Below are 56,180 nucleotides of genomic sequence, written 5' to 3' on the forward strand. Positions count from 1 at the left end.
GGCAGCCGATCTCCCCGCGAGGCGACTCGATGCGGACATAGATCTCGCCGGCCGGAGGCCGGATGACGCGGGGAACCTTCCCCATCGTCTCTCCCTCGCCCGGAAATTGCTCCAGCGCCTGCTCCAGAATGCGCAGACTCTGCTCGATCTCCGCGACGCGAATTTGGTAGCGGTCGTAGCAATCTCCGTTCTTGCCGACCGGCACGTCGAACTGGAAACGGTCGTACAGACTGTACGGCTCCGCCTTGCGCAGATCCCATTGTACGCCCGTGCACCTCAGATTCGCTCCGGACAAGCCGTAGCTGATGGCCGTCTCGGCGTCGTATCGGCCGATCCCCTTCACCCGCGACAGGAAAATCTCGTTGCCGCTGACCAGATTGTGATATTCGTCCAGACGGTAGTGCATATCCTTGACGAACGTCTTGACGCGGTCGATCCAGCCTTCGGGCGCGTCCCATTTTACCCCGCCGACCCGCATATAATTGTAGGTCAGCCTGGCGCCGCACAGTTCATTGAACAGCCCCAGTACGCGCTCCCGGTCGCTGAACGCGTACAGGAACGGACTAAGGGCTCCGATGTCCAGCAAATAAGTTCCCCACCAGACGAGATGGCTGGCGACCCGCTGAAGCTCCATGACGATCAGGCGCAGAAACTCCGCCCGTTCCGGTATTTCCAGTCCCATCATCTTCTCTACCGCATGACAGAGAACGTAGTTGTTCGTCATCGCCGAGACGTAGTCCATCCGGTCGGTGTAAGGAACGATTTGCGTGAAGTTCAAGTTCTCCGCCAGTTTCTCCGTACCGCGATGCAGATACCCCATCACAGGGGTGGCTTCCGTGATGATTTCCCCGTCCAGCTTGACGATGATCCGAAACACGCCGTGCGTGCTCGGATGCTGAGGACCAACGTTAAGCAGCAGCTCTTCAGTACGAATCACGTAATCTTACACCTCCGGGTCCAGCGGAACGTAGTCTTTGCGAAGCGGATGTCCGACCCAGTCGTCGGGCATCATGATGCGTCTAAGATCCGGATGGCCCGGGAAGTCGACGCCCAGCAGATCGTAGATCTCTCTTTCGTTCCAGTTCGCCGTCTCCCAGACGGGAGTGACGGAAGCGACCGAAGGATGCTCGCGGTCCGCGCGGACCTTCACGCAATAGCCTTCGCGAGCGTTCATATTCCAAGGATAATAGACGACTTCCATATAAGTCTCGTAATCTACTCCGGATACGTTGCGCAAATAGTTGCAAGCGAGCTCCGCGTGGTCGCGGAACAGCCTCGCCGCTTGCGCCCACCGCTCGTTTTTGACGACCAGCGTCGGCAGATGATCGTTCGCTTCGTTGATATAAGCTTCCTCCACCGCGTCGTCCGCGATCAGCTCGCGCAGCAGCGCCGCAACCCGATCGAGCCGGGGCTGGTTCGGCGACGGGGGCTTGGGCGGCTCTTCGGCTCCCGAGCCTTCTCCGTCGCCCGCCGCTTTGGCGGGAGCGCCTCCTTGCGAAGCTTGAGCGGCTTGCGCCGCAGCCTGAGCCGCTGCCGCCTTGGCCGCTTCGCGCGCTTCCAGCGCGGCTTTGCGCCTGGCCGCCTTCTCCTCGTCCGTCTCCTTCCGGCGAGGCGGCGGCGCTTCTCCCTCGCCTGCCGCCGCCGGAGGAGCCGGGGTCGCCGGCTCGGCCGCTTTCTCTGCCGCTGGCTCCGCCGGCTTCTCGGGCGGCGCGGACGCGGCCGGCTGCGGCGCTGCCTGCGACGCCTCTTCCGCCGCCGATTCAGCCTGAGGGGCCTCTGCTAAAGCCGCCGACTCTTGCTGCTCCAACTGGGCCGTCGAGTGCTCTTGCGAATCGGGAGGCTTCGTCCCCTCGGCCGCCGGCATATTCGGATCAGGAGCTTCGTCCCGCTTATTCTCCTCGCTCATTGGCCGACCACCTGCTTCCCGGTTTTCGCCTCGTAGCGAATTTTCGCCTGCAGCTTGTTAATCCCGTAGATCAGTGCGGCGGGATTCGGCGGGCAGCCGGGGATATAGACGTCGACGGGAACGATCTGGTCCACGCCCTTCACGACCGAGTAGGACTTTACGTAAGGCCCGCCCGCTGTCGCGCAAGATCCCATCGCGATGACCCATTTGGGCTCGGGCATCTGATCGTATAGGCGCTTGAGCAGCGGCGCCATTTTCTTGGTCACCGTGCCCGAGACGATCATGACGTCGGCCTGCCGGGGCGACGTCCGGAACATAACGCCAAAGCGGTCCAGATCGTAATGCGCACCGCCCGCGGCCATCATCTCGATTGCGCAGCATGCCAAACCGAAGGTCAGCGGCCACAGCGAATTGCTGCGCGCCCACCCCTTCAACTGTTCAATGGTGCCAAAGAAAACGTTGCGCTCCACTTCCTTCCGGTCCTCCGGGGATACGTTCGCTAAATCGAGTTCCATTTGAACACCTTCTTTCTCCATGCATACACAAGGCCGACGAGCAGCAAGCCCGCGAAAATCAGCATCTCGACTAACGCAAATAGACCAAGCTTATTGTAAGCTACGGCCCAAGGGTACAAAAATACGGTTTCTACATCGAATACGACAAACATAAGCGCGTACAAATAATACCGGACGTTAAAGCGGATCTGGCTGTCTCCTACAGGCTCGTTGCCGCTCTCGTAGGTGGTCATCTTCTCTTCGGTAGGCTTTCGGGGCCTAAGGACGGAGCCGAGCCACAATACGAAAATCGGAAACAAAATACCTAGAGCGAGGAAGACGGTAACAATGACGTATGAGTTGATATAATTGTCCACTGCAACGCCTCCGCAAACGGTAAATTTACCCCATAATTATAACAAATGCTCCCAATCAAGTCCATGGAAAAAGCGTTTTCATTGGTAACGGACGGAAATCGTCGACCGTTCGAGCGCCGCTAGAAAACGCACTTTTCGGATGTAGAATGACGGGAATGGGGCGTCAGCCAACGGTCTCTCTACAGTCATCTATATGCTCTTCCCGTCCCTCCTAGTCGTCCGATTCGCGCTCCAAAGCCGGGCGACCTCGCCCCGTACGTCCAAGCCGAGGCAAAAACCGCCAAGCGTTCGCCGGGCGGTTCTCCTGTTGTTTTTCGTGTTAGGCCAGCGTCGATCTCAGCATCCAGACCTGCTTTTGAAGCTCCTCCACCTGCCCGGTCAGCATATCCGAAGTCGCCGTATCCTCGGCAGATTCCGCGATTGCCGCCGAGTCTTTCAGACCCTGGATCAGTTCCTTCAGATCCTCAATCGTCGCTGTAAGCATATCGTTCTCGCTTCTTGCTTTGTCCGCTTCCTTGATCGTGGCGTGCGTCAAAAACTCCTTCATCGTCGACACCGGGCTGCCCTCGATCGAGAGTATTCTCTCCGCCAGCTCATCCAGCTTGACAGCGGCCATCTCGTAAAGCTCCTCAAACTTGGCATGAAGCACCGGAAAATGCGGCCCCTTCACATACCAGTGATAATGGTGAAGCTTAATATACAGCACCGCCCAATTCGACAGCTGAACGTTCAACGAATCCGTTAACGTGCTCATTCCAGCTCCTCCTTCTTCAGACTTTTCCTGCCTGCCTATAATGTACCCCTCCTTGTCAAAAAGAATCAGTGAGATCAGTCACTGGGGCGCGTGCTTATCCCATTCGCTCGGAATCGGCGCCGCCTTCCCTCCTTTCGCCATAATCCCGTTCGCTCAGAATCCACGCCGCCTTCCCATCCTGTCGCCATATCCCGTTCGCTCAGAATCAACCGCCGCCTTCCCCTCCTGTCGCCATAATCCCGTTCGCTCAGAGTCCACGCTGCCTTCCCATCCTGTCTCCATAATCCCGTTCGCTCAGAATCCACGCTGCCTTCCCCTCCTGTCGCCATATCCCGTTCGCTCAGAATCAACCGCCGCCTTCCCCTCCTGTCGCCATAATCCCGTTCGCTCAGAGTCTACGCTGCCTTCCCTCCTGTCGCCATATCCCGTTCGCTCAGAATCAACCGCCGCCTTCCCCTCCTGTCGCCATAATCCCGTTCGCTCAGAGTCTACGCTGCCTTCCCTCCTGTCGCCATAATCTCGTTCGCTCAGAGTCCACGCCGCCTTCCCATCCTGTCTCCATAATCCCGTTCGCTCAGAGTCCACGCCGCCTTCCCATCCTGTCTCCATAATCCCGTTCGCTCAGAGTCCACGCCGCCTTCCCATCCTGTCTCCATAATCCCGTTCGCTCAGGTTCACCCATACTCCCCCCCAATGTTGTCAGATCAAGCTGTTGTCGTATGCGATCGACGGCGAGCATCCCCCCTTCAACGTCTAACGGTTGCAGTGGCGCTTAATCAATCGTTTTCTCGAAAAACAAAAAGCTAACGGTTGCCACAGCGCTTATTTGGGGGGTATCGAGCGAAACGGCGCGTGTTCAGGTAAAATAGCGGCGATTGCAACCGTTAAAATCTCTATATTGCGAAAACGGCACGATTAGCGTCGCTGGCAACCGTTACGTTAGCTGTGTGGCGTGTGTTGGCCCGAGTGAGAGTGTGTTGGCGTAGGTTGGATCGAGTTGACGTGGGCTGGCGTGGATTGGTGGGCTAGCGCGGGTTGGTATGAGCTATACAGATTTCCATGAGCGACGAGGATACGAGCAGCATGCAGACTTCCATGAACGATGGGGATACGAGCAGCATACAGACGTCCATGAGCGATGGGGATACGAGCTGCATGCAGACGTCCATGAGCGACGGGGATACGAGCAGCATGCAGACTTCCATGAGCGACGGGGATACGAGCAGCATGCAGACCGTCCATGAGCGATGGGGATACGAGCAGCATACAGATTTCCATGAGCGACGGGGATACGAGCAGCATACAGACGTCCATGAGCGACGGGGATACGAGCAGCATACAGACGTCCATGAGCGACGGGGATACGAGCAGCATACAGACGTCCATGAGCGACGGGGATACGAGCAGCATGCAGACTTCCATGAGCGACGGGGATACGAGCTGCATGCAGACGTCCATGAGCGACGGGGATACGAGCAGCATACAGACTTCCATGAGCGATGGGGATATGAGCAACGCGCAGGCGTCCATGAGCGATGGGGATACCGAGCAAGCGCACCGCCTCGTTCCGCGGCTGAACTAGAGACGGGCCGCGCTTCCGCCCAAAGCAAAACAAGCCGTCCGGAGGAGATAGAATCTCCAGCCGAACGGCTTGCGAACGAATCGAATCTTCTTATTGCTTCTCGACCGCTTCCAGCCGAGCCATAGCCCGCTGCAGCGCCATTTCGGCGCGCACGGCGTTGATCTCCGCCTGCTTCTGCGCCAGACGGCGCTCTGCGCGCTCCTTGGCAAGACGGGCGCGGGAGACGTCGATATCCGCGCCAAGCTCCGCGGCATCGGCCAGAATGACGACCTTGTCTTTACGCACTTCCATGAATCCGCCATGAACGGCAATCGTCTCGCTCGAATTGCCGATCTTGACTTTCACCGGAGCCACTTTCAGCGGCGTAACCAGAGGAATATGGTTCGGCAGAACGCCAAGCTCTCCGTCCACGCCTCTGGCGACGACCATATTCACGTCTTTCTCGTAAACCTTGCGCTCCGGAGTGACGATCTCCAACCTTAAGGTACTCATATCGATCCCTCCAAACCGGCCGCCGGATTACACCTCAGCAGCAAGCTTCTTCGCTTTCTCGACCGCTTCCTCGATGACGCCGACGTTGTGGAAAGCCGGCTCCGGAAGATGGTCGTACTTCCCTTCGAGGATTTCCTTGAAGCTGCGGATCGTTTCTTTGATCGGAGCATAGACGCCCGGAATGCCGTTGAACGCCTCTGCGACGTGCAGCGGTTGGGACAGGAACAATTGCACGCGGCGAGCGCGGTGCACGACTTGCTTGTCTTCGTCGGACAGCTCGTCCATCCCGAGGATGGCGATAATGTCTTGAAGCTCCTTGTAGCGCTGCAGCAGCTTCTTCACGCCCTGTGCCACGTTGTAGTGCTCTTCGCCAACGATTTCCGGAGCGAGAATCCGGGAGGAAGACGCCAGCGGATCAACCGCCGGGAAGATCCCCATCGCGGCAATGTTACGCTCCAGGTTCGTAGTGGCGTCCAAGTGAGCGAACGCCGTAGCCGGAGCCGGGTCCGTATAGTCGTCCGCCGGAACGTAGATCGCTTGGATCGACGTGACGGAGCCTTTTTTCGTAGAGGTGATCCGCTCTTGCAGTTGACCCATCTCGGTAGCCAGCGTCGGTTGGTAACCAACCGCGGAAGGCATACGGCCGAGGAGGGCGGATACTTCCGAGCCCGCTTGGGTAAAGCGGAAAATGTTGTCGACGAACAGAAGAACGTCGCGGCCCTCTTGATCGCGGAAATATTCCGCCATCGTCAGACCCGTCAGGGCAACGCGCATACGCGCGCCCGGAGGCTCGTTCATCTGGCCGAACACCATCGCCAGCTTCGCGATAACGCCGGATTCCGTCATCTCGTGGTACAGGTCGTTCCCTTCCCGGGTACGCTCCCCTACGCCCGCGAATACGGAGATCCCGCCGTGCTCGGATGCGATGTTATGAATCAGCTCCTGCATGAGAACCGTCTTGCCGACGCCCGCGCCGCCGAACAGACCGATCTTTCCGCCCTTGGTGTAAGGAGCCAGCAGGTCGACGACCTTGATGCCCGTCTCGAGCATTTCCGTCTGGGTCGTCAGTTCTTCGAACGACGGAGCCGGACGGTGAATCGGATTCGTGCTCGTGCGGTCGACCGTTCCTTGTCCGTCGATCGGGTCGCCCAGTACGTTGAATACCCGGCCCAGCGTCGCCGGTCCGACCGGGATCGTAATCGGAACGCCCAGATCTACAGCTTCCATCCCTCTGACCAACCCGTCCGTAGAAGACATGGCCACTGTCCGGACGAGGTTGTCGCCGAGGTGCGTCGCCACTTCAACCGTCAGGTTGACTTCGACGCCGCTATCGGTTTTTGCTTCGATTTTAATCGCATTGAGAATGTCAGGCAGGTGACCGTGGTCGAACTCGATGTCGACAACCGGCCCCAAGACCTGGACAACGCGTCCTTTGCTCATGGATTTACCTCCTAAAATGGTGCGATCAACGAGCTCCGCCCCTGGCGTCTGCGGTTGATCCGCACAAATGGTGCGATCAACGAGCGACGCCTCGGGCCACTGCGGTGATTGCCACTGTTGCTGCGATCAACGAGCCGCGCCTTCGGGCCCCGCGCTTGATCGTCACGGTCCAATTGAGTTCATGCCCTGGGGGCGGGAAACCAATCGTCACGAATGTTATTGCTGTGCGTTCGCTCCGGCAACGATCTCGGAGATTTCCTGCGTGATAGCCGCCTGACGGGCACGGTTGTAGTGCAGCGTCAGCTCCGCGATCATCTTCGTCGCATTTTTCGTCGCGTTGCCCATCGCCGTCATCCGAGCCCCGAATTCGCTGGCCTTGCCTTCCAGCACCGCGCTGAAGACCAGCGTCTCGGCGTACCTCGGCAGCAAGACGTTAAGCACCTCTTCGGCCGAAGGCTCGTATTCGTAGTCGTTATTGCTCTCGGACGAAGTCATGTCGCTGAGAGGCAGAAGCCGCTTAAGCGTCGGAATCTGGACGATCGCGTTGCGGAACTCGTTGTAAGCCAAGTACAGCTCGTCGTACGTTCCGGCTTCGAAGCCTGCGACCGCCTTTTCCGCAACCTCCTTGATGTCGGAGAACTTCGGCGAGTCGGACAACCCGGTCACCTGGTCCACCAGCGGAACTCCCCGGCGCGCGAAGAAATCGCGCCCCTTGCGCCCGATGGCGAAGACCGCATACTCCTCTGGAGATTGGTGGTTCTCCTTGATCGTCTGCAGCACTTTTCGCAAAATGTTGGCGTTGTAGCCTCCGGCAAGCCCGCGGTCGGACGTGATGACCAGGTAGGCGGTCCGCTTGATCGGACGGCTTTGGAGCATCGGGTGCTTGCTGCCTCCCGAAGCCGAGGCGATGCTGGAGACGACTTCCTTCAATTTATCCGTGTAGGGACGGGAGGAGACCGCTGCCTCTTGCGCTTTTCTAAGCTTGGAGGCCGCGACCAGTTCCATCGCCTTCGTGATTTGCTTCATGCTCTGCTTGCTTCGAATCGAGCGCTTGATTTCGCGCATCCCTTTAGCCAATCGTTTCACCACCTTATTGCCGGGACCGGCTGAGGCCGGTCCGGCCAAAGCTTAATGTGTGTTGCTCGCCGTCGCCCGGCTTATTCCGATACGCTAAAGCTCTTCTTGAATGCCGCGATCGTGTCGATCAGAGCTTGATCGGTCTCCGCCGTCAAGTCCTTCGTATCGCGGATCGACTGGAAGATCTCCGAACGGTTCGCGTCGACATAATTCAGGAATTCCGCCTCGAAGCGGCGAACGTCCTGCACCGGAATCGAATCCAGGTGGCCCTTGGTCACCAAGTAGAGCGACACGACTTGACGCTCGACCGGAAGCGGCTGGTTAACGCCTTGCTTCAGAATTTCAAGCGTGCGGACCCCGCGGTCCAGACGCGATTTCGTAACTTTGTCGAGATCGGAGCCGAACTGCGCGAAAGCCGCCAGCTCGCGGTATTGGGCAAGGTCGGTCTTCAGCGTGCCCGCTACCTTCTTCATCGCTTTGATCTGCGCGGAGCTTCCGACCCGGGATACGGAGATCCCGACGTTAACCGCCGGACGCTGACCGGAGTAGAACAGATCGGATTCCAGGAAAATTTGACCGTCCGTAATGGAAATAACGTTGGTCGGGATATAAGCGGAAACGTCGCCTGCTTGCGTCTCGATAAATGGCAGCGCGGTAATCGAGCCGCCGCCTTTCTCGTCGCTCAGCTTGGCTGCGCGCTCGAGGAGACGGGAGTGCAGATAGAAGACGTCGCCCGGATAAGCTTCGCGGCCCGGAGGACGGCGAAGCAAGAGGGAAAGTTCGCGGTAAGCCGCGGCTTGCTTGGTCAGATCGTCATATACGATCAGAACGTGCTTGCCGTTGTACATGAACTCCTCGGCCATCGATACGCCCGTGTACGGCGCCAGATACAGCAGTGGAGCAGGCTCGGAGGCGTTCGCCGTCACGACGATCGTATAATCGAGAGCGTCGTGCCTGCGCAGCGTTTCGACCAGGCTGCGGACGGTCGATTGCTTCTGACCGATCGCCACGTAGATACAAATAACGCCGTTGCCTTTTTGGTTCACGATCGTGTCGACCGCGATCGTCGTTTTCCCCGTTTGGCGGTCGCCGATGATGAGCTCCCGCTGGCCGCGGCCGATCGGGATCATCGCGTCGATCGCTTTGATGCCAGTCTGCATCGGCTCGTGAACGGATTTCCGGTCCATAACGCCCGGAGCCGGCGACTCGATCGGACGAGTCTTCGTCGTGTGGATAGGGCCGTTGCCGTCAACCGGCTGTCCCAGCGAGTTCACGACGCGTCCGAGCAGCTCTTCGCCGACCGGAACCTGCATGATGCGGCCCGTTCTTTTGACTTGGTCGCCCTCGCGGATGGTCGTATAAGGACCCATGATGACGACGCCGACATTGTCTTCCTCGAGGTTGAGGGCCATGCCGACAATGCCGCCTTCGAATTCGAGCAATTCCCCTGCCATACACTTCTCCAAGCCGTGTACGCGAGCGATTCCGTCTCCGACCTGGATCACGGTGCCCACGTCGACGACTTGAATATCGGATTGGTATTGCTCGATCTGTTTCTTAATCAGAGTGCTGATTTCTTCGGGCCTAATACTCAATTCGTTCACCCCTGTCTCCATTGCTTACAAATGGGAAATGGTATTGTTTATTTCATTAAATCGCTGCCGTTTGCAGCGTTTTGTCCAGACGTTCGAGTTTGCCTCTGAGGCTTCCGTCGTACAGCGTATCGCCGATCCGAACGGTAAGGCCTCCAAGCAGTTGGGGATTCACGCTATTGGTGATCCGTACCTTCTTGCCCAGCAGAGCTCCGAATTTCTCGGCGAGCTTCGTCTGCTCCTCCTGGCTGAGCGGCGCAGGCGAAGTCACGTGCGCGTCTGCGCGGCCGAGCGCTTCTCCGGCCACCTGCAGATACGCGGTCAAAATCGCCGTAAGACTGCCTTCGCGCCCCCGCTCGACGAGCAGGCCGACCGTGTTCATGACGATCGGGGAGACGTCGGCCGCGAAAGCTTGGAACAATACTTGCTTTTTCTTCTCGAGCGTAATGTTGGGAGCCGCGAGAAAAGCGCGAACTTCGGCATTTCCCTCGATGACGTCGACGATCAGCTTCAGCTGCGTCTCGGTCTCGGCCACAAGCCCCTTTTGTTCTGCCGCCTGAAACAGCGCTTTCGCATAGCGCTTGGCGACTACCGTGCCGCGGCTCATGATTTATTCCCTACATTCTGCAGGTATTGATCGACAAGCTCCTTCTGGGATTGCTCGTCGACTTGTTTCTCGATAATCTTGGAAGCGATCAGGACGGACAAGCCGCTGACCTGCGCTTTGAGCGAGGCGACCGCCTTGTTCTTCTCGACCTCGATTTCTTGAAGCGCCGCTTCCTTAAGGCGCTCGGACTCGCTGCGAGCGGTCTGAACGATGTCGTCCGCTTGCTTGGAGCTGGTGATTCTCGCTTGCTCGATAATATCGTAGGCTTCCTTGCGCGCCTGCTGCAGAGCTTGCTTCTGTTCTTCTATGAATTGATCGGCCTCGGCGCGATTTTTCTCGGCGCTGTTCAGTTGCTCCTTAATCATCTCGCGGCGCTTCTCCATGATGCTGAACAACGGACCGAATGCATACTTATTGAGAAGCACGTACAGAATGCCGAACGCGATGATCGCGAATACGAACGATTCCCATTTGAAATCCATAGTTGCACTCCTTTCCGTAATCTGTCCCTACCTGATTAAACAACGATGGCGTGGAGGGCTTTGGCCTTCCCCGCCATGCTGGTTTGTACGATTCGATTAGGCGCTGAAGAAAGCCAAGAAGCCGATAACGACGCCGATGATCGGCACGACTTCGACGATACCTACGCCGATGAACATCGTCGTTTGGAGCTTGCTTGCAGCGTCCGGCTGACGAGCGATGCCTTCAACCGTTTTGGAGACGATCATACCGTTACCGAAACCTGCGCCGATAGCGCCCAGTCCTACTGCGATTGCTGCTGCCAATACTTCCATTGTGTAAATCCTCCTCATTATTCGTGAAATAATAGTTTATCGACACCATTGGCTCGCTAGGCGGCCGGCATCATTAGTGCTCGTGTTCTTCGTGAATGACCGCCTGCGAGATGTAAACCATTGTCAAGATGGTGAACAGGAAAGCCTGAATCGCGCCGACGAATATACTGAAGCCTTGCCAGATGGCGAGGAACGGAATGCCGACCCAGCCGAGCATCAGAATCGTCGCGATCAGCACTTCGCCCGCAAAAATATTCGCGAATAGCCGGATTCCGAGCGTCAGCGGCTTCACCAACGTCTCGATAATATTAAGCGGGAAGAAGATCGGAAACGGCTTGAAGTAGTGTTCAACATAATGCTTGCGATTCAGCTTCATTCCCAGGAAGTGAATCAGGATGAACACGACGACAGCCAATCCGAACGTCACCGACAAGTCCGCCGTAGGCGACTTCCACCAAGCCAGATGGACGTGCCCGCCGTACTTGTCCAGCATTTCTTTCGTTACGCCGAGCGCCTCGTCGACATGATGGATCTCGGTGACGATCCCGAAGGGCAAGCCCAGGAGATTGGAAATAAAGATGAACATGATGAGAGTCAAGCCGAGCGAAACATAAGGTTTCACGCGATGAAGCGGCATCGTGCTGGCAATCGTCGACTGGACGAACTCCACGACCCATTCCATGAAGTTCTGCAGCTTGGACGGATTCTCCACCGACAAGTTGCGCACGGCGAGTCTAGCGAGCACGAACGTAATGATCGCAGAGACGATAATCGCAATAAAGGTCGAAAGATCGATGCGCAAGCCTGCGACCTCTAGCACGGGAAATTCATGCATGCTGTGATGTTCTCCTCCTTTCCCTCAGATTTAACGTCTGTTGTCTAGAAAAGCAACGAACAACGAAACGACAGGCATAAAGAAACAAGAGTACATGACGGAAGGGAGATGAAGGTACTCCGGAAAACGATACGCCGCCATCGCCGCGATCAGCACCGTGGCCAGACGACTGGCCAGCCCCATGCCCACTCTGCGCGGAGGATTCGGATTGTCCTTGAAAACGATTCCGATCCAGGCCACTCTTTTTCGCAGCAGGTAGGCGTTAATCATGCTTACGGCCACGCCAAGGGATACGCCCGCGGTGTAGATCCGCCATTCCGGCAGAACGGCCCACAACATGATGCAGAGCGACAGAAACAGCAAGGTTACGCGCGACGCTTTCCTTAGAATATCATCCATCTTTATTCTCCAGAGCTCTCTTGACGATGAGGACCGCAATCAGAAGTCCGATGCCCAGACCCACGAAAACGCCCGCCAACTTCCAGCCGGAAGAGGTCGGGCCGATCCAACCGCCAATCAAGTAACCCGAGACTGTGCAAAGTCCCACTTCGAAACCGAGCGCTCCGACGAGAGCCAACGTTCGCCAAGGGTTGTCCTCATTGTTCATCTTTATCATCTTGTGTACCTCTGTCGACCTTCATACATTTTATCGAAGACAAAGAAGGTTTGTCAATTCGCAGAAAATCAAAAATTATGTGAACGTTCAAGTTAAAAACCTTGTAAATACGCGGTTTGTTGGCAGCGCCAACCATACAGTTCAACTGTATGCTGTACAGATTGCGGCCATTCCGCGGAAACCGGGTTTTATCGGCCGAACGGATCGGGTCTTTCGCCGCGTCCGAAATGGTGCAAAATGGATCGCACGATCCGCACCGAAGCCCTTCCGTCTCCGTAAGGATTGGAAGCTTCGCTCATCCGCCTGTACAGCTCGGCGTCGCTCAGCAGCGCCTTCGTCCGCCGATAGACGTTCTCTTCGTCCGTTCCGACCAGCTCCAGCGTCCCCGCCTCGATGCCTTCCGGCCGCTCGGTCGTATCCCGCAGCACCAGCGTCGGCACGCCGAACGACGGCGCTTCCTCCTGTATGCCTCCGGAATCGGTCAAGATCAGATGCGTGCGCGCATAGAAGTTGTTCATCTCGACGACGTCCAGAGGGTCGATCAGCCGAATTCTCGGATGGCCGCCGAGAATGTCCCGGGCCGGCTCGAGCACGGCCGGATTCGGATGCACCGGATAGGCGATCGCGACATCCTCGAACTCGTCGGCAATCCGCTTCACCGCTCTGAAAATTTGCCGGTGCGGCTCTCCGAGCGACTCGCGGCGATGCGCCGTCATCAGAATCAATCTCTTGCCCGCCGACCAGTCCAGAACCGGGTGGGCGAAGTCGGGCTTCACCGTATATTGGAACACGTCGGTCGCCGTGTTGCCGGTGACGTAGATCGCTTCCTCGTTTTTGTTCTCCTTGATCAGGTTGCCCGCCGACCAGCCGGTCGGGGCAAAATGCAGATCGGCCAGCACGCCGGTCAGCTGCCGGTTCATCTCCTCCGGATAAGGAGACAGCTTGTTCCACGTCCTCAGCCCGGCTTCCACGTGGCCGACCTTGATCTGCTGAAGGAAGGATGCGTAGCTGGCCAGGAACGTCGTCAAGGTGTCCCCGTGGACGAGCACGATATCCGGCTTCGCTTCCTTGAGCACCGGCTCCAGTCCTTGCAGAACGCGGATCGTAATCTCGTTCAGCGTCTGGCTGGCCTGCATGACGTCGAGGTCGTAGTCGGGCTTGATCCCGAACACCTCCAGCACCTGATCCAGCATCTGACGGTGCTGGGCGGTGACGCAGACGACCGACTCGATCTGCTCCGGATACTTTTGCAGCTCCAGAATCAGCGGCGCCATCTTGATCGCTTCCGGCCTAACGCCGAATATGGTCATGACTTTGATTTTTCCGTTCACTTCCCGCTCCCCCTCCGGTTGCCTTTACTTGGTGCCGTACAGGCGATCCCCGGCGTCGCCGAGGCCCGGAACGATGTAGCCGTGGTCGTTCAGCTTCTCGTCCAGCGCCGCCAAATAAATATCGATATCCGGATGCTTCTCCTGAACGGCCTTCACACCCTCCGGAGCCGCGATCAGGCACATCAGCTTCGTCGGACGGCAGTCCCGCGCCTTCAGCATGTCGATCGCGGCGTTCGCCGAGCCGCCCGTGGCCAGCATCGGATCGATCACGATCAGCTCCCGCTCCTTCACGTCGGACGGCAGGCTGCAGTAATATTCCACCGGCTGCAGCGTCTCGTGATCGCGATACAGGCCGATATGGCCGACCTTGGCGGACGGAATGATCTTCAGCACGCCGTCGACCATGCCCAGCCCCGCTCGCAAGATCGGGATGAGCCCCATCATACGGCCGGCGATCACTTTCCCTTCCGCAGCCTGAACCGGCGTCTCGACCCGCACGGTGGACAGAGGAACGTCCCTCGTCAGCTCGTAAGCCATCAGCATGGCCACCTCGTCGACCAGTTCTCGAAATTGCTTCGTATTTGTCATTTTGTCGCGGATGAAGGTAATCTTGTGTTGGATCAACGGATGATCGCAAATGACGAGTCGTCCCATATGTTCTACCCTTTCTTCGACGGCTTCCGCAAGCGCGCCCCGGCGCTCCGGTCCGTCCTCCCTATGTAGCTTGCCCGTTCATTATATCATTGTCTCCGAACGGGTGCATAACATCCTTCCCGCTTAGTGCGGTTTTCGTCGAAAAACATAGGCGTCCCTCTCGCCGGGCATCCGCATAGCATAGGAGCAAAGACCTGTAGGAGGAATGCCTGTGCCAACCCGATCCGCCACCCGCAGCCCGGCTCTGCTGTACAAGGCCGACAACGAGTGGTGCGAACAGCTGCGGAGAACCCGCCGGAAGCTCGCCGGCGTCTGCGGCCAATGCATGAACCGCAAAGTTCGCGTGGAGACGATCGACGGACATACGTACGAAGGCGTGGTCGTCGGGTCGGACAATACCTATCTGCACCTGATGACCGGAGACGCGCGCTTCTTCGGGCCGTACGCTTCGAACGCGATTATCACGCTGGTGCTGTTCGAGCTGCTCGTCATTACGCTGCTGATCTGAGCGGTTAAAGCCAAAGGCCCTTCGGCGAGTTATCCGCCGAGGGGCCTTTGGCCTCTAAATCAGTCCTGCCCGTTACTTGCCGGAACCTGAAATCCTGTGCAGCAGCGTCGCCAACTCGGCTCTCGTCAGCCATTGGCGCGGACCGAAGGATTCGTAGGTTTTCGGTACGGCTCCGCTTTTGTCCCGATACCCGGTTGCCCATTGCCGATCATACATATATTGAATAGCTTGCCTCTCCGTCTTCGGCGCTTCGGTCCAGTAAGAAACCAGAATTCTCGCCATTTGTTCCCTCGTGATCGGTTCGTTGGCCGCCTTGCGGTTATCCGGCCCGCCCCGGACGGGCAATCGGCGCTCGGCGGCGAAGCGATAACCGTCCTCCGCCCACCAGGACGATTTCTCGCCTTCCGCCTGTCCCCCATCGAAGCGATAGAGCAAAGTCAGCAATTCCGCTTCCGTCAACGCCCCGGATGGAATAATGTAGGCTTTGGGCGGTTTATTTCCGTCTTTCATCTCTATTCCTCGTAGATACCCGTTTTCAATCGCCCATGAGACGCTCTCTGCCCAATAAGCCTTCGGATCGTAATCCGGGAATCGAGCGCCGATGTCAAGCGGTTGCCGATCCGGAAGCGCCTCGGGAGATGTCCCTCCAGACTGCGCCGCCGGGAGGAAGCTCCCTGTCCCGGTCTTGAATGAAAAGCGATCGTAAAGAGCTCCGTTTTGGCGGACGGTCAGCGTATACGTTTCATTCGGCTTCAAGGATTCTCTCGGAATGATTCGGTAATCCCGAACGCTCTGGCTGACTCCATAGTCGTACACGTCGATCTCCGCGCTCTTCGCCTTCGAGTCAGTCAGCGCGAATTGGTAATGGCCAGCCGTCTTGACTCGATAGGTAACGGGAAATCCGCCATATGAAGGAAGCGCGCTTTTTAAGCGATTGTTGACGTAATCGACGTAGTACGGATTGATAAGCTCCACCCCGACTTGCCCGTCATAAGGATAGTGGATAGGCTCTGCATTCGGTTCGGTCTCGTCTGAAATCAGTACAACGACGTCCTCATAGCTGCCAATCCCCATTTCCGTATTGCTGTCCGTAATGAATCCTTGTCTGTAGGACGTATCCATGACGACGATATCGATGACTTTATTCAAATCCGTTATCCCGTTTAAGCTTGCAAAATGGATCGCGTTCGTTTTCCCCGCTTGCAGAGCAAGCTCGTAAGGAGTCGGCCCGTCATGAATGCTCGCCGGCTTATCCGTGTAAAGGTATTTGGCGTAATCCCGAGCAACCTCGCTAAGTCGTTCGTCGAGCTTCATCGGGGCGAGATTCATCTTTGCCCTCACTTCATTGAGCCTGGAAAGCGCGCGCTCCAGTTCGGCAGGCGGCTTATAAGGAACCTTCGGCTCGATGCCAGGCGTCTCCGGGGGGAATTCGGGATTTGCCGGCTGCTGCGGAACGTGAACCGGCGCGTTAGGGTTCGTGGTGGTATAGTTGAACTGGTCGAACCATTGGCCTTGTTTCTTCACCGTTACCGTATAGGTGCGGTTTTGAAAAGCAATATCTTCCGGGAACAAGTACTTCGTTAGTCCGACGCTTTCCGAGAAATAAGGAATCACCCGCCCCTCCTGATCCGTAATTTCAAAGTCGTATTCTCCCTGTTCAACGAACGAATAAGTAATGACATAGCCGGTCATTTTCCCTGGGATGCTGAACACTTCAAACGGATCCGGTCTCTCCATCCCGCTGCCGAACATGTTGTCGGGGACGACCTGATCGTCATACGGATAATGATACGGTACGGTCTGTTGAAGATCAGCCAACCCTGTATTAATAACCAGATAATCGCCCGCCCGACCCATTCCGATCTCGATAACCTTGTGACTCAGCAGCGCTTGTCTGTGAAATGGCGCGTGCATAAATTGATCTATGCCCCATTTGACGTCTTGACCCCAAAGCTGCACGGCGACTTCTCCGAATGACGCCGCTTGCCCCTGGTAACCCGCAAATTGAATTCTTTCCTTGGGTCCCTCGCCCGTAAATCCGTCCAATCCGCGTTGTTGTTCGTGTTGAAGGACGCGATGCTTACTCAAGTATTCGGCATGGCTTTGAGCCGACTGATTCAAATATGGATTGAGAACAACCTGGCCCACGCCGACTTTACTCCGAATCTGATTGAGATAGTTCAACGCTTCGTTGTGCTCGCTAGTGAAAGATGGATTGGCGTAAGCCCCTTGAACCGGAAAGCCGGCGACACAAAGCAAGATTGCCAGAAATACTAGCAACGATTTCATGATTCGTTTCACTGGAATCGCCTCCCTTCGACCTAATTGGTTCTATTATACTACAACTTTTCTACCACAAACTTCAAAGATTTCGTTTTTTTGGACACCGCATCAAAAGAGGGTCATGCATTCAGTTCAGCCAGGCTCCTCCCAAAAAGAAAAAAGACCGCCTCGTATGAGACGACCTCCTTCTTTATGCCTGCCCCGGCCCTGTCAGCCAAACGAATTCATCGCATGCCGGCGGGCTAGAACACCCCAAATTAATATTCCAGGTTCGGATACAGCGGATATTGAGCGGTCAGATCGGCGACGATCTTGCGCGCCTGATCCAGAGTCGCTTCGTCCTTCGTATTTCTCAGCGTCAGAGCGATCACCTTGGCAATCGTCTTCATCGCTTCGACGCCCATGCCGCGCGTCGTGACGGCCGGCGTTCCGACCCGGATGCCGCTCGTGATGAACGGGCTCGTCGGATCGAACGGAATGGCGTTCTTGTTCACGGTAATCGCGACGGAATCGAGCACATGCTCCGCTTCCTTGCCCGTAATGTTCAGATTGCGGGTGTCGATCAGCATCAGATGGTTGTCGGTGCCGCCGGAGACGAGATTCAAGCCTTCGGAGACGAGCGCCTCGGCCAGCGCTTTGGCGTTGACGACGACGTTGCGGGCATATTCCTTGAACGACGGCTGCAGCGCTTCGCCGAGCGCGACGGCCTTGGCAGCGATAATATGCATCAGCGGACCGCCTTGCGTGCCCGGGAACACGGCCTTGTCGATCGCGGCCGCCCACGCTTTGCGGCACAGAATCAAGCCGCCGCGAGGGCCGCGAAGCGTCTTGTGCGTCGTCGTCGTGACGAAGTGCGCATGCGGCACCGGACTCGGATGCTCGCCGCCCGCCACCAGACCGGCGATGTGCGCCATGTCGACCATGAACAGCGCGCCTACATCGTTGGCGATCTGCCCGATCTTCTCGAAATCGATCGTGCGGGGATAAGCGGAAGCGCCCGCCACGATCAGGCGCGGACGGTGCTTGAACGCCGCCTTGCGCAGCTCTTCGTAATCGATCGTGAACGTCTGGTCGTCGACGCCGTAAGCGACGAAATTGTACAGCAAGCCGGACGCGTTCGCCGGGTTGCCGTGCGTCAAGTGGCCGCCGTGCGCCAGATTCATGCCCAGCACCGTGTCTCCCGGCTTCAGAACGGCCAAGTAGACGGCCAGGTTCGCTTGGGCGCCGGAGTGAGGCTGCACGTTCGCATGCTCGGCTCCGAACAGCTCCTTGGCGCGGTCGCGGGCGATCTGCTCCGGAATGTCGACGTATTCGCAGCCGCCGTAGTAACGCTTGCCCGGATAACCTTCGGCGTACTTGTTCGTCAGCACGGTGCCCATCGTTTCAAGAACGGCAGGGCTGACGATATTTTCCGAAGCGATCAGCTCGATATTGTCGCGCTGGCGCTTCAGCTCCAGATTAAGGGCTTTGACGATTTCCGGATCTTGGTTGCGCAGGTTTTCCAACATAATAATGATTCCTCCCGATTTCGTAATGAAAGAAGTCAATCGCAAGCGCTTGAAGCGGCTTCGTCCGTGTCTGCCGCCTTTCCGTCTTCGCGTGCCGCCTCGTATACGGCTCGGGCGCCCCCGATCAGCCTCGGCCGGGTCGCGGCCATCGTCACTCTGGCGAGCCCGATCTCGCGAAAGGACGGTCTGAGCGGGACCGCGACCGGACGAAGGTGCATTCCGATCAGCGTCTCGCCGATGTCGATGCCCGCATGAACCTGGACGGCCTCGACGAGACAGGGCTCCTCCATCCGGCGATAGGCATACGCCGCCATCGATCCGCCCGCCTTCGGGACGGGAACGGCCGACACCTCGGTCCACCCCTGAGCCTCCGCCAGCCGGCGCTCGGTCACGAGCGCCCGGTTCAAGTGCTCGCAGCACTGCCAGACGACGTGAACGCCGGCCCTCGCGCGCGCGCGCTCGATGCCCTCGTGAATGCGGCTCGCGATCTCTTCCGCCCCCGAGGTTCCGATACGATGGCCCCGCACCTCGCTCGTGCTGACGCCCAGCACGACGATCTGGCCCGGACGGACGGCGCCCATCTTTACGAGTTCGTCCATCAATTGTTCCGCCCGATCGGCTATCGACTGCATTTCCCCCGTCATACCCGACAACCTCCTCACGCGCAGTGGTTTCGCGACACAACGACAATCCAGATAGTAGTATACCTGAATTTGCCTGGGCCAAACCGCAGACCTCGCGGCTCGATCCGCAGGACGCCGGCACGGCGGGACGCCGACGGCAGCTTCAAGCGAAAAAAGACAAAAAAGAGCTAGCGCGCTTCACGCACGCTGCTCTTCGCCCAGGCGACCGGCCGTCATTCCGATGCTCCGCCGTGGTATGCTCCACCTGTCGTCGCCAGTTACATCGGAACCTTGAAGTTATACGTTCATCATACCGAAGGTCCGCCAAAAAAGCAATCACCGACTTACGAATCGCGCGGATTCGAATCCCATTTGTCCAGCAGCGTCATTAAAATATCCTCGATCTCGTCGGCCGTTCGTTCATAGAGCGACAGCGGACCGCCGAACGGATCGGCGATGTCGAAATCGGGAATTCTTCGCTGCAGCTCGAACAGGCGGGCCTTCTCCTCGTCCGACAGCTTCTCTCCGAGCAATTGCTTGACCTGCCACTCCGAGTACAGCCGCTCCGCCTCGGCCACGTCGTCCATCACGGGATCCCCTCGCAGCGCGTACTCCTTCAGCGTGTACGTTTTGGACAGCGCCTCGGGGTAACGCTCCAGAATCGCCCGCTTGTGGCCCGACGTCATCGTCAGGATAAGATTGGCCCAAAGCACCTCTTCCGCAGTCAGCAGCGTCGAAGCTCCGGGAACGTCCAGATTCCTTCTTCTGAGCGCCTCCGCCGCATTCGGCGAGATCGGAGAGCCGGTCGAGGCCGCGACGCCCGCGGAGCGGATTTCGAGCGTTTTGCCGCTGCGGGCGGCCAGATCCTTGAAGATCGCTTCGGCCATCGGGCTGCGGCACGTATTGCCCGTGCATACGATCAAAATCCGATTCATGATTTCCCCCTGCTTCTCGCTTCTATATCACAAATAATAGACCAAATCCGAACAAAATAACACCGCCCAGCGCTTCGCCGTACCCCCCCAGGCTTCGGCTGACCTTTCTCCCCAGCATGAGTCCCAGCACGCTCATCAATCCGCCAAACAGCCCGAACAGCAGCACCGTCAGCCAGACATGCGCCGAGAACATTCCCAAGGACACCCCTACGGAAAAGGAATCGATGCTTACGCTGAACGCGAACACGAGCATCCCCCACAACGTGCGATGGTTGATCGAGTCTACCGCTTCGCCCCGCAGCGAGCTGTACACCATATGTCCTCCCAGCAGGAGCAGCAGCGCTCCGGCTGCGCTGGTCGCGATTCCTCCGAGCAGCTCGCCGACGTATTGTCCCGTATACATCCCGCCGAGGGGCATCAGCACGTGGAAAATGCCGATCAGCGTACTCAGCTTCAGAATGTCGTAGAAGCGAACGCCCCTCAAGCCGATTCCGATTCCGAGCGAGAACGCGTCCATCCCCAAGGCGACCGCCATGACGAATATGGTCAGCGCTTGACCGGCTGCCGCCGACACGTCAACCATGCTTTTCTTCCCCCTTGCACCCGGCCGGCGCGACGAACGGTGGTCGCGTCGGCCGCCGCCTTGTCCTTCCTCACAACATATGCGGACAAGACGTCGGTCATGCACAAGGAATCCAGCAGCGGCTGCGGTAGGCTCCTTCCGATCAGCGGACGGGAATCTCGCGCCCTCCGGCCGCTTTGCGCAGCCGGTTCATCAGCGCTTCGCCGATCCCGTCTTCGGGATAGCCCTCCGCGACGATGAAGTCGATGCCCCGCTCGTCGCACTCGCGAAGCGTCGCGTACAGCGCCTGAGCGGCCTTCTCGGGCTCGGCTCGGGAGCCCCAATCGAACACGGCGTGGGCCCGGTAGCCGGCTGCATGCTCCGAGCAGCTCAGCACGGCGACCCGCCGTCCGGCCGCTGCGGCCTGATCCGCCTGCTCCTGCACGATCGGCGGCAGTCGCCCGGCTTCCCCGGTGACGATCCGCATATCGCCTCGCGGCGCGTAATGCGCATACTTGACTCCCGGGGAGCGCGGAGCCGAGGCATCTTCCGCCTGCGCTCCGGTCTCCGGACGGCCTTCCGTCCGCGCCGTATCCTCCGCCACGTCCGCCATCCCCTTCGCGGCCCGGCGCAGTTGATCCTTAGTAATCCCGCCCGGGCGGAGAATATGCACGACGCCGTCCACGACCCGCACGACCGTCGATTCCAGGCCTACGCCGGTCGCCCCGCCGTCCAGCACCCCGTCGATTCTCCCGTCCAGATCCTCCAGCACGTGCCGCGCCAGCGTCGGGCTCGGCCGTCCGGAACGGTTGGCGCTTGGCGCGGCGACCGGACAGCCCGCCCGTTCGATCAGCTCCCTCGCCAGCTCATGCGCGGGAACGCGCACCGCGACCGTATCCAGCCCTGCCGTCACGAGCGGGGACACCGCCCCCTCCCTCACCGGCAGCACCAGCGTGAGCGGCCCCGGCCAGAACGCGCTCATCAGCGCCTTCTCTACCGCGCCCACCTCCGCGGCCAATCCGGCCGCGTCCTCGCTTCGCGCCACATGCACGATCAGCGGATTGTCGGACGGACGGCCCTTGGCCGCGAATATCCGCCCCACCGCTTCCGTGCTGGTCGCGTCCCCGCCGAGGCCGTACACCGTCTCGGTCGGGAACGCGACAACGCCGCCGGCGGCGATCGCCGCGGCGGCTTCCTCGATGCCGGCCCGCGGCTGCTCCGCGGGCCAATATTTCGTCTCTATCCTCATGATGCGGATCATCCTCGTCTTCAACCGGTTTCCCGCTATTATAGCATACCGGGCTAGGGACGGCTTACCCGAACAGCGAGCCGAGGAATGCGAACAGCTTCTCCAGCAGCTCCCACAGGAAGAACTTCGCCTTCGGCTCATCGTCTCCGGCCCCGGAGGATGCGCCTCCGGACGAAGCGCTCCGCGCATCGGTCGTCGCCCCGGCATCCTCTTGGGCGACAGCGGCCGTCAGACAGAGCGGCGGGAACAGCACGCACCACCAATTCGTCCCCGTTCCCTTGCCGAGCGTAATTCTTAAGGCCTCGTAATTCCCCGCCTCGTAGGACGAGCCCTCGAACGTTCTCTCGGGGAACGGCACCTCGCCCAGCTCGGCCGTCCCTTCGTAAGCTGCGCCGAGCTCGTCCAACTGCTCGTCGACGACGCGCTGAATGTCGGCCAGCCGGCTTTCGATGAGCGCGTAAGCCTCGTCGTGGGTATCGGGCATTCCGCCCCACGATGCGATGTGCGCGGCGACCTCGTCGCGCACTTGATTTTTGATCGCTTGATCCGCCCGGCTGTCGGAGTTGGCGATAATGCGAATGCGGATGGCGTCCTCGGGAATCGTCTCCCCGTTGCCCGCCGCCGCAAACCGCGCCCCTCCCGCGAATAAACCCAACCCTAATACGGCGATTAACAAAACCATTTTCGTTGCCGAATCATAGAAAAAAGAATGATGGCGATTACGCATAGTTTCCCGCTCCTCATCGCACCCGTCGGCGCAGCGCTATGCGTTCCGGAACGTCTAGCCATCAGTATGTCCGGAATTGAAATCTATAAACCTAGCAATCCGGATTTTCCGCCGGAATCTCTTTTTATCGTGCCGCCTTCTCCCTCCGTTTCATAGATTCGATCGTCCGCTCCGCCGCAATCGTCCGTTTCGTTCTGTCTCCCCGCAGCGACGTACCCAAAGCATCCGTATCCTTAAGCAGATGGCCCGTGGGAATGCAGGCGGCCGCCTCCACCTTCTCGATCGTCCCGCTTGCGACCAACTTCCGCAGACCCGCGACCGTAGCTCGCGACCGACCGTAGCCTGCGATCGACGGTAGCCGCCGACGCCGTCTCGCAGCCGATGCCGCTCCCGTCGATCAACCGCTTCTCCTCCAAAAATTCCGCATCCGTCACCAAACAGGTCGTCCCCCCTCCCCATCATGTTGTCCGGTTAAGCCGTTGTCGTATGCGATCGACGGCGCACATTATGCCTGTAACTTTCTAACGGATGCAGTAGCGCTTAATCGATCGTTTTCTCGAAAAAGAAAAAGCTAACGGTTGCCACCGCGCTTATTTTGGAGGTATCGAGCGAAACGGCACGTTTTCAGCTGAAATAGCCGCTGCTGCAACCGTTACAATCTCCATGTTGCGAAAACGGCACGATTAGCCGCGCTGGCAACCGTTACGTTAGTGGGCTGGTGGGGGTTGGCGCAAGTTGGCGCGAGTTGGCGTGGGGTGGCGAGAATCGGCCTTTGCTCGCGTTGACCAGCAGGTGACCTTGACCTGAAAAAGTGGACAGCTAGAATCCCCCAATTACACCCGTTGGGCTAATGAATCATTACTTACTCTCATACGCAAAAGGCGGCACATAACCGTTAGAAGAATGCGTTCGACGTCGGTTATAAAAGAGCTCGATATACTCAAAGACAGCTTTCTTGGCTTCTGCTCTGGACTTAAATCTGCGCTCATTAAGCCATTCCATCTTGAGCTTCCCCCAGAATGATTCCATTGGCGAATTATCGTGACAATTGCCTTTGCGACTCATACTGCATACAAAACCATGCTGCTTTAACAGCTGCTGGTAGTCCTTGCTGGCGTATTGAACACCACGATCGGAATGTACGATTAAACCTTGCTTCGCACCTGTACGACCGATGGCTTGCTTGAGAGCAGTTGAGACAAGGTCCGTCTTCATCCGACTGTCCATTGCCCAACCTACGAGCTTACGCCCATGCAGATCCATCACGCCAGCTAGATAGAGCCAGCCTTCCGCGGTTGGAATGTAGGTAATATCTGAGAGCCACTTTTCATTAGCCCTGCTCGTCCTAAAATCTTGTGCTACAAGATTCTCTGCCACAGGCAGGTTGTGGTTTGAATTCGTTGTTGCTTTGTATTTCTTCACTACTTTAGAGCGGATTCCGTTTGCCTTCATGATTCGAGCTACGCGGCCTCTGCTAGCCTTTTTCTCGGGAGGCAAATTATTGGCGATTTGCGGCGCACCATAGATCCGATGGCTTTCTTCATGTATAGCTTTAATCGTCTCCAAGAGCTCGCGGTTTTCCTTGCTGCGCTTACTCTCAGGACGAGTGGTATGAGCATAGTAGCCGCTTCTCGACACGTTGAGGGCCTGACACATCTTCGCAATCCGAAATTCGAAGCGGTGTTCAAAGATAAACTTGAACTTGATTATTTCAGATTTTTCGCGAAGTAGGCCGCTGCTTTTTTTAGGATTTCGTTCTCTTCCTTGAGATCGGCAAGCTGCTTTCGGAGGTTGCGCATTTCTTCGTCCTCCGGCTTTAGGTGCCCGCTACCTGGGAAGGCATCGTTACCGTCTCGCTTGTACGTACGGACCCAGTCACGAACCGTAGTGTAATGAACACCTAGCTCATTCGCGGAATCACGTATCGTCGATTCTCCGCTCAAGATCCGCAATGCCACTTGTTCTTTAAAAGCCTTATCATACTTTTTCTGCCCCATGAGAAATCCCTCCATCATTTATTATAGAGGGTTTCTATGTGTCCATCTATTCGGGGCAAGATCAAGGTCTCCGCCGGCGACTCCTTTAGCCCCCGCCTCTTGGTCTTCGTAAGTTACCGTGCAGGTCGCCCCCTCCCCATCATGTTGTCCGGTTAAGCCGTTGTCGTATGCGATCGACGGCGCACATTATGCCTGTAACTTTCTAACGGATGCAGTGGCGCTTAATCGATCGTTTTCTCGAAAAAGAAAAAGCTAACGGTTGCCACCGCGCTTATTTTGGGGTTATCGAGCGAAACGGCACGTTTTCAGCTGAAATAGCCGCTGCTGCAACCGTTACAATCTCCATGTTGCGTAAACGGCACGATTAGCCGCGCTGGCAACCGTTACGTTAGTGGGTTGGGGTAGTTTGGTGGGCTGGCGTGGGCTGGTGGGCTGGCGTGGGACGGCGTAGGCTGGTGGGCAAGCGTAAGTTGGTGGGCTAGCTTGGGCTGGTTGGTTGGCGTGGGTTGGCGCAAGTTGGTGCGTGGTTGGTTGGTGGGCTGGCGGGGGGTGGTTGGCTAGCGTAGGTTGGTGCGTGGTGGTCTGGTGGGTTGGTGGTCTGGTGGGCGAGTCTCGCAATCCGATGAATTTTAAGCCGCCGATTGGCAGCTCTTTTGCTGTCCTTATCTGAGCCGTCCTGGACAAACGGCCTTCAACGTCCTAAGGACGCCGAAAGCCGTTTTACTTGTGACTCCATTCGTGTATCCGCAACTCACCGAACCGCCACTACATGCCGCTCGATGCCGGCGTAATCCAAGACGAAGTGGATCTCCGTCCAATCGGCCGCCTCCCTGAGCAGCTCGGCGACGTCCCTGGCTTGGCCTGCTCCGACCTCCCAAGCGACGATCCGCGGCAGCCTGGGCAGTTCCTTAAGCTGCCGGACCATCGTCCGATAGGGGTTCAGCCCATCCTCGCCGCCGTCGAGCGCAAGACGAGGCTCATGATCGCGCACCTCGCGCTGAAGCCCGGGAATATCAGACGACGGAATGTACGGCGGGTTGGACACAAGAATATCCACTGCTAGCCCGCCTCCCGCGGCCGACGTCAGAAACAGCTGCAGCAGATCCCCCTGGACGAACGAGATCCGTCCGTCTACCCCATGCTTCCGCGCGTTGCCGCGCGCCACTTGCAGCGCCGCTTCCGACAAGTCGGAAGCCGTCACCCGCCAGAGAGGCCGCTCGGCCGCCAACGTTACCGCCAGCGCGCCGCTTCCCGTGCCAACGTCCAGCACGACGGGCGCAGGACGGGGAGCGTCCCTGCCACCGGATAGCTTCTCCGCATCGAAACTCGACGTCTGCCGTTCTCGTTCAGGCTTTTCGAACTGCTCATTCGCACCGACTCCAACCTCCGAACGGATCAGGTCGGGGGACCTCCACTCCGTCGCCCCCCGTTCTCGTTCAGGCTCTTCAAACTGCTCATTCGCACTGCCCCCAACCTCCGAACGGATCAGGTGGGGGGACCTCCGCTCCGACGTCTCCCGTTCTCGTTCAGGCTGTTCGACCTGCCCGCTTGCAGCCGACCCGGTCTCCGGCCAGATCAAGTCTCCGGCCTTCAACACGGCCTCGGCCAGCAGTTCCGTCTCCGGGCGCGGAATGAGCACCGCCTCCGTCACCTCAAACGCCCGGCCGTAAAAATGCTGCTCCCCGACCACGTACTGAACCGGAACTCCCGTCTCCCGTCTCTCCAGCAGCTCCGACCACGCCTTACTTTTCTCCTCCGGAAACGGTTCCCGCCAATCCCGCAGCAGCTCCGCCTTCCCGATTCCCAGCGCATGAAGAAGGAGAAGCTCAGCGTCCGCGTTCGCTTCTTCGACTCCGGCATGCCCTAGTCGTTCCGCGCCCGCTCGCCAAGCTTCTCCCAACGTGGGAGGGCGGCCCGCCTCTCGCTCCAAGCTCACGCCCAAGCCCTCCCTTTATTGCTTCATCTGCTCGCGCTCGAGAATTTCGGCCTGCTCGGCCAACGTCAGCGCCTGGACGATCTCGTCCATATCGCCGTTCAGCACATATTCCAGACGGTGAATCGTCAACCCGATCCGGTGATCCGTCACCCGGCTCTGGGGGAAATTGTAGGTGCGAATCCGCTCGCTCCGGTCGCCCGTGCCGACTTTCTCCTTCCGCTCCCCGGCGTACTTCGCTTCCTCCTCCTGCCGCTTGACGTCCATAATCCGCGTCCGCAGCACTTGAAGCGCCTTGTCCTTGTTGTCGTTTTGCGACTTGCCGTCCTGACAGGTCGCTACGATGCCGGTAGGCAGGTGGGTGACCCGAACGGCCGACTTGGTCGTATTGACGGACTGTCCGCCCGCTCCGCTGGAGCAGAACGTATCGACCCGGATGTCCTTGTCGTGAATGACGATGTCCAGTTCCTCGGCCTCCGGCATGACGACGACCGTCGAGGTCGACGTATGGATGCGTCCTCCGGATTCCGTCTCCGGCACCCGCTGCACGCGGTGGGCGCCGCTCTCGTATTTCATTTTCCGGTAGGCTTCCGGACCGCTGATCGAGAAAATAACCTCCTTGAACCCTCCCAGGTCGCTCACGCTGGCCTCCAGCATCTCCAGCTTCCAGCCCTGGCTGTCGGCATATTTCGCGTACATCCGGTACAGATCGGCCGCGAACAGATTCGCTTCCTCGCCGCCGGCCGCTCCGCGAATTTCCACGATGATGTCCTTCCCGTCGTTCGGATCCTTCGGCAGCAGCAGGAACCGGATCTTCTCCTCCAATTCGGTGCGGCGGGCGTCGAGCTCCTCGATCTCCAGCTTGACCATCTCGCGCAGCTCGTCGTCCAATTTATCGTCCTGCATCGCCTTCGCATCCTGCAGCTGCGTCAGCACTTGCTTATATTCTTCATAGGCTCGGTACGCTTCCTCGAGTCCGGCTTGCTCCTTGGCGTAGGTTCTCAGCCGCGCTGAGTCGTTCACCACGTCCGGGTCGCTCAACAGCTCGTTAAGCTTCTCGTATCGATCCGCCAAAACTTGCAGACGGTCCAGCACTTGTCCTCATCCTCCGCTCGCTAGCAGTGTTTACATTACCCCTTATTATAGCACATGAATGCAATAGCGTGCGGGAATGGCTGGACGGTTCAGATCAGACCCGATTTCTCGAGAAGCCTATGAATCATGGCCGCCGCTTTCGGCATGAACACGTCCAGCAGCCATCCTTCGAGCAGTTGTCAGGCTTTCGAGGTTATCGATCGGCAGTATCGCCCTAAGCCCGGGCATCGCACGTCCACAACAAGAGACCGATGATCGCTCATCGGTCCCCTTTTGCCCATGCTATTTCGTTCCGCAGCCCTTGTCAGGACCGCTTTGGCCGCTTACATCCGCGGAAGAATTCCGAGGAACTCCTTCGTGTCCGGGTCGAAGATCATGGCGATCGGTCCGACGAGAGCGTCCTGGTCCGTGTTATAGACGACGGAGATTACTTTGCCGGCTGCGGCTTGAATCTCGGCGAGCTTCTTCTTCTGCGCTTCCGTCGAGCCCATCAGGTTGATGTTCGCGGAGTCGACTTCCGAGACTTGGGCCTCCTCCTTCTTCGTAATCAGATGCGGCTTCTCGTTCTCCGGCATGTTCTTCCAGCCCAGCTCGCGATATTCCGCGATCGTCGCCGGAGCGAGCTGCGCGACGTCCGAGAGGACGACGAGATAGTGGAGCGGACTTTGCGGAGGCATGCTCTTCGTCAGGAGCGGACCGTAATAGGCGCGAACCCGGTCGCCGGCCTTCAGGTTGGCGAACGGAATGTCTTCGCCCTGAGCCGTCATGACGCTCGTTTCCTTGCCCGCATTCAGCACGAGCGTAGTCGTCGTCTGCCCGTCCTTCGTCTCGCCGAACGCCACCTTCCAGCCGTCGTCGGTTTTCTCGATCGATTGGATGACGTCCTCCTTCACGACCGTCTCCCCGCTGACGACGACTTTATGCGCCAGCGATTGGCCCGGGAAGCTCAACGCGATCATCGGGCCGAATTCGGCCATAATTCGGGTGCCCGCTTGCAGATCGGCGACGTTGACCGCTTTGCCGCTTTCGTCCGTCAGCTCGGTCTCCCGGTCGATCGTCAAAATCATCCAGCGCTGATCTCCGTGGCCGAGCATTTCCACGCGGTACCGCCCTTCCTCCTCCGTCGGCGCGATATTCACGATAACGCCGATCATTCTCGCATATTCCGCCTCCTGCACTTCCTTCGATTGGAATTGGATCTCTTTCGTTTTCGGGTTCCAGCGGAGCTCGTAGCCCAGCTCGGCCGCCGTTTCGCGGGCCGGCAGATAAGCCTTTCCGTTAATGTAGACCGGGTTCAGCGCCGTTACGTCTCCATTGACGGATACGACGACGTCTTTATGGAATACCCCGGTAACTTTGCCGACGAGCCCGCTCGCGCCTACGGCGGCGCTTGACCCCAGCAGGCCGACGGCGGTCAACACGACCAACAGCTTTTTCTTCTTCATCATGAATTTCTCCTTTCGGAAGATCGGATACGTTGCTCCGGCGGGCGCTGCCGCCCTGCCTCCAACCTCACTGACGCACGCTTGACGAAAAAGGTTCCATGAGAAAAATCTAACTTTTCTCCGGTCGCGCAAGCAATCGCTTCCGGCACGCGTCTTCCTCCTCATGAGCTTTCCCCATCCGGCGCAGCCGGAATTCCCGAACGTCGTTCCCTGCAAAGCGGCACAAAAAAACCGATGCTCGATCGTCTCGAACATCGGCCTTCAATATCGACTGCAGCTTACACGTTAAACAAGAAGTGCATCACGTCGCCGTCGGCGACGACATACTCTTTGCCTTCCAGCCGGACGAGTCCTTTCTCCTTGGCCGCCTTCATCGAGCCGTTGGAGACCAGATCCTCGTACGACACCACCTCGGCGCGGATAAAGCCCCGCTCGAAGTCGGTATGAATAACGCCGGCCGCCTGCGGCGCCTTCGTTCCTTGGCGAATCGTCCACGCCCGCACTTCCTGGACTCCCGCCGTAAAATACGTGTACAACCCGAGCAGCTTATATGAAGCGCGAATTAGCCGATTAAGTCCCGACTCCGCCAAGCCGAGCTCCTGCAGGAACATCTCCTTGTCCTCGCCCTCCAGCTCGGCAATCTCGGATTCTACCTTCGCGCTGATATGCACCACCTCGGAGCCTTCGGCCGCCGCGTATTCGCGCACTCTCTGCACATACTCGTTGCCGTCGGCATTGGCCGCGTCGCTCTCGCTCACGTTCGCCGCATACAGAACCGGCTTCATCGTCAGCAGATGGAGGTCGCGGACGAGCCGGGCTTCCTCCGGCGTCAGCTCCAGACTTCTGGCCGGCTTCTCCGCCGTTAGGGTCTCATGCAGACGCTCCAGCACCGCAAGCTCTTCGGCGACCTTCTTGTCCCCGCTCTTCAGCCCCTTGCGCGTGCGCTCCATCCGCTTCTCGACCGACTCGATATCCGTCAGGATCAGCTCGAGGTTGATGACCTCGATATCGTTGATCGGATCGATCTTGCCGGACACGTGCGTAATGTTTTCGTCCTGGAAGCAGCGAACGACATGCACGATCGCATCCACCTCGCGGATGTTGGCGAGAAACTTGTTGCCCAGCCCTTCTCCGCGGCTGGCTCCCTTGACCAAGCCGGCGATATCGACGAACTCGAACGCAGTCGGTACGATCCGGTTCGGGTTCACGATCTCCGCCAGCTTCTGCATCCGCTCGTCGGGAACCTCCACGACGCCAACGTTCGGATCGATTGTACAGAACGGATAGTTCGCCATCTCCGCTCCCGCTTGGGTAATTGCATTAAACAAGGTCGACTTCCCTACGTTCGGAAGGCCGACGATTCCGCACGACAGTGCCATTAGCCTAACACTCCTGACTTCTCGCGATCGCTTACCGCCTACAGCTGTAAGCGCATCGTCAAGCTGTTCAATTCTCACGCCATTATAACGGAACAGCGCGGCAACGTCCACTGTTCGCCGCCTGCCGCGTTCTCCCTTCCGGCGTCGGCCCCTCCCCGTGAAGACGCCCCGCAAGCGCCGCTTTGCGCTTACGGGGCGTGCCTGCTTCTCCAGCCGCCTCCTGTTCCCGGGTCGCACCCTGGACTATGCCGCGAAATCGAACAGATCCTCGAGTTCGGCCGGGTCCGGAGCCTCCAGCGCTTCCGGAGGAACGACGATCTCGGAGATGGCGTTCGGTTTGGCGTAGAGACCGGCCACCGTCTGCTTGACCGGCGTCTTCTGGCCCGGCTCGAGCTCGGCGGTCAGCTCCGTTTCGATCCGGTACGACATCGGCCAGTGATGCTCCTGATCCAGATAGTAGGCCACCTTTAGACGCTCCACCTCGAGCCTCTCCGCGATGTCCGCTTCCGAATCGGTCAGACCGAGCGTGCTTTTGAGCAAGCCCGCCAGAAAGACGCTGGCCTCCGGCCCGTTGCCCTCGTACCGAATCACGGTCGCGCTCCCGCTCCGCTCGGCGAGCAGCTTCGGCTCCAGCTGCCGAATGCGCGCAATCGCCTTCTCCGGATTGACCTGCAGATCGGACAGCGTCTTCACGTTCTCCTCGGCAGTCTCCGGGGAAAGCCGGCTCCACTCCTCGTACTCGGGCAAGTACATGAAGTAGGCCTCCGGCGTCACAATCGAGCGCAGCTCGGACTCCTCTCCGTCGATGACGCTTTTGATCGTTTGATCCAGTTTGAGCGGCTCCCGCTCCACCTTTCCCTGCATGTCGACGCGAACGTCCGAGCGCGCCGCCTTCCCGACGGGACCGAGCCCCTGGGTCATCTGCAGCTCGAAAGCGTACTTCTTCATTTGGCCGGCGGCGGCAGCGCCCCGCTCCAGCCATTGTCCGGCGGACGAGATTCCCGGCGGGGGCGAAGCGTCCGGCGGCTGTGCGCCTTCGTTATTCCCGCCGCAGGAAACGAGCAGCAGCGTCCCGAGCAAGCCGACCGCACAGGAGAAAACCGCTCTTCGCCTCGCGGACGGCGGCGAATCGTTCATCATCATTTGCCAACCTCCCGATACGGATAACGCTTTAGCGGAATGCGCACAATGACCTCGAAGAGAGGAGGGATCGCCCATGGAAAATCAATCGCACAAAGGGAACTATAAAGGCACTGCGCGCATGAAGGCGGAAAATCAGGACATGGCCTTCGTTAACGACACATTGGAGAACACCAAGTCCGTCGCCCCAGCGCCGCGGGCGAAGAAGAAAACCGATTGACCGAAGCGCCGCGGGATCGGCAAGTCGCCTTGCGGCTGCCGACCCGCTAATCCTCGGGTTTGCCGTTCCCAGGACCCGCGGCATCCCCGCCGCCCCTGAAGTCCAGCCGCGCCTAACGGTCGGACCTGCGGCTGCTGCGCGTCCTCTCCCCTTAGCTTGTCCAACAACCACGAACGTCTTTCCTGTTTCCCCAAGGAATAAAAATCGGCCCTACAGCAATTTCCATCGGAACATCTCGGCTCTTCCTGCGTCTAACTAAATACTTGACTGCAAGGAGGAATAGACGATGCGTAGAAAGTATCCGCTTCTGGCCGCGGTTCTTCTCGCTGTCCTATTGGCTGGCTGCGGAGCCAACACCAATAAGAACGGAGCAACCGATGCTCCGATCACTTTCCCGCCCTCACCCTCTTCAGGGGGCCCAGCGACATCTGCCGCAAGCGAAGAGCCTTCCGTCGAACCAGGCGAAAGCTCGCCCTCTCCGTCATCCGATCAAGACCAGACGTCCGACGCGAAGCTCAAGGAGCTTGCGCTCGAAGCCGTCGGTTATTTAAGAGAGAGAGATCTCGGTTCTCTAGTCACCCTGATCGACCCGGAGCAGGGCTTGCGCTTTTCTCCTTACCCTCACGTCAACGTCGATACCGACCTCATATTTAAACCGGAGGCGTTCCCGACCTTCAAGGACGAGAGCAAGCTGACATGGGGCGCAGCCGACGGGAGCGGAGAGCCGATCGAGCTCACGTTCAGAGACTACTATGAGCAGTATGTATATACGAAAGATTTCGCGGATGCTCCGCAAGTTAACGTTAATCAAATCGTCGGCACGGGCAATGAGAGCTTTAACGTTCCGGAGGTTTACCCTGGAGCCTCTTACGTCGAATTCTATTTCCCGGGATTCGATGAAGAGCTCGACGGCATGGATTGGCAAAGCCTTGTGCTCGTATTTGCGCCCGCCGAGGACGATTGGCACCTTGTCGGCATCGTCCATGGGCAATGGACCGTCTAAAACCTATAGAGGAAAGGCCGGACATGCGGGAATCATTCCCGTTGTCCGGCCTTTTTGTTATCCGTTCGTCAGCGCCCCGTCCGGCTCTCTCTGATGGAACGCGAATGGGTCAGCGATAGAAAAAAACGCCGCAGCCACCATGCAGGGGGCTAACGGCGTTCTTTACTCCACATTACAGTTGGTTCTGGATTTTCGCTTTCAGCGCTTCCTTGCTTTGCAGGCCGACCATTTTGTCCACCGGTTGTCCGTCCTTGAACAGAATAAGCGTCGGAATGCTCATGACGCCGAACTGGCTCGCCAGCTCCGGCTCTTCGTCCACGTTGACCTTCGCGATGGTCGCCGTTCCTTTCAGTTCCTCGGACAGCTCCTCCACGATCGGAAGCTGCATTTTGCAAGGTCCGCACCAAGGCGCCCAGAAATCAAGCAAGGACACGCCTTGCGCCACGTTCTCGCCGAAGTTCTCTTTCGTAATTGCGACTGCCATAAGACATCTCTCCTATCCTCAAGTATAAATGTGATAACACCTATGATGATCGGGCCGTCAGAGAAGCCCGCTCCACCCTCGAGATCCGCCGGACTAGGTCTTCGCCATCGCGGTCAGTCTGGACAGCATCTGCCCGATCGTAATCGATTCGAAATACCTCTCCAGCTGTTGGTCCGCGCCGCAGAAGACCGCGTTCATGACCTCGCCCATGTTCGAGCCGACCAGACAGTCGGACTCCGGATCCCCGCTGCACCATTTCGGAGCGAGCGAGCCCGAGGCCAGGGCGCGATAGACGTCGGCCAGCGTCATGCTTCCCGGCTCTCGAGACAGCCGGTAACCGCCGCCCGAGCCTTCACGGGTATCCACGAAGCCGTTCTTGCGCAAGCAGCTCATCACCTTGCGGACGCGCACCGGATTCGTGCACACGTTGGTCGCAATCTCTTCGCTGGATGCCATCCCATCGGGGCGATGCGCCAAGAGGACCAAGCTGTGGACAGCTATAACAAATTCACTGTTCATGCGTTCAGCCTCCCCGGTGATTACTGTAATATTAACAGTTACAGTTGAGGCTGTCAATAGCCGACTTCTTCTGTATTATCCCCTGCCGCCCCCCGATTTTATGCTAGAAGTCGATATGCTCCGGGTCCGCTCCGAAACGCCGATTCTCGTTCAGTTCGTCGATGGCCGCCATGTCCTCGGGCTCCAGCTCGAAGCCGAACACGTCGGCATTCTCGCGAATGCGCTCGGCCTTGGACGACTTCGGAATCGTCACGACGCCTAATTGCAGCTGCCAGCGGATGAGAATCTGCGCCGGCGTTCTGCCGTATTTCTCAGCAAGCCCGGCGATCAGCGGATGATCGAGCCTGCCCTGCATAAGCGGTCTCCAGGACTCCAACTGGACGCCTTCCTTGCGGCAGAAGGCCAGCAGCTGTTTCTGCGTGAGCAGCGGATGCATCTCGACCTGATTGACCATCGGCTTGATGCGGCAGCTCCCCATCAGATCCTCGAGATGCGAGATGTTGAAGTTGCTGACTCCGATCGCCCGGACGAGCCCTTGCTCGTACAGATCCTCCAGCGCCCGGTAGGTCTCCTTGTACTTGCCGACGACGGGCCAATGAACGAGATACAAATCCGCATAGTCCATATCGAGCCGCTCCAGGCTTCTCTTGAAGGCGGCGATCGTGCTGTCGTAGCCCTGCTCGTCGTTCCACACCTTCGTCGTGACGAACACGTTCTCGCGGGGCACGCCCGACGCGCGGATCGCTCGGCCGACGCTTCGCTCGTTGCCGTACAGGGATGCGGTATCGATGCTGCGGTACCCCGCTTCCAGCGCGGCCAGCACCGCGTTCTCCGTCTCCTCTCCGTCCTTCGCCCTCCAGACGCCCAAGCCGAGCCGCGGCATTTGCGTTCCGTTCAGCAGCTCGGCCGCCGAATCGATGGTCAGCTTCATTCCGTTCTCCTCCCCTATAACGATCATCCTGTCTGTCGTTGTTCCCTCCTATATTAGCACGCCTCACGGCCAACCGTACATTGAATCCGCCCCGGCCGTCTGCCATACTAGGGAGAAGAAAGATATCCCAATCCGAAGAGGTGGCCGCGATGAAAATAGACGTGTACTCCGACATGGTATGTCCCTGGTGCAGAATCGGCAAGAAGAACATGAACGACGCAATCGAGACCTGGACGGAGCAGACGGGACAGCCGATCGAGGTCAGCTATCACGCGTACCAGCTCGACCCGTCCCTGCCGGCGGAGGGTCTTCCGTTCGGAAGCGTCATGGAGAAAAAAATGGGCGGAGCGGAACGGCTTCGTTCGATGCAGCAACGGATAACGGAAGCGGGAGCGAACGTAGGCGTCACCTTCCGCTTCGAGAAGGTGGAGCGCATGCCGAACACGGTGCTCGCGCACCGGATAACCGCCCTTCTGCCCCAGGAAGACGAGGCGACCTGGATCGAGGCGGTCATGAAAGCCTATTTCGAGGACGGACGGGACATCGCCAGGCTGGACGTGCTGCTCGACATCGCTTCCGAGCTCGGGCTCGACGCCGAGGAAGCCCGGCGCCTGCTCGACAACGGGGAAGGCCTCGAGGACGTCGAGAAGGATATGGCGACCGCCCAGGCGATCGGCATCTCCGGCGTGCCCTTCTTCATTATCGACAATAAGTACGCCTTGTCCGGAGCTTATCCGTCGGCGCAGTTCCTCGAAGCGTTCAAGAAAATCGCCCAAACCGGCTAAGCCGCACGGCGGCCGCTGTCCGGCTCGATCCGCCGGGCAGCGGCCGCCGTTGCGCAAGCCCCGCTTTACTTCCCCGCGCCCCCGGCAATGGCCCGCGCGATCCAGACGCCGGCCGCGCCGGCCTGAGCGAGCCCCCGCGTCACCCCCGCTCCGTCGCCCCCGCAGTACAGCCCGGAGATTTCCGTCTCCAGCGTCTCGGTCAGCTTCGGACGCGCCGAGTAGAACTTGGCCTCGACTCCGTAGAACAGCGTATGCTCGGAAGCCATGCCGGGAGTCACCTTGTCCAGCGCCTCGACCATCTCGATTAACGATTTCATCGTGTTGTACGGGAGCACGAGCCCCAGATCGCCCGGCACCGCCTCCGGCAAAGTCGGCTCGATAAAGCCTTCCTTAATCCGTCGGGACGTCGAACGCCGGCCGCGCATCATATCGCCGAACTTCTGGACGATCAACCCGCCGCCCGACAGATCGTTGGCCCGTTGGCAGATTTCACGGGCATATTCGTTCGGCTTGTCGAACGGCTCGGTGAACGCATGAGAGACGAGCAGCGCGAAATTCGTATTCGTCGAGCCGAGCGCCGGGTCCTTGAACGCGTGACCGTTCGCGGCCATCACGCCGCTGTGATTCTCCACCACGACATGGCCCGACGGATTGCTGCAGAACGTCCGCACCCTCGTGCCCACCGACGTGTGAAACACGAATTTTCCCTCATAGAGATGCTCGTTGATCTCCCGCATGACGACATCCGACGTCTCCACCCGCACCCCGACGTCCACCTGGTTGTTCGTCATCGACAGGCGCCTCTTCTTGAGCACCTCGGCCAGCCAGCCGGATCCGTCCCTTCCGGGCGCGACGACGACCGTATCCGCCTCGATCTCCTCGCCGCCCTTCAGCACGACGCCCCGGACGCGATGCTTCCCGTCCTCCTTCACGGACAGCACATCCGCGACCTCGGTTTTGAACCTCATCTCGACGCGGCCGCACAGCTCCTCATAGATCGACTTCAGAATTTCCAGATTCTGCTCCGTCCCCAGATGCCGGACCTGCGCCCTCAGCAGCTTCAGACCGGCCGCGTACGCTCTGCGTTCAATGTCCCGAACCGTCTCCGTCGTCGGGTCGGTCAAGCTCAAGGCCGCTCCGTGCTTCAGATTGATGTCGTCCACGTAGCGGATCAGATTCAGCACCCGCGAAGGAGGCAAATAATCGGTCAACCAGCCTCCGAACTCCGTCGTGATGTTGAACTTGCCGTCGCTGTATGCGCCGGCTCCCCCGAATCCGGCCGTAATCGAGCAGGCGGGCAGGCAGCCTGCGAACTCCTTTTTGCCGGCGGGCGGAGGACACCGCTCGATTTTGCTTTCCAGAATCGGACAGCGGCGGCGATGAATATCGTGGCCCTTATCAACCAGAAGCACCTTCAGCTGCGGAGCGTTCCTCATCAATTCGTAGCAAGCGAATATTCCCGTCGGGCCGGCTCCCACCACAATTACGTCGTAAGCGCTCATTCGCATTTTCTCCTTCCGGTTAGCCCTATGATGTTTGGACAGTCCAAGCAAAAGCCCCATCGGCGTCCTCTAGACGCAGTATCGCGTTGATGCCGGAGGGGATTCCGATCAGAATAGCGCATGGTAGACTTGCTGAAATCACGAAAAAAAATCCCGACTCCGAAGATACGGGAATCCCGTACCCATCGTAGTCAGGAATTTAAGGCTCCTGGTAGAGACCCCCGGCCCCTATCGCCAGGGATATACGAATGGATCCATTGACGGTTGATGTCGCTGTCCATTACGTAGGTTAACCGTTTTTCACGTACAGGTCAAGCCGAAATTCGCCCAATCATTCGTAAATAAGCTTTTATATCGATGGATTAAAAACAAATTCGCCTAAAAAACTTAATTTTACCGAACATTAGCCCGAATGCGCCCCTGCCCGAGGAGTCCGTAAAACCCCGAATCGTCCCGCCCCGCAGTCCGATGAGCAGGCCGAGGGCGAGCGCGTCCTCCGTCCGACTCAGCCCGTCTCGGCCAACTGGACGTCCACCGTCACCTGCAGCGACTGGCCGGACGTTCCTCGGTAGATGCCCTTGACCGGCACGATGTCGGGATAATCGCGGCCGTGCCCGAGCTTCACGTAGCGCCAGTCGACGAGATTGTTGTTCGTAGGATCGATCCCCTGCCACCCGACGCCGGGCACGTAAGCTTCGACCCATGCGTGCGACGCCTGCTCGAAGTCCGCGTCCCGTCCCTGCAGGTCGCCGACGAAGTGGTAGCCGCTCACATAGCGGGCCGGCACGCCCCGCAGACGGCACACCGCAATCAGCAAATGCGCGAAGTCCTGGCAGACGCCGGAGCCGATCTCGATCAGCTCCTCGGCCTTCGTATGCACCCCGGTGGACAGCGGCTTGTATTGAAAATCGCCGAAGATCGCGTTGGCCGCATGGCGCACGAACCCGAAGACGCCCTCCTCCTCTCCTCCAATCCGGGAGGCGTACGCCTCCACCGCCGGATCGAAAGACGCATAGACCGTCGGCAGCAAATATTCCGCGTTCGCGTCGATAAAGTCCAGGCTTCTCACCCGGCGCCAAGACTCCTCCGCTCCCCACGCGGCCTGCCACAGCGTATCGCGGTCCCGCGTCACCACCGTCGAATAGGCTGTGATCACCAGCTCCGAATGGGGCGAGTTGGCCGTGAAGGAATGCACGCGATTGCCGAAGAAGTCCTCGTAGGATTGCAGCTGCACGTTGGGCTCGATGACCAGCCGATGCTGGTAACACGCCTGTCTCTCGTCCGTTCGGGGCGATAAGCGAATCTCATTGACACTGTCCGTCACCGGCGAATCGTAGCGATATTTCGTCACATGGCAAATGTCGAGTCTCATGCGGTAACCTCCCGTCCCCGGGAAAAAAAGACGCCCGCCACCGCTTCGCCCAGCTGGCGGTTCGTCGTCAGCAGCTGCTGCAGCACGACGTTCAGCGTATCCAGAGTGATGTCGCTGCGGTCGAGCCAGCCGAGCTCGGACCGCGCCTTGCCCGCCATCCGGATCGTCTTCTCGAGCGCCGGATTGGCCCGGTCGGATTCCCGCCGGATGTCCTTCAGACGCCGCTCGAACGCCGCCAACGAAAATTGGGCCGAGCGCGGGAACGACTCCTGCAGGACCAGAAAACGCGACACCCCCTCCAGCGTAAGGTCCTCCTGACTTTGACGGCGGAACGCCTCGTACCCGCCGACCGATTTCAGCAGCGCAACCGTATAGCCGTAAGCGCCCTTTCGCTGCTCCGGCGCAATCCGGCCGACCGACTGAAGCAGCCGGACCACGTTCTCGGAGCGTTCCAGATAGCGCCCGCTTTCGAGCATATGCCACGACTCGTCCCGCAGCGCGATGGAGACGGCCGTTCCCTGGAAGGCGGCAAGCCGCTCCTTCAGCTTCTGGAAGAAGCTGTGCGGAGAAGCTTCCGCGATCTCCTCCATCCGCACGCCCTTCAGCCACAGATAAGCGCCGTTCAGCAGGTTCCACAGCTCGGAGGGCAGCTGCTCCCGGATCATCTTCAGATTGTTCCGCGCCTGGGTCATACAGGACAGAATCGAATTCGGCTGCGTCCAATCGAGCGCCAGGAAGAACAAAACGTCGCGCTCCCGATAGCTGTCGTACCTTTCCTCGTACAGGGCGCAGTCTCCGATCGCTTCGGCGATCCGCTGCCATGTCGCCTCCGGCTCCTCTCCGTCCTCTTCCCGCAGATGGTAGTATACGTCGAGCAGCCTTGCATGATTTTCCGCCCGTTCGGTATACCGCCCGATCCAGAACAGGCTTTCCGCTATCCGATCCAGCATTCAGACCCTCTCCTTATGGACGAAATTATCGAGACAGCACCCAAGTATCTTTAACGCCTCCGCCTTGGGACGAATTCACGACGAGCGAGCCCTCCTTCATCGCCACCCTCGTCAGCCCTCCAGGCAGCACCCGGACGTTCTCTCCGTCCGAGACGGCGAACACCCTAAGGTCGATATGCCGATGCGAGATTCGCCCCTCCTGGTTAATCGGGGACGTCGAAAGCTTGATCGTCGGCTGCGCGATATAGTTGTCCGGATTTTCCCGGATTTTCGCGGCGAACAGCTCCCGCTCCAGCTCCGTCGAAGAGGGCCCGACCAGCATGCCGTACCCGCCGGACAGCGACGTCTCCTTCACGACCATCTCCTCCAGCCGCTCCAGAACGTGCTCCCTCTCGTCCGGCCGGCTCATCAGATAAGTCGGCACGTTGCTTAGAATAGGGCGCTCGTTCAAGTAGTAGCGGATCATCTCGGGGACGAACGTGTAGATCGCCTTATCGTCGGCCACGCCAGTTCCCGGCGCGTTGGCGATCGCAATGTTTCCGTAGCGATAGGCGTTCATCAGTCCGGCCACGCCCAGCAAGGAATCCGGGCGGAAGGCGAGCGGGTCGAGAAAGTCGTCGTCGATGCGCCGGTACAGCACGTCGACCTGCCTCAGCCCCGACAGACTGCGAATGTAGATTTTATGATCCCTGCATACGAGATCCCGGCCCTCGACCAGTTCAATTCCCATCTGCTGAGCGAGAAAGACGTGCTCGAAATAGGCTGAATTGTAGCTTCCCGGCGTCAGAAGGGCGACGACCGGCTCGGCTTTATCGGAGGGCGAGAGCTTGCGCAAGGACGTTCGGAAATGCTGAAGGAAGCGGTCGATGCCGCGCACCGGGTAAGAGAAGATCAGCTCGGGAAAATCGTGCGTCATGATGGAGCGGCTCTTGAACACGTAGGAGAAGCCGGACGGAGAACGCAGATTGTCCTCCAGCACGAAGTATCCGCCTTTCTCGTCGCGGATGAGATCGATGCCGGATGCGGTTACGTATGCGCCTCCCGGCAGCGAGAGACGCATCATTTCCGTGCGGAAATACCGGTTTCCCATCACCATCCGGCGCGGAACGAGCCCGTCCTTCAGAATGCACTGCTCGTGGTAGATGTCGGCCAGAAAGGCGTTCAGCGCCCGTACCCGCTGCCGTGTACCTTGCTCGATGCTCTCCCATTCGTCCGCCGGTATAATTCTCGGGATCAGATCGAACGGAATCGTCCGCTCCAGCGCTTCGGGCTGTCCGGCCCCGGACAGCGTGAACGTTATCCCCTCCTCCAGCAGCCTCCCGTTCATCTTCGCCTGCCGGGCGATCCGCTCCTGAGGCGCCATTCGTCCGATCAGCTCATGAACCTTGGCATAGTGAGAGCGGACCCGCGCCCCGTCATACATCTCGTTGTAATACAGGGATGAAAGCGAAGGCACCGTCGTATCGTTCGTTATTCCCATCTTAGCGGCTCCTTCTCCCCACCGGGTTTTTACTGTAATCATATTCCTTCGGCATTTTCGTGTCAATAATAGTTACATATATGACTGATTTATTTTGTATACTTAACACATAAATTACTCACTGGGTTATATATAGGTCATACGCGCATAGCGGGATGCGCAGATTTCGATCAGAATTTCTCCGCCGCCGGACAACCACCCGCTCTCCTTGCCGCCCCGTTTCATACGATAGCAGGGGAGGGATGTCACCATGCCGAGCTCAGCCGCCGCGAACGATACCGCCCGACTGACTTCATTTATCCGCTATGCGGAGAATCAATGGCACGCCGTCTGCGGCTCCGCCTCCGACGGGCCGTCGATCACCTTCAACGGAGACGAATACAGACGACTGCCCGATCGATTCGGCTCCCGGGAGAAAATCGAGGCGTATTTCCGCCGCTGCTGGAGCAAGCCGCTCAGCCGAACCCTGCTGTGCAATCTGGATCCGATCAACTACCAAGGAAGGCGCTACGTGATCGCCTCCGAGCCCGCTCCCGCCCCGTACACGGTCGAGGGCTTGCGGATTCTTCGCCGCAGCGCCGCCGGAATCGTCGTCAGCGCCTCACTGGCCGGAGGCGACGCGGGAGCCCGAACGATCCGTTACACGCTCGTCTCGGCGGGAGGAAATCTGACCATCGTCTCCCGCTCCGGCCGCCTGAACGACAGCCGTTTCGCCCGGTGCACGTCGTGACGCCGCCGGGAACGCCGGACCGGTCGGCAGGCGCAGCGCGAAGAGGCAGCAAGCCGCCGTATGCCGGGGCTTGCTGCCTCTTGTTCACTGGACGTACCGCTGCGCCTACGCCACTTTATTATAGGTCATAATCCAGATCGAGCCGGCGACGATCGTCAGCACGATAATGAGCCCGAGGATCAGCACCATGAGATTGTACCTCGGCTTGCCTTCCTGCTTCAGATGCATGAAGTAGACGAGCTGCACGACGAACTGCAGAATCGCCGCGCCGAGCAGCACGACCTTGGCCGCCGCGCCCTCCAGCACGTCGTTCAGCACGATAACGAGAGGAATGATCGTCAGAACGAGCGACAGAACGAAGCCGATGACGTAAGACTTGAGCGAGCCGTGGGACTCGTGCGCGCCGTGTTCGTCGGCAGCATGGGTGTCGTGATTCAGTTGCTGCGCCATCTTACATCACCTCCAGCAGGTAGACGATCGTAAAGACGAAGATCCAGACGACGTCGAGAAAGTGCCAGTACAAGCTGATCACGTTCACCTTGCGGCGCGTCACGGAGTTGATGCCGCGACGCCCGAGCTGGATCATAATCGCGATCATCCAGACGAGACCGAGCGAAACGTGAAGCCCGTGCGTGCCGACCAGCGTATAGAAGCCGGACCAGTGGGCGCTCGTCGAGATCGTCGCGCCTTCGTGCACGAGGGTGACGAACTCCGTCACCTCCAGCGTAAGAAACGCCGCGCCAAGCACGACCGTGACCGCCAGCCAGGAAATCAGCCCTTTGCGGTCGCCTCTGTTCATCGCCAGCACCGCAAGTCCGCTCGTGAAGCTGCTCGTGAGCAGAATGAACGTCTCGGCGATCACTCCCGGCATCTCGAACAGCTCGGCGCCGGTCGGGCCTCCGGCCGTGTTGCCGCTAAGAACGACATACGTGGCGAACAGCGTCCCGAACAGGATGCAGTCCGTGATCAGGAAAATCCAGAAGCCCATCAGCCGCATGCCCTCGAGATCGTGATGCCCCCCGTGGGCGCCCCCGTGAGACGGCGACGGGGCGTTATAATTACCCGACTTAGCCATTAGACAGCCCTCCCCGCCGCAGCTTCCGCGCGTTTGATTTCCTCGACCGGGATATCGTAATCCGTATTGTAATTAAAAGAGTGAACGAGCATGCATACCGCCACGCCGGCCAGTCCCGGAACGATCATCCACAGCCAATCCCAGACGAAGCCGAATCCGGCAACGAAAAAGAAGAAGGACATGATAATCGGAATTCCCGAGTTCCTCGGCATATGGATCGGCTCCAGCGGAGGCTTCGGTCTCGGAGCGCCGCCGGCGGCGATGCGCTGCTTCTCCTCCCAGAAATCGTCCTTATGCTCGACCACAGGGAGCGTGGCGAAATTGTAGACCGGAGCCGGCGACGGAAGGGTCCACTCGAGCGTCCGTCCGTCCCACGGATCTCCCGTCGTATCCTTTTCCATAAACTTGATGCTGTGCAGAATTTGCCACACCTGGAACAGGAAGCCGATCCCCATCAGGAAGCCCCCGATCGTCGACGTCAAGTTCAGCTCGTACCAGCCTCTGTCCCAGCCGTAGCTGCTGACGCGACGCGTCATTCCCATCAAGCCAAGCACGTACTGCGGCATGAAGCAGACGTAGAAGCCGATATTCCACAGCCAGAACGCCCATTTGCCGATCTTCTCGTTCAGCTTGAAGCCGAACACCTTCGGCCACCAGTAGTACAGTCCCGCGAAGTAACCGAACGCGACGCCGCCGATCAGCACCTGATGGAAGTGGGCGATCAGGAAATAGCTGTTATGGAACTGGAAGTCCGCCGGAGCGACCGACAGCAGCACCCCGGTCATCCCGCCGACGACGAAGCACGGAATGAAGCCGAGCATCCACAGCATCGGCGTCGGGAACGACAGCCGTCCCCGATACATCGTGAACAGCCAGTTGAACACCTTGACCCCGGTCGGAATCGCGATGATCATCGTCGTAACGGCGAAGAACGCGTTAACGTTGGCCCCCGAGCCCATCGTGAAGAAGTGGTGCGCCCAGGTGAAGAACGATGCGACGCTGATGCTCATGAGAGCGAACACCATCGACTTGTAGCCGAACAGCCTCTTCTTGGAAAAGGTCGCGACAATCTCGGAGAAAATGCCGAACGCGGGCAGAATGACGATGTACACCTCGGGGTGTCCCCACATCCAGATCAGGTTGATATACATCATCGGGTTGCCGCCGCCGTCCAGCGTGAAGAAGTGCGCGCCCAGATAGCGGTCGATGAACAGCAGGAACAGCGTCACCGTCAAGATCGGGAATGCCAAAATAATAGTCAGACTGCTCGACAGCACCGACCAGGTGAACATCGGCATCTTCATCAGCTTCATCCCGGGAGCCCGCATCTTCAGAATCGTGACGATGAAGTTGATCCCGGTCATCAAGCTGCCGATCCCGGAAATCTGAATGCCCCATATATAGAAGTCCTGTCCGACGCCCGGACTGAACTGCGTCCCCGACAGCGGCGGATAGGCCAGCCAGCCCGCATCCGGCGAGCCTCCGATGACGAAGCTCAGGTTGAACAGCATCGCCCCGAAGAAAAACAGCCAGAAGCTCAGCGAGTTCAGGAAAGGAAACGCGACGTCGCGCGCCCCGATCTGCAGCGGAACGACCAGATTGAACAGGCCGAACATAAGCGGCATCGCCATGAACAGAATCATGATGACCCCGTGCGTCGTGAAAATCTGGTTGTAGTGCTCCGCGTTCAGAAACTCCAGCTCCGGCACGGCCAGCTGCGTCCGCATCAGCAGCGCGTCCACGCCTCCGCGGAACAGCATCAGCAGCGCCGCGATCACGTACATAATGCCGATTTTTTTATGATCGACGGTCGTCAGCCATTCCTTCCACAGCCACGTCCATTTCTTGAAATAAGTAAGAGCGGTCACGATGGCCGCCATCGTGAGCACGATGGCCACGTCGGCTCCGTAGATCAGCGGATCCCCCGTTACGAAAAACTCGGAGGCGAACTCTTTAAGGTTATCCCACATGTCGGCACCTTCTTTCCCTTCATTCTCGCGATAGTCCTGGCTTAGTCGGAGGAGCCATGATTGTGCGCGCTGCTATATTTGGTCACGATTTTCTCGAACAAGCCTTCCGGAATCGAAGAGAAGGTCTGCACATCCGACACGCCCGGCTTCGCAAGCTCCACGTAGCCTTCGGTCGTCAGCTCCGGAGAGGACCCCTTCACCTGCTCGACCCAAGCCTCGAACTCCTCCTCCGAGGTCGCCTTGGCCGTGAAATTCATCTTGCCGAAGTCCTTGCCGCTGAAGTTGGCGCCCATCCCCATATAGTCGCCCGGCTCCTCTGCGATCAGGTGAAGCTTCATCGCCATCCCGGACATCGTATAGATCTGTCCGCCCAGCTGCGGAATCCAGAACGAGTTCATCGGCGCGTCCGAGGTCAGCTCGAAGCGGATCGGCACGTCCTCGGGAAACTGCACGTAATTGACCGATGCGATGCCCTGCTCCGGATACTGGAACAGCCACTTCCAGTCGAGCGAGGTCACCTGAATGACGATCGGCTCGGCTTCGTGCTCGATCGGCCTGGACGGCTCGAGCATATGCGTATATCTAACGGTAATCGTGCCGAGGATGGCGATGATGACGATCGGGATCCCCCACCAGATCGCCTCCAGCTTCGTGCTGTGCTCCCAGGTCGGATCGTACTTCGCCTCCCTGCCGGGCTTGTGGCGATATTTCCATACCAGATAGAACGTCAAGATCAGCACCGGTACGATGACGACCAGACAGAGCGCCGTCGACAGCAGGATCAAATCCATCTGATGCTTGCCGATCTCGCCCTTCGGATTGAGCACGACGACCTTCTCGGCGCATCCGCTGAGCAGCGCCGCCGTCGCGACCATGGATAGAACGGCCGTCAGCCGTCTCAACCCCTTCAACATGTTCATCTCCCCCATCCTCTTGCTGCTACCGAATCCTTCGTTGCCGCGGCCTCATTTCCGCCGCTGACCTCAACATATCAGAAAGCTCAGCGACTTTCCTCACAGTTAACAAAGGCGACAACGAAACGTTGAAATTTCGCAATAGTTTGTTCACTGGTTTGACACAATGTGAATTTTGTTACATGAAGACCGATACTTTGGCGAAATAAGGGGGGCCATCGCGGAGGAGAGAAGGGGAGGGAGACAGCGATTGGGGGAATCTTGCTTAGCGCCGAGGGCTTGCATGGAAAAAAGGGAGAACACCGATACGGCATCCTCCCCCCAATATTGTCAGGTTAAGCAAACGGTCAACAAGCGGCCTTACAGGAATCGTCCCCGTTGCCGGCGGAGCCCCGACAGTCATCGCGAACAAAGGCCAACTCGTGCCAATCCACGCCAACCTATGCCAGCTCGCGCCAACCACCACGTCAACCCACGCCAGTCCAGACCAACCTATGCACTCCGCGAGCCCTCGCCAGTCCAGGCCAACACACGCCAACCCCGCTAACCCCCGCCAGTCCAGACCAACACACGCCAACCCCGCGAGCCCCCGCCAGCCCACTAACGTAACGGTTGCCAGCGCCGCTAATTGTGCCCTTTTCGCAGTGCGGAGGTTGTAACGGTTGCAGCAGCGGCTATTTCAGCCGAAAACGCCCGTTTCGCTCGATAACCCCAAAATAAGCGCGGTGGCAACCGTTAGCTTTTCCTTTTTCGGGAAAACGGTCGATTAAGCGCCACTGCAACCGTTAGACGTTGCCGGCAGGTTGCGCGCCTTCGATCGCATACGATCGGTCGCATACCATCGACCGTATGCCGTCGACCGTATGCTGTCGACCGTATACCATCGACCGTATGCCGTCGACCGTATGCCGTCGATCGCATACGACAACGGCTTAACCTGACAACATTGACGGGAGGAGACGGGAGGGGAGGGAGTCCAGCTCAAGATGCTCGTTCCGGCGAGCCTTCGGTAGCGCAAATTGGATGATATCGTACGGGTACGCGTAAGCTGCTTCTCCTCATCGCGCCAAGCCGGGATGACCCACCCGGATACGGATATGCCCCATTTCCGGGCGGATCAGGCCTGCAGGCGGTCGATGCTCGGGGGTTCCTATGTTCCTAGGGGACCCGGAGACCGAAAGCCGCTCTTTTGCAGCTTCGGCGTTCCTCCGCTCACAGCTTGATCTGCACCTTGAACAGATTCGGATCCTTCGGCTTGGCCAGAAACTCCGCAGCCTCCTCCAGACGGATTGTCTTCGAGATCAGCGGCTTCAGCCGAATGCGCCCTTCCTTCACCCAGTTCAGGGCGGGCAGGAACGTATGGTTGATCGCCATCGAGCCGATCAGCGTCCAGTCCTTCTGGTACAGCTTGAACGGACTGATCCGGATCTCCGCGTTCTGCGGCGTGACGCCGAATTGCAGGAATTTGCCGGCCGGTCCGATGTAATCGAACTCCTTCTCGATGACCGCCGGTATGCCGGTCACGTCGATGACGGCGTCGAAGCCGCCCGGATAATCCTCCCGCTTCAGCTCCGCGCTGAGTACGCCCCGGGTCGCGCCCAATTCGAGCGCCAGCTTCAGCTTATCCCGGGAAACGTCGACGACGACCAGCTCGGACGCCCCCGCCCGGGCCAGCGACTGCACGAGCTGCAGCCCCATGGCGCCGGCCCCGAACAGAATCACCCGGTTCCCCGCCTTCAGGTCGAGCCGGTTCATGCCGTGAACGACGCAGGCCATCGGCTCGACGAACGCCGCCTCCTCGAAGCTCATGTCGTCCGGAATTTTCACCACGTTTTTCGCCGGCACTTTGACGTATTCCGCCATGCTGCCGTCCACCGTATTGCCGAGCGCCCCCCAGTTCGCGCAATGGTTGCCCCTGTGCGTCAGGCAGTATTCGCATTCCCCGCAGAACAAGCTCGGATCGGCCGTCACCCGGTCTCCCGGACGGAACGCCTTCACGCCCTCGCCGACTTCGTGGACGACTCCGGAAAATTCGTGTCCCGGCACGATCGGGTACGGGGAGATGTATTCTCCCTCGAAAATATGAAAATCGGTGCCGCATATGCCTACGTTCTCGACCTTAATCGTCACCTCGCCCGCGCCCGGAGCCGGGTACGGCACGTCCTTGACCGCCGCATGGTGCGGCTTCTCGATAACAAGCGCCTTCATCGTTTTCATCGCCTTGATCTCTCCCTCGTGTCTCCGTCTATCGGAGCAGTTGGCCCGCCAGCTTGACGTAGCCTTTTTTTAGAATATACCGAATGCTCTCCAGCACTTCCCCGGCGGTTCCCGAGGCGAGCGTTCGGATGAACGAATCGTCCTCGACCAGAGACATGCTGATCTCGCTAACCAGCTCGAAATTCTCCTTCGGCGCATCGGCCGGCCCCAGCATCGCCAATACCGTTCGCACGGGCACCGAACGTCCGCCCAGCTCCCAGCGGACGTCGCCCGCCAACCGGAGAACGGACACCGACATCTCCCGGATGCCTTCGCTGCGGCAGTGCAGAATCGCCAGACGGTCCTCCTCCATGAGCAGCGGGCCGAGCTCCTCCCGGCGCTCCAGATCCCGCCTCAGCGCCGCCACGTCGGACACGTCGAAGCGCTCCTGCACGAACGCCATCAGGTTGCCGATCAGCTCCGACTTCGACCCCGCCGGAAACCGGTCCGCCGCCTCGATATGGTCGAGCAGGCCGGCCAGCGCCCTCCCGTACCGGTCAACCTGATCGACGACCTGCTCGACGCTGGAGCGCTCCTGCTCTCCGCTTCTTTCCGCCCTTGCCAGCAGCGGAAGCTGCTTCCTGAGCCCTTCGATCTCCTCGTCGGTCAGGAACGGGTTCACGACGACCGCCCTCACGCCTTCCAATCGGACCGGCATCGTGGACAGCACCAGATCGACCGGAGCGTGCTCGGCAAGCCAGGCTTCCAGATGGAACAGCGAGATCGTATCGACAACCTGAAGCTCCGGCAGCTTCTTCTTGAGCTGCGCCTGCAGCAGCCGGGACGTTCCGATGCCGCTCGAGCATACGAGCAGCACCCGGATCTTGGACGACTCCGCTTCCTGCTTGTTCAGAATCGCGGTGCCGAAGTGCATGGCGAGATAGCCGATCTCCTCCTCGGGCACGCTCTTGCCCAGCCGCTGCTCCAGACAGCCCGACGCCTTGCGTGCCGCCTCGAAGATGTCCGGATACTCCTCCTTGACATGCTGGAGCAGCGGATTGCGGACGGCCATGTCCAGCTCGATCCTCTTGACGGCAGACGTCAGATGCGTCGTCAGATTGTGGACGAGCGTCTCGTCGCTTTCCAGTTCCAGCCTCAGCTCCTGCTCCATGACCGAGATCATTCGTCTCACGTCGTCGAGAACGACGCTGTAGTCGAAGTCGCTGCCCATGACATGATTCGAACGGGCTCCCAGAATGTGCATCGTAATGTAGCCGATCTCGCTCTCCGGGATGGTCAGCTCCAGAAGCCGGCTCAATCCGGCCGCCAGCTCGCGGGCCAGCTCGAACTCCTTCGTCGACTTGAGCCGCGTCAGAATCTCATCCTCGATCGTAATCGCTTCGTTCGCCTTCAGCCGCTGAACGGCGAGCGCCAGGTGGACGACAAAACCGACGTAGGCGTTGTCGGCCATCCGGTAGCCGCGCGATTGCTCGAAGCGCTGAATGACTTCCTCGATCCGGAACAGCCATTCCGGATCGATGAAGTTCAGCAGCCGGAGGCGAATGGACGCGTGCAGCTTCTCTCTTCGCTCCTCAGTCGGCTCGTGCAGAAATTCCACCAGCTGCTCCTGCGTCACCTGCTCGTAGAGAAGATCGGCCATCGCCGCCCGGATGCTCTTCTCCGCGCCTTCGACATAGACGCCCAGTCCGGGCCGGCGGTACAGCCGAATGCCGTATTTTTCGAACCAGGGCTCGACCTTCTGAAGATCGTTGCTGATCGTCGACTCCGCCACGTTCAATGGCTTGCTTAACGCATACAGCTTCTTCGGCTCCTTGGCGGTCAGCAGCAGCAGCTTGATATTCGCTTGCCGCTCCTCGGCCGAATAGGCGGGCAGCATCGTCTCGTCCCGGACGAGGCGGCCCGCCAGCTCTTCCAGCTTCGCCTCCTGTCCGCACAGCCTCACCCCGGCTCCGATTTTTTTGTCGAAGCCGAGCCCGTGCTGTCCCAGATACAGCTCCAGCTCCGACAGCTCTCGCTGCAGCGTGCGCAGACTGACATTCAGCCGTTCCGCCAAGGCGCTTAGAGGCGCGTAATCGCCGGATTCCAGGAAGTATAGTAAAATTTGCTGTTGTCGCGCGTTCAGCTTGATCTTCATTGTATGACCCATCTCCGATCACATCCTCGAGAGCGGCTTCCGTCGATAGGAGACTTTACTCCAGATTCGTATGCCTTCCCGCCATGCCGGCCTCGGTCTGCCCGAGCCGTTCGGCCAGCAGCAGGACGATCCAGTCGAACAGCAGCAGCTGGGTTTGCTCGAACAGCGAGCCCATCGGCTGCACAGACTCGGCTCCTTCCTCGTCCTCTCTCATCGTGCGGGCGGGAATCCGGATGATCCGATTCGCCTTTTGGGGAAGCGGGGCTTCGGGAAAGGCCGTGAAGAACGCCGAGCGGGCGCCCGACGACCGAACGATGTCCATCAACGCCTCGACCGTCGCGAGACTTCCCGTTCCCGAGCTGGTCAGCCATAGATCCCCCGCGCCGATCGCGGGCGTCGTTACGTCTCCGACGACATGCACCGGTATGCCCAGATGCATCAGCCTCATCCCGAAGGCCAGCAGCATCAGTCTTTCCCGGCCCAATCCGTAGATAAACACCCGCTTGGCGCTTAAGATTTCTCCGATCAGCGCCTCGACGTCCCGGCCGTCGACCGCCAGGAGGCTCGTCTTCAGCTCTTCAAGCATTCGCAGGCGAAGCCCAGCGCTAACGTCCATCTCCATTTATTCCTTCTCTCCTTCCGAAATCCCTTCCCGCGCAATCGCATCCTTCCAATAACGCACCGTTTCGCGAAGATCGTCCAGCACCTTCTCGTCCTCCTCCTCGAAGGCGTGCCCGACCTCGATCAGCAGCAGCGGATCGTTCTCCCCCGAGCTGCGAATCGCCTCCAGCACGCGGTCGGCGTCGATGATCCCGCGCTCGTTGTAGACTTCGGTGAACGGCCAATGCCGGTCGTACCGCCCGTCCGTCTGCTGCAGATGGATCATCGGCGCATAGGGGCCCAGCTTCTCCAGCCACCGGTACGGGTCCTTCTCCGAGGCCGGAGCGTCCGGCGCAATCGCATGCCCCACGTCGAGGCAGAGAACGAATCGGGCGCCGTCCTTCGGGCGGATCGATTCGATGCGCTCCAGGTGGGCGAGCGTGCCCGCCGCGTCCACCGGCCCTTCTCGGGAGACGGGCGTCTGCTCCCAGTAGAAGGCGTCGAGCCCATAGTCCGGCGCCTGGCCGAGCAGGCGGACGAGCGCTTCCTCGGCGGCGCGCATCGTCTCCTCCCGCCGTCCCGCGTCCCGGTCGGTCGGCAAATCCAGCCCTCCGTACGGGCCTCCGGTGGCGCGGGCTCCCAGCTCCCGGGTCATGGAGAACGCCTTCTCGAACCAGTGAACTCCGTCCCTCCTGCCCTCCTCCAGCGGGTGCATCAACAGGTTATGGGTATAGACGGCCAGGCCGGCGAAGGTCGAATGAATTGTCAGGCCGTGTCTGGCGCAGGCGTTGCGCACGCGGTAGACGTACGCGGCCACGCTCTCCTCCAGAGCGCGCGGATCGAACTGGTCGAACGAGAACTGAACCGTCCGAAGCCCCAGCTCCTGCCTGACGATAGCCGCCCAATCCTCCGGGTCGGGCCACCGCTTGACGGCAAAGCTCGCGGAGATGCCCAAGCTTCGCTTCATGCTCTCTCTCCTCCTTTTTCTTTTATTAACGCAATGCGGCCAAATCTCTCAGCTTCTCCAAAATCGTGTCGTAAGCGGCCGGGTCCATGTAGTTGGCCAGCGAGACGTAATCCCGTCCCGGAGCATGCTCCGTCGCCCGTCTGAGCAAGTAATCGTGCGTGACGATCAGCCGTGCGGCCGGAGGAATCTGGTCGATCGAGGAGTGTACGACCGTCACCTTCGCCTCCAGCTGCGCGGCGCGCAGCCTCTTGCGCAGAATGGCCGCCCCCATGGCGCTCGAGCCCATTCCCGCGTCGCAGGCGAAGCAGACCGTATACGCGCTTCCTTCGTCTTCGGCCGAGCGGGCGGCCGGCGCTTCGGCCGGGACCGCCGGCCTCGGGGCTTCGGGGATCGCTCGCTCCGGCTTCTCTCTGCCGTCCCTCTCCTCCCGGCCTTGCAGGTTGGATACCGGTCTGAGCACGCGCTTGACCTCCTCCCACTGCTGCACGTGCACGAGTCTGCGGACGACGTCGTGCTCCCGATTGCCGATCGCCTTCTCGGGCATGTTCGGAATCGCCCGGATGACGAGCAGCGACAGAAGCAGGGAGACGGCCGTCGAGACGGAGATGCCGAGCAGGACGTACGCCATATCTCCCGGAGGCGTCAGACCGGCGATCAGCAGCAGGCTGGCCGGAGACGGAATCGAGACGAGGCCCGCATTGAAATATTGAAAGGCGTAGATGCCGGCCATATTGCCGGCGATCAAGGGAAGCAGCAGCTGGGGACGCATCAGCACGTAGGGAAAATAAACCTCCTGGATGCCCCCGAGCGAATGGATCGCCAGCGCGGACGCCGAGGTGGCGCGCCATTTGCCCCGCATGCGAATGACGTAGGCGAGCAGCATTCCCATCGCCGGTCCGGGATTGGCCTCCAGCAGAAAATAGACCGATTTGCTCAGAGACCGGATCTGCGAGATGCCGAGCGGCCCCAGAATGCCGTAGCTCATGACATTGTTGAGGAAGAACACCTTGGCCGGCTCGATAATCGCCGCCGATATCGGCAGCCAGCCGGAATAGGCAATCTGCACGATATAATCGTTCAATTGCTCGATGGCGCGGGAGATCGCCTGCCCTCCGTATACGAAGCAAAAGACGGCCAGCCCTCCGGCGAGAATCGCCGAGACGAAGTTGGCCATCAGCAGCTCGAAGCCGGACGGCAGGCGGTTCTCGAGAAGACGCTCCAGCCGGCTGACGATCCAGCCCAAGCCGGGACCGAGCAGGAACGCCATGAAGATCATCGGCACCGTACTTGCCAGAGCCAGGGAGAATACGACAATGGCCGCGACCGCGCCTCCCCGCTTGCCGCCGATCAGATGCCCGCCCGTATAGCCGAACATGACCGGCAGCAGCCAATTGAGCAGCGGCCCGGTCAGCAGATTCACACTGTCGTTGGGAAACCAGCCATATACGCCGAAGATGGCCCGGATCAAGCCGATGGAGATCACGATCGCGATATTCTGCGAGACGATCGCGCTAAGAAGTCTGCCGAACTTGTACATGCGTAATCACCGACTTTATGAGAAGGTCGGCCGGTATTGCGCGGAGCCGAGGCGTCCGTCGCTCCGGAGCCGCCGGGGACGGCCTCTTCCGCAGCCCACGCTCGGCCGGGCAATTGGCGTCTAAGGTTGGATCACGATTTTCAAGGTTTTATGCTTCTCGTGGATCGCTTTCTCGAAGGCCGCAGCGGTGTCCTCCAGAGGCAGCCGGTCGGTGATGACCGGCTCCAGGTCGATGCTCTCCCCGCTCATCACGGCCACCCCGGTCGGGTACGTATTGCGGTAGCGGAACACGCCCCGGACGTCAATCTCGTTGTCCACGATATAGGGAATGCCAAGCGGCGTCTCGTTCTCTTGGGGCAGCCCGACGAGCACGACCCGGCCTCCCCGGCGCACGGCCTGGAGCGCCGACTGGGCGGCGCGGCCGTTGCCGGCCGTCTCGATCGCCAGATCGGCCTTGCGCCCTCCCGTCAGCCTCAGAATGGACGCCTGGGCGTCCTCCTCCCGCAGGTTGACGACGTCCGTCGCGCCCATCTGCAGCGCCCGCTCCAGGCGGAACGCCTCGAGATCGACGCCGATGATCCGGCCGGCCCCGGCCGTCTTCGCAGCCAGCAGGGCGAGCATGCCGATCGGGCCCATTCCCAGAATGACGACCGTCTCCCCGGTCGTCAGCTCTCCCCGGCGAACGGCATGCAGACCGACGGATAGCGGCTCGATCAGCGCGGCCTTCTCGTACGACATCGTATCCGGGATCGGGAACAGCATATCGGCGCGGATCGCGATGTACTCGCAGAACGCGCCGTCGTACGGAGGCGTCGCCAGAAATTCGACGTCCGGGCACAGGTTGTACTGCCCCGCCTTGCAGTAGGCGCAGCGGCCGCAGGTGACGCCAGGCTCGATCGTCACCCTCTGGCCGGGCACGACGTTGCGCACCTCGCTGCCGACCGCCACGACGTCCCCCGCCGCCTCGTGACCGAGAATCATCGGGTACTCGACGACATAGGGGCCGATTCTTCCATGCTCGTAATAATGAACGTCCGAGCCGCACAAGCCGACCGCCCGAACGCGCACAAGCGCCTGATCCGGCCCGCAGGCCGGAATGTCCCGCTCTTCAATCTCGATCGTGCCCGGCTTCGTCAGCACCGCCGCTTTCATTTTACCGGTAATCGTCATTCCGAATTCCGCCCTTCGACTTATTTGACCGCGCCCATCGACAGGCCGCGGACCATGTACTTGCGCACCAGCAGACCGCAGATCAGCATAGGCATAATAATGACCGTCCCGGTCGCCATCGCCTGCCCCCACTTGACGCCTTGCTGGGAGACGAGCAGCGAGACCGCGACCGGAACCGTCTGCGTCCCTTTGCCGGTGAAGATGGATGCGAACGCGTAATCGTTCCAGGAAAACATCAGACAGAGCACAACCGTCGCCACGATGCCCGGAGCCGCGGTCGGCACCGCCACCCGCCAGAAAGCGCGGAACTTGCTGCAGCCGTCGATCATCGCCGCCTCCTCAAGATCGACGGGAACGTCCTTGAAGAACGTCGTCATCAGCCAGAGGGCGAACGGCAGATTGAAGGTCGTGTAGGCAAAAATCAGCCCCGCCGTCTCCCCGATCAGGCCGACCTTGGCGAAGATCAGATACAGCGGCAAAATGACCGCGGGGATCGGAGCCATCCGCGTGCTGATAATCCAGAACGAGATGTCCTTCTCCCGCTTGAAGTTGCCGCGGGCGATCGCATAGCCGCCCATCACGCCGAGCGCGATGGACAGAACGGTCGTCACGACGCTGACGATGACGCTGTTCAGAAGAAACTCGGCGAAGTTCCCCCGGCCCGAGAACATGTCGGCATAAACTCCGAACGTCGGCTCGAACAGAAGCTGAGGAGGCATGGAAAACATGTCGACCTGCGTCTTCACGGAGGACATCGCCATGAACAGAATCGGCACGAGCGCCCAAGCGAGAGCCCCGAAGGCCGCGACATACAGAACCAGGTAGAGTAGCTTGCGGTTGACAGCCATTTTACGCCTCCTCGCTTTTCATGACCTTCAGGAAAAACTTGCCGAGCATAATCGTAACGAACAGCATCGTGAGCCCCAGCGCGGCGGCCGTGCCGATGTCCTGGAATCGAAAAGCGACCTGCATCAAATAATACCCGATGATCTTCGTCGCGTCAGCAGGTCCTCCCTCCGTCGCGATCGTAATCGTGTCGACATAGCGCAGAACGTCCATCGAGCGAATGAGAAGCGCCACGACGATCATCCGTCTGACCATCGGCAGCAAAATGTAGCGAACCTTCTGCCAGCCGCTCGCCCCGTCGACCTCCGCCGCCTCGAGCGGCTCCTGGGGGACGGTCTGCAAGCCGGCGAGCACGATAATCGTAATGAGCGGCGTCCATTCCCAGACGTCCATCAGAATGACGGCCGGCATCGCGTAGGCCGCATTTCCGAGAATCTGAACATCAACGCCGATCAGCTGCAGCAGCCAATTATAAAGCCCGTAGGTCGGGTCCAGAAGGAACCTCCACAGCAGCCCCGCGACGATCGGAGCCACGAACAGCGGCAGCATCCACAGCGTCGCCAGCAAGTTTCTGGCGCGCGGAATATGATAGAGCAGCAGCGCCATCGCGATGCCCAGCACGAGCTGGGCGACGAGGCCGCCTCCCGCGTACACCGCCGTTCTGCCCCACGACTCCCAGAAGGTCGGCGTCGTAAAGATGCGAACCCAATTATCGAATCCGGCAAACCGGGGTTTATCCATATCCAAAGTATAGTCCATAAAGCTGGCATAGATCATAAAGAAAAACGGGAAAAGACTAATAGCGGCCAGCACGATCATCGAAGGAAGCAGCATCCAGA

57 protein-coding genes and 2 riboswitches (2 of these 59 running past the window's edge) are annotated in these 56,180 nt (G+C 59.4%); of the genes, 6 read left to right on the top strand and 51 right to left on the bottom strand.

Annotated features, from left to right (window positions below; genetic code table 11):
* The 6 genes from ACFO3S_RS15885 to ACFO3S_RS15910 form a co-directional block, all read right to left on the bottom strand.
* Positions 1–937, bottom strand: partial view of an NADH-quinone oxidoreductase subunit D gene (locus ACFO3S_RS15885; protein WP_378098090.1) — the 5' portion only. Its footprint begins 164 nt before the window's first position; the window shows 937 of its 1,101 coding nt (coding positions 1–937); the start codon lies at positions 935–937; its stop codon lies beyond the left edge, outside the window.
* A 6-nt stretch (positions 938–943) separates the two neighbouring features.
* On the bottom strand, positions 944–1,906 hold the full coding sequence (locus tag ACFO3S_RS15890; RefSeq protein WP_378098092.1) for an NADH-quinone oxidoreductase subunit C: 963 nt from the start codon (positions 1,904–1,906) through the stop codon (positions 944–946).
* Entirely contained in the window at positions 1,903–2,421 is a 519-nt protein-coding gene (locus ACFO3S_RS15895) for a NuoB/complex I 20 kDa subunit family protein (RefSeq protein WP_378098095.1), read from the bottom strand. The genes ACFO3S_RS15890 and ACFO3S_RS15895 overlap by 4 nt, the downstream gene beginning before the upstream one ends.
* The gene (locus ACFO3S_RS15900) at positions 2,406–2,777 is read right to left on the bottom strand and encodes an NADH-quinone oxidoreductase subunit A (protein WP_378098098.1); all 372 of its coding nucleotides are present in this window, start codon (positions 2,775–2,777) and stop codon (positions 2,406–2,408) included. The genes ACFO3S_RS15895 and ACFO3S_RS15900 overlap by 16 nt, the downstream gene beginning before the upstream one ends.
* A 319-nt stretch (positions 2,778–3,096) precedes the next feature.
* Entirely contained in the window at positions 3,097–3,531 is a 435-nt protein-coding gene (locus ACFO3S_RS15905) for a Dps family protein (RefSeq protein WP_378098101.1), read from the bottom strand.
* 1,025 nt (positions 3,532–4,556) lie between these two features.
* Positions 4,557–4,760 (bottom strand): hypothetical protein, encoded by a 204-nt coding sequence (locus tag ACFO3S_RS15910; RefSeq protein WP_378098104.1) that lies wholly within the window; start codon positions 4,758–4,760, stop codon positions 4,557–4,559.
* Positions 4,761–4,771: 11 nt separating this feature from the next.
* On the opposite strand from ACFO3S_RS15910, the gene ACFO3S_RS15915 reads away from it, so the two are divergent.
* The gene (locus ACFO3S_RS15915; RefSeq protein ID WP_378098107.1) at positions 4,772–5,113 is read left to right on the top strand and encodes a hypothetical protein; all 342 of its coding nucleotides are present in this window, start codon (positions 4,772–4,774) and stop codon (positions 5,111–5,113) included.
* A 90-nt stretch (positions 5,114–5,203) separates the two neighbouring features.
* Here the strand turns inward: ACFO3S_RS15915 and ACFO3S_RS15920 are convergent, their stop codons facing one another.
* From ACFO3S_RS15920 to upp, 12 genes are all read right to left on the bottom strand, one after another.
* Positions 5,204–5,605, bottom strand: a complete 402-nt coding sequence (locus tag ACFO3S_RS15920) for a F0F1 ATP synthase subunit epsilon (protein WP_378098110.1) — start codon at positions 5,603–5,605, stop codon at positions 5,204–5,206.
* Positions 5,606–5,632: 27 nt separating this feature from the next.
* On the bottom strand, positions 5,633–7,045 hold the full coding sequence (atpD, locus tag ACFO3S_RS15925) for a F0F1 ATP synthase subunit beta (protein ID WP_378098113.1): 1,413 nt from the start codon (positions 7,043–7,045) through the stop codon (positions 5,633–5,635).
* Positions 7,046–7,261: 216 nt separating this feature from the next.
* On the bottom strand, positions 7,262–8,122 hold the full coding sequence (atpG, locus tag ACFO3S_RS15930; protein ID WP_378098116.1) for an ATP synthase F1 subunit gamma: 861 nt from the start codon (positions 8,120–8,122) through the stop codon (positions 7,262–7,264).
* Positions 8,123–8,202: 80 nt separating this feature from the next.
* Positions 8,203–9,717, bottom strand: a complete 1,515-nt coding sequence (gene atpA / locus ACFO3S_RS15935; RefSeq protein WP_378098119.1) for a F0F1 ATP synthase subunit alpha — start codon at positions 9,715–9,717, stop codon at positions 8,203–8,205.
* Positions 9,718–9,772: 55 nt separating this feature from the next.
* Positions 9,773–10,321, bottom strand: a complete 549-nt coding sequence (locus tag ACFO3S_RS15940) for a F0F1 ATP synthase subunit delta (protein WP_378098122.1) — start codon at positions 10,319–10,321, stop codon at positions 9,773–9,775.
* A complete protein-coding gene (gene atpF / locus ACFO3S_RS15945) occupies positions 10,318–10,803 on the bottom strand; it encodes a F0F1 ATP synthase subunit B (RefSeq protein WP_378098125.1) in 486 nt (161 codons plus the stop codon). Before atpF ends, ACFO3S_RS15940 begins: the two co-directional genes overlap by 4 nt.
* Before the next feature lie 96 nt (positions 10,804–10,899).
* Entirely contained in the window at positions 10,900–11,115 is a 216-nt protein-coding gene (gene atpE / locus ACFO3S_RS15950) for a F0F1 ATP synthase subunit C (RefSeq protein ID WP_378098128.1), read from the bottom strand.
* A gap of 73 nt (positions 11,116–11,188) precedes the next feature.
* Positions 11,189–11,950 carry a F0F1 ATP synthase subunit A gene (atpB, locus tag ACFO3S_RS15955; protein ID WP_378098131.1) on the bottom strand — a complete coding sequence of 254 codons (762 nt, stop codon included), beginning with the start codon at positions 11,948–11,950 and terminating at the stop codon, positions 11,189–11,191.
* A gap of 30 nt (positions 11,951–11,980) precedes the next feature.
* Positions 11,981–12,349 (bottom strand): ATP synthase subunit I, encoded by a 369-nt coding sequence (locus tag ACFO3S_RS15960; protein ID WP_378098134.1) that lies wholly within the window; start codon positions 12,347–12,349, stop codon positions 11,981–11,983.
* The gene (locus ACFO3S_RS15965; RefSeq protein WP_378098137.1) at positions 12,342–12,566 is read right to left on the bottom strand and encodes a hypothetical protein; all 225 of its coding nucleotides are present in this window, start codon (positions 12,564–12,566) and stop codon (positions 12,342–12,344) included. Before ACFO3S_RS15965 ends, ACFO3S_RS15960 begins: the two co-directional genes overlap by 8 nt.
* A gap of 188 nt (positions 12,567–12,754) precedes the next feature.
* Complete coding sequence (wecB, locus tag ACFO3S_RS15970; RefSeq protein WP_378098308.1) at positions 12,755–13,876, bottom strand: non-hydrolyzing UDP-N-acetylglucosamine 2-epimerase; 1,122 nt, start codon at positions 13,874–13,876, stop codon at positions 12,755–12,757.
* A 45-nt stretch (positions 13,877–13,921) separates the two neighbouring features.
* Positions 13,922–14,551: a uracil phosphoribosyltransferase gene (upp, locus tag ACFO3S_RS15975; protein WP_378098140.1), complete on the bottom strand. Its 630-nt coding sequence runs from the start codon at positions 14,549–14,551 to the stop codon at positions 13,922–13,924.
* Positions 14,552–14,762: 211 nt separating this feature from the next.
* Here upp and ACFO3S_RS15980 point away from each other — a divergent pair, with 211 nt between their 5' ends.
* Positions 14,763–15,059 (top strand): LSm family protein, encoded by a 297-nt coding sequence (locus ACFO3S_RS15980; RefSeq protein ID WP_378098143.1) that lies wholly within the window; start codon positions 14,763–14,765, stop codon positions 15,057–15,059.
* Between the two features lie 72 nt (positions 15,060–15,131).
* Here ACFO3S_RS15980 and ACFO3S_RS15985 read toward each other — a convergent pair whose 3' ends face one another.
* From ACFO3S_RS15985 to ACFO3S_RS16050, 14 genes are all read right to left on the bottom strand, one after another.
* Positions 15,132–17,360 (bottom strand): CAP domain-containing protein, encoded by a 2,229-nt coding sequence (locus ACFO3S_RS15985; protein ID WP_378098146.1) that lies wholly within the window; start codon positions 17,358–17,360, stop codon positions 15,132–15,134.
* A 239-nt stretch (positions 17,361–17,599) separates the two neighbouring features.
* Complete coding sequence (locus tag ACFO3S_RS15990; protein ID WP_378098149.1) at positions 17,600–18,850, bottom strand: serine hydroxymethyltransferase; 1,251 nt, start codon at positions 18,848–18,850, stop codon at positions 17,600–17,602.
* Positions 18,851–18,885: 35 nt separating this feature from the next.
* Complete coding sequence (locus tag ACFO3S_RS15995) at positions 18,886–19,494, bottom strand: TIGR01440 family protein (protein ID WP_378098151.1); 609 nt, start codon at positions 19,492–19,494, stop codon at positions 18,886–18,888.
* Positions 19,495–19,682: 188 nt separating this feature from the next.
* Positions 19,683–19,765, bottom strand: a riboswitch (ZMP/ZTP riboswitch).
* A 52-nt stretch (positions 19,766–19,817) separates the two neighbouring features.
* On the bottom strand, positions 19,818–20,408 hold the full coding sequence (locus ACFO3S_RS16000) for a low molecular weight protein arginine phosphatase (RefSeq protein ID WP_378098154.1): 591 nt from the start codon (positions 20,406–20,408) through the stop codon (positions 19,818–19,820).
* Between the two features lie 22 nt (positions 20,409–20,430).
* The gene (locus ACFO3S_RS16005; RefSeq protein WP_378098157.1) at positions 20,431–20,991 is read right to left on the bottom strand and encodes a manganese efflux pump MntP; all 561 of its coding nucleotides are present in this window, start codon (positions 20,989–20,991) and stop codon (positions 20,431–20,433) included.
* A gap of 142 nt (positions 20,992–21,133) precedes the next feature.
* Positions 21,134–22,219, bottom strand: a complete 1,086-nt coding sequence (locus ACFO3S_RS16010) for an L-threonylcarbamoyladenylate synthase (protein ID WP_378098160.1) — start codon at positions 22,217–22,219, stop codon at positions 21,134–21,136.
* Between the two features lie 64 nt (positions 22,220–22,283).
* Positions 22,284–22,946: a stage II sporulation protein R gene (locus tag ACFO3S_RS16015; protein WP_378098163.1), complete on the bottom strand. Its 663-nt coding sequence runs from the start codon at positions 22,944–22,946 to the stop codon at positions 22,284–22,286.
* A 124-nt stretch (positions 22,947–23,070) separates the two neighbouring features.
* Positions 23,071–23,247: a hypothetical protein gene (locus ACFO3S_RS16020; protein WP_378098166.1), complete on the bottom strand. Its 177-nt coding sequence runs from the start codon at positions 23,245–23,247 to the stop codon at positions 23,071–23,073.
* Between the two features lie 557 nt (positions 23,248–23,804).
* A protein-coding gene (locus ACFO3S_RS16025) for an IS3 family transposase (protein ID WP_378098169.1) occupies positions 23,805–24,943 on the bottom strand; the annotation gives its coding sequence in 2 pieces (ribosomal slippage) (positions 23,805–24,694 and positions 24,694–24,943; 1,140 coding nt in all).
* Between the two features lie 751 nt (positions 24,944–25,694).
* Positions 25,695–26,879: a N5-glutamine methyltransferase family protein gene (locus tag ACFO3S_RS16030; RefSeq protein WP_378098172.1), complete on the bottom strand. Its 1,185-nt coding sequence runs from the start codon at positions 26,877–26,879 to the stop codon at positions 25,695–25,697.
* A 15-nt stretch (positions 26,880–26,894) separates the two neighbouring features.
* Entirely contained in the window at positions 26,895–27,971 is a 1,077-nt protein-coding gene (gene prfA, locus ACFO3S_RS16035) for a peptide chain release factor 1 (protein ID WP_378098175.1), read from the bottom strand.
* A 323-nt stretch (positions 27,972–28,294) separates the two neighbouring features.
* Positions 28,295–29,416, bottom strand: a complete 1,122-nt coding sequence (locus tag ACFO3S_RS16040) for a stalk domain-containing protein (protein ID WP_378098178.1) — start codon at positions 29,414–29,416, stop codon at positions 28,295–28,297.
* Between the two features lie 278 nt (positions 29,417–29,694).
* A complete protein-coding gene (gene ychF, locus ACFO3S_RS16045) occupies positions 29,695–30,795 on the bottom strand; it encodes a redox-regulated ATPase YchF (RefSeq protein WP_378098181.1) in 1,101 nt (366 codons plus the stop codon).
* A 243-nt stretch (positions 30,796–31,038) separates the two neighbouring features.
* A complete protein-coding gene (locus ACFO3S_RS16050) occupies positions 31,039–31,938 on the bottom strand; it encodes a DUF6612 family protein (protein WP_378098184.1) in 900 nt (299 codons plus the stop codon).
* 73 nt (positions 31,939–32,011) lie between these two features.
* Here ACFO3S_RS16050 and ACFO3S_RS16055 point away from each other — a divergent pair, with 73 nt between their 5' ends.
* Together ACFO3S_RS16055 and ACFO3S_RS16060 are read left to right on the top strand one after the other, a co-directional pair.
* Positions 32,012–32,155, top strand: coding sequence for a hypothetical protein (locus ACFO3S_RS16055; RefSeq protein WP_378098186.1), 144 nt, complete (start codon positions 32,012–32,014; stop codon positions 32,153–32,155).
* 286 nt (positions 32,156–32,441) lie between these two features.
* Positions 32,442–33,158 carry a hypothetical protein gene (locus ACFO3S_RS16060; RefSeq protein ID WP_378098189.1) on the top strand — a complete coding sequence of 239 codons (717 nt, stop codon included), beginning with the start codon at positions 32,442–32,444 and terminating at the stop codon, positions 33,156–33,158.
* Between the two features lie 172 nt (positions 33,159–33,330).
* Here ACFO3S_RS16060 and trxA read toward each other — a convergent pair whose 3' ends face one another.
* The 3 genes from trxA to ACFO3S_RS16075 form a co-directional block, all read right to left on the bottom strand.
* Positions 33,331–33,642: a thioredoxin gene (gene trxA, locus ACFO3S_RS16065; protein WP_378098192.1), complete on the bottom strand. Its 312-nt coding sequence runs from the start codon at positions 33,640–33,642 to the stop codon at positions 33,331–33,333.
* A gap of 93 nt (positions 33,643–33,735) precedes the next feature.
* Positions 33,736–34,161, bottom strand: a complete 426-nt coding sequence (locus tag ACFO3S_RS16070; RefSeq protein ID WP_378098194.1) for an RrF2 family transcriptional regulator — start codon at positions 34,159–34,161, stop codon at positions 33,736–33,738.
* 103 nt (positions 34,162–34,264) lie between these two features.
* Positions 34,265–35,092, bottom strand: coding sequence for an aldo/keto reductase (locus tag ACFO3S_RS16075; protein WP_378098197.1), 828 nt, complete (start codon positions 35,090–35,092; stop codon positions 34,265–34,267).
* 149 nt (positions 35,093–35,241) lie between these two features.
* On the opposite strand from ACFO3S_RS16075, the gene ACFO3S_RS16080 reads away from it, so the two are divergent.
* Positions 35,242–35,877 (top strand): DsbA family oxidoreductase, encoded by a 636-nt coding sequence (locus ACFO3S_RS16080; RefSeq protein ID WP_378098200.1) that lies wholly within the window; start codon positions 35,242–35,244, stop codon positions 35,875–35,877.
* A 65-nt stretch (positions 35,878–35,942) separates the two neighbouring features.
* On the opposite strand, the gene ACFO3S_RS16085 is transcribed toward ACFO3S_RS16080, so the two are convergent.
* The 4 genes from ACFO3S_RS16085 to ACFO3S_RS16100 form a co-directional block, all read right to left on the bottom strand.
* Complete coding sequence (locus ACFO3S_RS16085) at positions 35,943–37,379, bottom strand: NAD(P)/FAD-dependent oxidoreductase (protein WP_378098203.1); 1,437 nt, start codon at positions 37,377–37,379, stop codon at positions 35,943–35,945.
* A gap of 168 nt (positions 37,380–37,547) precedes the next feature.
* Positions 37,548–37,647, bottom strand: a riboswitch (purine riboswitch).
* Positions 37,648–37,884: 237 nt separating this feature from the next.
* On the bottom strand, positions 37,885–38,751 hold the full coding sequence (locus ACFO3S_RS16090) for a transglutaminase family protein (protein WP_378098206.1): 867 nt from the start codon (positions 38,749–38,751) through the stop codon (positions 37,885–37,887).
* The gene (locus tag ACFO3S_RS16095) at positions 38,748–39,701 is read right to left on the bottom strand and encodes an alpha-E domain-containing protein (protein WP_378098209.1); all 954 of its coding nucleotides are present in this window, start codon (positions 39,699–39,701) and stop codon (positions 38,748–38,750) included. The genes ACFO3S_RS16090 and ACFO3S_RS16095 overlap by 4 nt, the downstream gene beginning before the upstream one ends.
* A gap of 25 nt (positions 39,702–39,726) precedes the next feature.
* Positions 39,727–41,181 (bottom strand): circularly permuted type 2 ATP-grasp protein, encoded by a 1,455-nt coding sequence (locus tag ACFO3S_RS16100; RefSeq protein WP_378098212.1) that lies wholly within the window; start codon positions 41,179–41,181, stop codon positions 39,727–39,729.
* A gap of 250 nt (positions 41,182–41,431) precedes the next feature.
* Between ACFO3S_RS16100 and ACFO3S_RS16105 the strand changes: the two genes are divergently transcribed.
* A complete protein-coding gene (locus tag ACFO3S_RS16105) occupies positions 41,432–41,911 on the top strand; it encodes a hypothetical protein (protein ID WP_378098215.1) in 480 nt (159 codons plus the stop codon).
* A gap of 105 nt (positions 41,912–42,016) precedes the next feature.
* Here ACFO3S_RS16105 and cyoD read toward each other — a convergent pair whose 3' ends face one another.
* The 12 genes from cyoD to ACFO3S_RS16165 form a co-directional block, all read right to left on the bottom strand.
* Complete coding sequence (gene cyoD / locus ACFO3S_RS16110; protein ID WP_378098218.1) at positions 42,017–42,361, bottom strand: cytochrome o ubiquinol oxidase subunit IV; 345 nt, start codon at positions 42,359–42,361, stop codon at positions 42,017–42,019.
* 1 nt (position 42,362) lies between these two features.
* Entirely contained in the window at positions 42,363–42,986 is a 624-nt protein-coding gene (gene cyoC, locus ACFO3S_RS16115; RefSeq protein ID WP_378098221.1) for a cytochrome o ubiquinol oxidase subunit III, read from the bottom strand.
* Positions 42,986–44,956 (bottom strand): cbb3-type cytochrome c oxidase subunit I, encoded by a 1,971-nt coding sequence (locus tag ACFO3S_RS16120; protein ID WP_378098224.1) that lies wholly within the window; start codon positions 44,954–44,956, stop codon positions 42,986–42,988. Before ACFO3S_RS16120 ends, cyoC begins: the two co-directional genes overlap by 1 nt.
* Positions 44,957–44,997: 41 nt before the next feature.
* Positions 44,998–45,870 (bottom strand): ubiquinol oxidase subunit II, encoded by an 873-nt coding sequence (cyoA, locus tag ACFO3S_RS16125; RefSeq protein ID WP_378098311.1) that lies wholly within the window; start codon positions 45,868–45,870, stop codon positions 44,998–45,000.
* 1,212 nt (positions 45,871–47,082) lie between these two features.
* Entirely contained in the window at positions 47,083–48,087 is a 1,005-nt protein-coding gene (locus ACFO3S_RS16130) for a zinc-dependent alcohol dehydrogenase family protein (RefSeq protein WP_378098227.1), read from the bottom strand.
* Between the two features lie 28 nt (positions 48,088–48,115).
* Entirely contained in the window at positions 48,116–50,233 is a 2,118-nt protein-coding gene (locus ACFO3S_RS16135) for a BglG family transcription antiterminator (RefSeq protein WP_378098230.1), read from the bottom strand.
* A gap of 43 nt (positions 50,234–50,276) precedes the next feature.
* Positions 50,277–50,843 carry a 6-phospho-3-hexuloisomerase gene (gene hxlB / locus ACFO3S_RS16140; RefSeq protein ID WP_378098233.1) on the bottom strand — a complete coding sequence of 189 codons (567 nt, stop codon included), beginning with the start codon at positions 50,841–50,843 and terminating at the stop codon, positions 50,277–50,279.
* The gene (locus tag ACFO3S_RS16145; RefSeq protein WP_378098236.1) at positions 50,844–51,788 is read right to left on the bottom strand and encodes a sugar phosphate isomerase/epimerase family protein; all 945 of its coding nucleotides are present in this window, start codon (positions 51,786–51,788) and stop codon (positions 50,844–50,846) included.
* A 25-nt stretch (positions 51,789–51,813) separates the two neighbouring features.
* Positions 51,814–53,325: a PTS transporter subunit EIIC gene (locus ACFO3S_RS16150; RefSeq protein WP_378098239.1), complete on the bottom strand. Its 1,512-nt coding sequence runs from the start codon at positions 53,323–53,325 to the stop codon at positions 51,814–51,816.
* 120 nt (positions 53,326–53,445) lie between these two features.
* The gene (locus ACFO3S_RS16155) at positions 53,446–54,495 is read right to left on the bottom strand and encodes an NAD(P)-dependent alcohol dehydrogenase (protein WP_378098241.1); all 1,050 of its coding nucleotides are present in this window, start codon (positions 54,493–54,495) and stop codon (positions 53,446–53,448) included.
* 20 nt (positions 54,496–54,515) lie between these two features.
* Positions 54,516–55,343 carry a carbohydrate ABC transporter permease gene (locus ACFO3S_RS16160; protein WP_378098244.1) on the bottom strand — a complete coding sequence of 276 codons (828 nt, stop codon included), beginning with the start codon at positions 55,341–55,343 and terminating at the stop codon, positions 54,516–54,518.
* Position 55,344: 1 nt separating this feature from the next.
* A protein-coding gene (locus ACFO3S_RS16165) for a carbohydrate ABC transporter permease (protein WP_378098247.1) crosses the window boundary here: on the bottom strand, positions 55,345–56,180 show its 3' portion. 55 nt of this gene lie beyond the right edge of the window; only the last 836 of its 891 coding nucleotides appear in the window; the start codon falls outside the window, past its right edge; the stop codon is at positions 55,345–55,347.

This window comes from Cohnella hongkongensis, assembly GCF_042654645.1.
GTDB classification, from domain to species: Bacteria; Bacillota; Bacilli; order Paenibacillales; family Paenibacillaceae; genus Cohnella; species Cohnella hongkongensis.

Excerpts from the sequence above, each read along its gene's own strand:
- ACFO3S_RS15890 (WP_378098092.1), bottom strand. The coding sequence starts at position 1,906 with ATGAGCGAGGAGAATAAGCGGGACGAAGCTCCTGATCCGAATATGCCG.
- ACFO3S_RS15895 (WP_378098095.1), bottom strand. The coding sequence starts at position 2,421 with ATGGAACTCGATTTAGCGAACGTATCCCCGGAGGACCGGAAGGAAGTG.
- ACFO3S_RS15905 (WP_378098101.1), bottom strand. The coding sequence starts at position 3,531 with ATGAGCACGTTAACGGATTCGTTGAACGTTCAGCTGTCGAATTGGGCG.
- ACFO3S_RS15910 (WP_378098104.1), bottom strand. The coding sequence starts at position 4,760 with ATGCTGCTCGTATCCCCGTCGCTCATGGAAGTCTGCATGCTGCTCGTA.
- ACFO3S_RS15915 (WP_378098107.1), top strand. The coding sequence starts at position 4,772 with ATGAGCGATGGGGATACGAGCAGCATACAGATTTCCATGAGCGACGGG.
- ACFO3S_RS15920 (WP_378098110.1), bottom strand. The coding sequence starts at position 5,605 with ATGAGTACCTTAAGGTTGGAGATCGTCACTCCGGAGCGCAAGGTTTAC.
- atpD (WP_378098113.1), bottom strand. The coding sequence starts at position 7,045 with ATGAGCAAAGGACGCGTTGTCCAGGTCTTGGGGCCGGTTGTCGACATC.
- ACFO3S_RS15940 (WP_378098122.1), bottom strand. The coding sequence starts at position 10,321 with ATGAGCCGCGGCACGGTAGTCGCCAAGCGCTATGCGAAAGCGCTGTTT.
- atpF (WP_378098125.1), bottom strand. The coding sequence starts at position 10,803 with ATGGATTTCAAATGGGAATCGTTCGTATTCGCGATCATCGCGTTCGGC.
- atpE (WP_378098128.1), bottom strand. The coding sequence starts at position 11,115 with ATGGAAGTATTGGCAGCAGCAATCGCAGTAGGACTGGGCGCTATCGGC.
- atpB (WP_378098131.1), bottom strand. The coding sequence starts at position 11,950 with ATGCATGAATTTCCCGTGCTAGAGGTCGCAGGCTTGCGCATCGATCTT.
- ACFO3S_RS15960 (WP_378098134.1), bottom strand. The coding sequence starts at position 12,349 with ATGGATGATATTCTAAGGAAAGCGTCGCGCGTAACCTTGCTGTTTCTG.
- ACFO3S_RS15965 (WP_378098137.1), bottom strand. The coding sequence starts at position 12,566 with ATGATAAAGATGAACAATGAGGACAACCCTTGGCGAACGTTGGCTCTC.
- wecB (WP_378098308.1), bottom strand. The coding sequence starts at position 13,876 with ATGACCATATTCGGCGTTAGGCCGGAAGCGATCAAGATGGCGCCGCTG.
- upp (WP_378098140.1), bottom strand. The coding sequence starts at position 14,551 with ATGGGACGACTCGTCATTTGCGATCATCCGTTGATCCAACACAAGATT.
- ACFO3S_RS15990 (WP_378098149.1), bottom strand. The coding sequence starts at position 18,850 with ATGTTGGAAAACCTGCGCAACCAAGATCCGGAAATCGTCAAAGCCCTT.
- ACFO3S_RS15995 (WP_378098151.1), bottom strand. The coding sequence starts at position 19,494 with ATGACGGGGGAAATGCAGTCGATAGCCGATCGGGCGGAACAATTGATG.
- ACFO3S_RS16000 (WP_378098154.1), bottom strand. The coding sequence starts at position 20,408 with ATGAATCGGATTTTGATCGTATGCACGGGCAATACGTGCCGCAGCCCG.
- ACFO3S_RS16005 (WP_378098157.1), bottom strand. The coding sequence starts at position 20,991 with ATGGTTGACGTGTCGGCGGCAGCCGGTCAAGCGCTGACCATATTCGTC.
- ACFO3S_RS16010 (WP_378098160.1), bottom strand. The coding sequence starts at position 22,219 with ATGAGGATAGAGACGAAATATTGGCCCGCGGAGCAGCCGCGGGCCGGC.
- ACFO3S_RS16015 (WP_378098163.1), bottom strand. The coding sequence starts at position 22,946 with ATGCGTAATCGCCATCATTCTTTTTTCTATGATTCGGCAACGAAAATG.
- ACFO3S_RS16040 (WP_378098178.1), bottom strand. The coding sequence starts at position 29,416 with ATGAAGAAGAAAAAGCTGTTGGTCGTGTTGACCGCCGTCGGCCTGCTG.
- ychF (WP_378098181.1), bottom strand. The coding sequence starts at position 30,795 with ATGGCACTGTCGTGCGGAATCGTCGGCCTTCCGAACGTAGGGAAGTCG.
- ACFO3S_RS16050 (WP_378098184.1), bottom strand. The coding sequence starts at position 31,938 with ATGATGATGAACGATTCGCCGCCGTCCGCGAGGCGAAGAGCGGTTTTC.
- ACFO3S_RS16055 (WP_378098186.1), top strand. The coding sequence starts at position 32,012 with ATGGAAAATCAATCGCACAAAGGGAACTATAAAGGCACTGCGCGCATG.
- ACFO3S_RS16060 (WP_378098189.1), top strand. The coding sequence starts at position 32,442 with ATGCGTAGAAAGTATCCGCTTCTGGCCGCGGTTCTTCTCGCTGTCCTA.
- trxA (WP_378098192.1), bottom strand. The coding sequence starts at position 33,642 with ATGGCAGTCGCAATTACGAAAGAGAACTTCGGCGAGAACGTGGCGCAA.
- ACFO3S_RS16070 (WP_378098194.1), bottom strand. The coding sequence starts at position 34,161 with ATGAACAGTGAATTTGTTATAGCTGTCCACAGCTTGGTCCTCTTGGCG.
- ACFO3S_RS16075 (WP_378098197.1), bottom strand. The coding sequence starts at position 35,092 with ATGAAGCTGACCATCGATTCGGCGGCCGAGCTGCTGAACGGAACGCAA.
- ACFO3S_RS16080 (WP_378098200.1), top strand. The coding sequence starts at position 35,242 with ATGAAAATAGACGTGTACTCCGACATGGTATGTCCCTGGTGCAGAATC.
- ACFO3S_RS16085 (WP_378098203.1), bottom strand. The coding sequence starts at position 37,379 with ATGAGCGCTTACGACGTAATTGTGGTGGGAGCCGGCCCGACGGGAATA.
- ACFO3S_RS16090 (WP_378098206.1), bottom strand. The coding sequence starts at position 38,751 with ATGAGACTCGACATTTGCCATGTGACGAAATATCGCTACGATTCGCCG.
- ACFO3S_RS16095 (WP_378098209.1), bottom strand. The coding sequence starts at position 39,701 with ATGCTGGATCGGATAGCGGAAAGCCTGTTCTGGATCGGGCGGTATACC.
- ACFO3S_RS16100 (WP_378098212.1), bottom strand. The coding sequence starts at position 41,181 with ATGGGAATAACGAACGATACGACGGTGCCTTCGCTTTCATCCCTGTAT.
- ACFO3S_RS16105 (WP_378098215.1), top strand. The coding sequence starts at position 41,432 with ATGCCGAGCTCAGCCGCCGCGAACGATACCGCCCGACTGACTTCATTT.
- cyoD (WP_378098218.1), bottom strand. The coding sequence starts at position 42,361 with ATGGCGCAGCAACTGAATCACGACACCCATGCTGCCGACGAACACGGC.
- cyoC (WP_378098221.1), bottom strand. The coding sequence starts at position 42,986 with ATGGCTAAGTCGGGTAATTATAACGCCCCGTCGCCGTCTCACGGGGGC.
- ACFO3S_RS16120 (WP_378098224.1), bottom strand. The coding sequence starts at position 44,956 with ATGTGGGATAACCTTAAAGAGTTCGCCTCCGAGTTTTTCGTAACGGGG.
- cyoA (WP_378098311.1), bottom strand. The coding sequence starts at position 45,870 with ATGTTGAAGGGGTTGAGACGGCTGACGGCCGTTCTATCCATGGTCGCG.
- ACFO3S_RS16130 (WP_378098227.1), bottom strand. The coding sequence starts at position 48,087 with ATGAAAACGATGAAGGCGCTTGTTATCGAGAAGCCGCACCATGCGGCG.
- ACFO3S_RS16135 (WP_378098230.1), bottom strand. The coding sequence starts at position 50,233 with ATGGGTCATACAATGAAGATCAAGCTGAACGCGCGACAACAGCAAATT.
- hxlB (WP_378098233.1), bottom strand. The coding sequence starts at position 50,843 with ATGGAGATGGACGTTAGCGCTGGGCTTCGCCTGCGAATGCTTGAAGAG.
- ACFO3S_RS16145 (WP_378098236.1), bottom strand. The coding sequence starts at position 51,788 with ATGAAGCGAAGCTTGGGCATCTCCGCGAGCTTTGCCGTCAAGCGGTGG.
- ACFO3S_RS16150 (WP_378098239.1), bottom strand. The coding sequence starts at position 53,325 with ATGTACAAGTTCGGCAGACTTCTTAGCGCGATCGTCTCGCAGAATATC.
- ACFO3S_RS16155 (WP_378098241.1), bottom strand. The coding sequence starts at position 54,495 with ATGACGATTACCGGTAAAATGAAAGCGGCGGTGCTGACGAAGCCGGGC.
- ACFO3S_RS16160 (WP_378098244.1), bottom strand. The coding sequence starts at position 55,343 with ATGGCTGTCAACCGCAAGCTACTCTACCTGGTTCTGTATGTCGCGGCC.